This window comes from Klebsiella sp. K-Nf6, from assembly GCF_002806655.1.
Classification (GTDB): Bacteria; Pseudomonadota; Gammaproteobacteria; order Enterobacterales; family Enterobacteriaceae; genus Klebsiella; species Klebsiella variicola.
This window is the reverse complement of sequence record NZ_PIBN01000011.1, coordinates 55964-112567: the sequence shown is the minus strand read 5'-3', so window position 1 is coordinate 112567 and position 56604 is coordinate 55964. Positions and strand designations below refer to the sequence as shown.

General features: G+C 57.5%; 53 protein-coding genes, 2 pseudogenes and 1 riboswitch (2 of these 56 only partly in view). Of the genes and pseudogenes, 25 read left to right on the top strand and 30 right to left on the bottom strand.

Annotation, left to right across the window (positions count from 1 at the left end; all coding sequences use genetic code 11):
• Nucleotides 1-168, top strand: the end of a protein-coding gene (gene bioC, locus CWM61_RS18580; RefSeq protein ID WP_074386492.1) for a malonyl-ACP O-methyltransferase BioC. It extends 588 nt beyond the left edge of the window; the window shows 168 of its 756 coding nt (coding positions 589-756); its start codon lies beyond the left edge, outside the window; its stop codon occupies nucleotides 166-168.
• Complete coding sequence (gene bioD, locus CWM61_RS18575) at nucleotides 161-883, top strand: dethiobiotin synthase (RefSeq protein ID WP_074386491.1); 723 nt, start codon at nucleotides 161-163, stop codon at nucleotides 881-883. Before bioC ends, bioD begins: the two co-directional genes overlap by 8 nt.
• On the opposite strand, the gene CWM61_RS18570 is transcribed toward bioD, so the two are convergent.
• Together CWM61_RS18570 and CWM61_RS18565 are read right to left on the bottom strand one after the other, a co-directional pair.
• On the bottom strand, nucleotides 825-1547 hold the full coding sequence (locus tag CWM61_RS18570) for an ABC transporter ATP-binding protein (RefSeq protein WP_100631690.1): 723 nt from the start codon (nucleotides 1545-1547) through the stop codon (nucleotides 825-827). The genes bioD and CWM61_RS18570 overlap by 59 nt on opposite strands.
• Nucleotides 1548-1636: 89 nt before the next feature.
• Nucleotides 1637-1846: pseudogene (locus CWM61_RS18565) on the bottom strand (hypothetical protein); the annotation flags it as partial.
• 411 nt (nucleotides 1847-2257) lie between these two features.
• Here CWM61_RS18565 and uvrB point away from each other — a divergent pair.
• Nucleotides 2258-4279, top strand: a complete 2022-nt coding sequence (gene uvrB / locus CWM61_RS18560; protein ID WP_100631689.1) for an excinuclease ABC subunit UvrB — start codon at nucleotides 2258-2260, stop codon at nucleotides 4277-4279.
• A 235-nt stretch (nucleotides 4280-4514) separates the two neighbouring features.
• On the opposite strand, the gene pmrB is transcribed toward uvrB, so the two are convergent.
• The 4 genes from pmrB to yvcK form a co-directional block, all read right to left on the bottom strand.
• Nucleotides 4515-5612 (bottom strand): two-component system sensor histidine kinase PmrB, encoded by a 1098-nt coding sequence (pmrB, locus tag CWM61_RS18550; protein ID WP_074386488.1) that lies wholly within the window; start codon nucleotides 5610-5612, stop codon nucleotides 4515-4517.
• 3 nt (nucleotides 5613-5615) lie between these two features.
• The gene (gene pmrA / locus CWM61_RS18545) at nucleotides 5616-6287 is read right to left on the bottom strand and encodes a two-component system response regulator PmrA (RefSeq protein ID WP_061155271.1); all 672 of its coding nucleotides are present in this window, start codon (nucleotides 6285-6287) and stop codon (nucleotides 5616-5618) included.
• Complete coding sequence (gene eptA / locus CWM61_RS18540; RefSeq protein WP_100631688.1) at nucleotides 6287-7927, bottom strand: phosphoethanolamine transferase EptA; 1641 nt, start codon at nucleotides 7925-7927, stop codon at nucleotides 6287-6289. Before eptA ends, pmrA begins: the two co-directional genes overlap by 1 nt.
• A 103-nt stretch (nucleotides 7928-8030) precedes the next feature.
• Nucleotides 8031-8936, bottom strand: coding sequence for a uridine diphosphate-N-acetylglucosamine-binding protein YvcK (yvcK, locus tag CWM61_RS18535; protein ID WP_100631687.1), 906 nt, complete (start codon nucleotides 8934-8936; stop codon nucleotides 8031-8033).
• A 208-nt stretch (nucleotides 8937-9144) separates the two neighbouring features.
• A riboswitch (molybdenum cofactor riboswitch) is annotated at nucleotides 9145-9283 on the top strand.
• Between yvcK and moaA the strand changes: the two genes are divergently transcribed.
• The 6 genes from moaA (at nucleotide 9271) to CWM61_RS18500 (ending at nucleotide 12736) form a co-directional block, all read left to right on the top strand.
• Nucleotides 9271-10260 (top strand): GTP 3',8-cyclase MoaA, encoded by a 990-nt coding sequence (moaA, locus tag CWM61_RS18525; protein ID WP_012968667.1) that lies wholly within the window; start codon nucleotides 9271-9273, stop codon nucleotides 10258-10260. Its footprint overlaps the riboswitch before it by 13 nt.
• 23 nt (nucleotides 10261-10283) lie before the next feature.
• Nucleotides 10284-10796 carry a molybdenum cofactor biosynthesis protein B gene (gene moaB / locus CWM61_RS18520; RefSeq protein ID WP_008805747.1) on the top strand — a complete coding sequence of 171 codons (513 nt, stop codon included), beginning with the start codon at nucleotides 10284-10286 and terminating at the stop codon, nucleotides 10794-10796.
• A 3-nt stretch (nucleotides 10797-10799) separates the two neighbouring features.
• A complete protein-coding gene (moaC, locus tag CWM61_RS18515; protein ID WP_008805748.1) occupies nucleotides 10800-11288 on the top strand; it encodes a cyclic pyranopterin monophosphate synthase MoaC in 489 nt (162 codons plus the stop codon).
• Nucleotides 11281-11529: a molybdopterin synthase sulfur carrier subunit gene (gene moaD / locus CWM61_RS18510; RefSeq protein WP_032732722.1), complete on the top strand. Its 249-nt coding sequence runs from the start codon at nucleotides 11281-11283 to the stop codon at nucleotides 11527-11529. Before moaC ends, moaD begins: the two co-directional genes overlap by 8 nt.
• Nucleotides 11530-11533: 4 nt before the next feature.
• The gene (moaE, locus tag CWM61_RS18505) at nucleotides 11534-11986 is read left to right on the top strand and encodes a molybdopterin synthase catalytic subunit MoaE (RefSeq protein WP_074386485.1); all 453 of its coding nucleotides are present in this window, start codon (nucleotides 11534-11536) and stop codon (nucleotides 11984-11986) included.
• A gap of 45 nt (nucleotides 11987-12031) precedes the next feature.
• Nucleotides 12032-12736, top strand: coding sequence for a Bax inhibitor-1 family protein (locus CWM61_RS18500; protein ID WP_061155267.1), 705 nt, complete (start codon nucleotides 12032-12034; stop codon nucleotides 12734-12736).
• A gap of 418 nt (nucleotides 12737-13154) precedes the next feature.
• Here the strand turns inward: CWM61_RS18500 and CWM61_RS18490 are convergent, their stop codons facing one another.
• From CWM61_RS18490 to CWM61_RS18480, 3 genes are read right to left on the bottom strand one after another with little or no spacing between them, the layout of a single operon-like run.
• On the bottom strand, nucleotides 13155-14120 hold the full coding sequence (locus CWM61_RS18490) for a lysylphosphatidylglycerol synthase transmembrane domain-containing protein (RefSeq protein WP_023322254.1): 966 nt from the start codon (nucleotides 14118-14120) through the stop codon (nucleotides 13155-13157).
• Nucleotides 14117-15361 carry a cardiolipin synthase ClsB gene (gene clsB, locus CWM61_RS18485; RefSeq protein WP_061155266.1) on the bottom strand — a complete coding sequence of 415 codons (1245 nt, stop codon included), beginning with the start codon at nucleotides 15359-15361 and terminating at the stop codon, nucleotides 14117-14119. Before clsB ends, CWM61_RS18490 begins: the two co-directional genes overlap by 4 nt.
• Complete coding sequence (locus CWM61_RS18480; protein ID WP_008805754.1) at nucleotides 15358-16119, bottom strand: endonuclease/exonuclease/phosphatase family protein; 762 nt, start codon at nucleotides 16117-16119, stop codon at nucleotides 15358-15360. The genes clsB and CWM61_RS18480 overlap by 4 nt, the downstream gene beginning before the upstream one ends.
• A gap of 131 nt (nucleotides 16120-16250) precedes the next feature.
• Here CWM61_RS18480 and CWM61_RS18475 point away from each other — a divergent pair, with 131 nt between their 5' ends.
• Nucleotides 16251-16661, top strand: coding sequence for a YbhQ family protein (locus tag CWM61_RS18475; protein WP_012542390.1), 411 nt, complete (start codon nucleotides 16251-16253; stop codon nucleotides 16659-16661).
• Here the strand turns inward: CWM61_RS18475 and CWM61_RS18470 are convergent.
• The 6 genes from CWM61_RS18470 to CWM61_RS18445 form a co-directional block, all read right to left on the bottom strand.
• The gene (locus CWM61_RS18470) at nucleotides 16623-17729 is read right to left on the bottom strand and encodes an ABC transporter permease (protein WP_012542389.1); all 1107 of its coding nucleotides are present in this window, start codon (nucleotides 17727-17729) and stop codon (nucleotides 16623-16625) included. The genes CWM61_RS18475 and CWM61_RS18470 overlap by 39 nt on opposite strands.
• Before the next feature lie 129 nt (nucleotides 17730-17858).
• Complete coding sequence (locus CWM61_RS18465) at nucleotides 17859-18992, bottom strand: ABC transporter permease (protein ID WP_100631686.1); 1134 nt, start codon at nucleotides 18990-18992, stop codon at nucleotides 17859-17861.
• A complete protein-coding gene (locus CWM61_RS18460; RefSeq protein WP_100631685.1) occupies nucleotides 18982-20721 on the bottom strand; it encodes an ATP-binding cassette domain-containing protein in 1740 nt (579 codons plus the stop codon). The genes CWM61_RS18465 and CWM61_RS18460 overlap by 11 nt, the downstream gene beginning before the upstream one ends.
• Nucleotides 20714-21709 carry a secretion protein HlyD gene (gene hlyD / locus CWM61_RS18455; protein WP_100631684.1) on the bottom strand — a complete coding sequence of 332 codons (996 nt, stop codon included), beginning with the start codon at nucleotides 21707-21709 and terminating at the stop codon, nucleotides 20714-20716. The genes CWM61_RS18460 and hlyD overlap by 8 nt, the downstream gene beginning before the upstream one ends.
• Nucleotides 21709-22368 carry a transcriptional regulator CecR gene (gene cecR / locus CWM61_RS18450; RefSeq protein ID WP_061155260.1) on the bottom strand — a complete coding sequence of 220 codons (660 nt, stop codon included), beginning with the start codon at nucleotides 22366-22368 and terminating at the stop codon, nucleotides 21709-21711. Before cecR ends, hlyD begins: the two co-directional genes overlap by 1 nt.
• Before the next feature lie 73 nt (nucleotides 22369-22441).
• The gene (locus tag CWM61_RS18445) at nucleotides 22442-23365 is read right to left on the bottom strand and encodes a LysR substrate-binding domain-containing protein (protein ID WP_074386479.1); all 924 of its coding nucleotides are present in this window, start codon (nucleotides 23363-23365) and stop codon (nucleotides 22442-22444) included.
• Nucleotides 23366-23783: 418 nt separating this feature from the next.
• Here CWM61_RS18445 and CWM61_RS18440 point away from each other — a divergent pair, with 418 nt between their 5' ends.
• The 7 genes from CWM61_RS18440 (at nucleotide 23784) to ybiB (ending at nucleotide 32680) form a co-directional block, all read left to right on the top strand.
• On the top strand, nucleotides 23784-25115 hold the full coding sequence (locus tag CWM61_RS18440) for an MFS transporter (RefSeq protein ID WP_074386478.1): 1332 nt from the start codon (nucleotides 23784-23786) through the stop codon (nucleotides 25113-25115).
• Nucleotides 25116-25165: 50 nt separating this feature from the next.
• Nucleotides 25166-25915, top strand: a complete 750-nt coding sequence (locus tag CWM61_RS18435; protein WP_074386477.1) for an SDR family NAD(P)-dependent oxidoreductase — start codon at nucleotides 25166-25168, stop codon at nucleotides 25913-25915.
• Nucleotides 25916-25928: 13 nt separating this feature from the next.
• Nucleotides 25929-26774 (top strand): transketolase, encoded by an 846-nt coding sequence (locus CWM61_RS18430; RefSeq protein WP_074386476.1) that lies wholly within the window; start codon nucleotides 25929-25931, stop codon nucleotides 26772-26774.
• A complete protein-coding gene (locus CWM61_RS18425; protein WP_061155255.1) occupies nucleotides 26774-27766 on the top strand; it encodes a transketolase family protein in 993 nt (330 codons plus the stop codon). The genes CWM61_RS18430 and CWM61_RS18425 overlap by 1 nt, the downstream gene beginning before the upstream one ends.
• A 216-nt stretch (nucleotides 27767-27982) precedes the next feature.
• Nucleotides 27983-29338 carry an ATP-dependent RNA helicase RhlE gene (gene rhlE, locus CWM61_RS18420; protein WP_008805766.1) on the top strand — a complete coding sequence of 452 codons (1356 nt, stop codon included), beginning with the start codon at nucleotides 27983-27985 and terminating at the stop codon, nucleotides 29336-29338.
• Between the two features lie 187 nt (nucleotides 29339-29525).
• Nucleotides 29526-31682: an ATP-dependent DNA helicase DinG gene (gene dinG, locus CWM61_RS18415; RefSeq protein ID WP_074386474.1), complete on the top strand. Its 2157-nt coding sequence runs from the start codon at nucleotides 29526-29528 to the stop codon at nucleotides 31680-31682.
• Nucleotides 31683-31711: 29 nt separating this feature from the next.
• On the top strand, nucleotides 31712-32680 hold the full coding sequence (gene ybiB / locus CWM61_RS18410) for a DNA-binding protein YbiB (protein WP_074386473.1): 969 nt from the start codon (nucleotides 31712-31714) through the stop codon (nucleotides 32678-32680).
• A gap of 108 nt (nucleotides 32681-32788) precedes the next feature.
• Here the strand turns inward: ybiB and ybiJ are convergent, their stop codons facing one another.
• The 4 genes from ybiJ to CWM61_RS18390 all read right to left on the bottom strand — a co-directional run bounded on the left by ybiJ (nucleotide 32789) and on the right by CWM61_RS18390 (nucleotide 34637).
• Nucleotides 32789-33049: a DUF1471 family protein YbiJ gene (gene ybiJ, locus CWM61_RS18405; RefSeq protein ID WP_004176772.1), complete on the bottom strand. Its 261-nt coding sequence runs from the start codon at nucleotides 33047-33049 to the stop codon at nucleotides 32789-32791.
• Between the two features lie 285 nt (nucleotides 33050-33334).
• Complete coding sequence (locus CWM61_RS18400; protein WP_002895824.1) at nucleotides 33335-33601, bottom strand: DksA/TraR family C4-type zinc finger protein; 267 nt, start codon at nucleotides 33599-33601, stop codon at nucleotides 33335-33337.
• Between the two features lie 20 nt (nucleotides 33602-33621).
• A complete protein-coding gene (locus CWM61_RS18395) occupies nucleotides 33622-33882 on the bottom strand; it encodes a DUF1471 domain-containing protein (RefSeq protein WP_074386616.1) in 261 nt (86 codons plus the stop codon).
• Between the two features lie 140 nt (nucleotides 33883-34022).
• Nucleotides 34023-34637: a flavin reductase family protein gene (locus CWM61_RS18390; RefSeq protein ID WP_074386472.1), complete on the bottom strand. Its 615-nt coding sequence runs from the start codon at nucleotides 34635-34637 to the stop codon at nucleotides 34023-34025.
• Nucleotides 34638-34733: 96 nt separating this feature from the next.
• Here CWM61_RS18390 and rlmF point away from each other — a divergent pair, with 96 nt between their 5' ends.
• On the top strand, nucleotides 34734-35648 hold the full coding sequence (gene rlmF / locus CWM61_RS18385) for a 23S rRNA (adenine(1618)-N(6))-methyltransferase RlmF (protein ID WP_008805773.1): 915 nt from the start codon (nucleotides 34734-34736) through the stop codon (nucleotides 35646-35648).
• Between the two features lie 2 nt (nucleotides 35649-35650).
• On the opposite strand, the gene ybiO is transcribed toward rlmF, so the two are convergent.
• From ybiO to rhtA, 6 genes are all read right to left on the bottom strand, one after another.
• The gene (gene ybiO / locus CWM61_RS18380; protein WP_074386471.1) at nucleotides 35651-37846 is read right to left on the bottom strand and encodes a mechanosensitive channel protein; all 2196 of its coding nucleotides are present in this window, start codon (nucleotides 37844-37846) and stop codon (nucleotides 35651-35653) included.
• Between the two features lie 112 nt (nucleotides 37847-37958).
• Complete coding sequence (gene glnQ, locus CWM61_RS18375) at nucleotides 37959-38681, bottom strand: glutamine ABC transporter ATP-binding protein GlnQ (protein WP_008805775.1); 723 nt, start codon at nucleotides 38679-38681, stop codon at nucleotides 37959-37961.
• The gene (glnP, locus tag CWM61_RS18370) at nucleotides 38678-39337 is read right to left on the bottom strand and encodes a glutamine ABC transporter permease GlnP (protein WP_002895837.1); all 660 of its coding nucleotides are present in this window, start codon (nucleotides 39335-39337) and stop codon (nucleotides 38678-38680) included. The genes glnQ and glnP overlap by 4 nt, the downstream gene beginning before the upstream one ends.
• A gap of 125 nt (nucleotides 39338-39462) precedes the next feature.
• A complete protein-coding gene (gene glnH / locus CWM61_RS18365) occupies nucleotides 39463-40209 on the bottom strand; it encodes a glutamine ABC transporter substrate-binding protein GlnH (RefSeq protein WP_004886198.1) in 747 nt (248 codons plus the stop codon).
• Nucleotides 40210-40639: 430 nt separating this feature from the next.
• Complete coding sequence (gene dps, locus CWM61_RS18360; RefSeq protein ID WP_002895841.1) at nucleotides 40640-41143, bottom strand: DNA starvation/stationary phase protection protein Dps; 504 nt, start codon at nucleotides 41141-41143, stop codon at nucleotides 40640-40642.
• 237 nt (nucleotides 41144-41380) lie between these two features.
• Nucleotides 41381-42268, bottom strand: coding sequence for a threonine/homoserine exporter RhtA (gene rhtA, locus CWM61_RS18355; protein WP_032729736.1), 888 nt, complete (start codon nucleotides 42266-42268; stop codon nucleotides 41381-41383).
• A 351-nt stretch (nucleotides 42269-42619) separates the two neighbouring features.
• Between rhtA and ompX the strand changes: the two genes are divergently transcribed.
• Entirely contained in the window at nucleotides 42620-43135 is a 516-nt protein-coding gene (gene ompX / locus CWM61_RS18350) for an outer membrane protein OmpX (RefSeq protein WP_008805777.1), read from the top strand.
• 90 nt (nucleotides 43136-43225) lie between these two features.
• Here ompX and CWM61_RS18345 read toward each other — a convergent pair whose 3' ends face one another.
• Together CWM61_RS18345 and mntS are read right to left on the bottom strand one after the other, a co-directional pair.
• Nucleotides 43226-44806 carry a phosphoethanolamine transferase gene (locus CWM61_RS18345; RefSeq protein WP_100631683.1) on the bottom strand — a complete coding sequence of 527 codons (1581 nt, stop codon included), beginning with the start codon at nucleotides 44804-44806 and terminating at the stop codon, nucleotides 43226-43228.
• A 269-nt stretch (nucleotides 44807-45075) separates the two neighbouring features.
• Nucleotides 45076-45201, bottom strand: a complete 126-nt coding sequence (gene mntS / locus CWM61_RS18340; RefSeq protein WP_012968653.1) for a manganase accumulation protein MntS — start codon at nucleotides 45199-45201, stop codon at nucleotides 45076-45078.
• 185 nt (nucleotides 45202-45386) lie between these two features.
• On the opposite strand from mntS, the gene mntR reads away from it, so the two are divergent.
• The 5 genes from mntR (at nucleotide 45387) to CWM61_RS18315 (ending at nucleotide 50433) form a co-directional block, all read left to right on the top strand.
• Complete coding sequence (gene mntR, locus CWM61_RS18335; protein ID WP_008805779.1) at nucleotides 45387-45860, top strand: manganese-binding transcriptional regulator MntR; 474 nt, start codon at nucleotides 45387-45389, stop codon at nucleotides 45858-45860.
• Nucleotides 45857-46969 (top strand): anion transporter, encoded by a 1113-nt coding sequence (locus tag CWM61_RS18330; RefSeq protein ID WP_074386467.1) that lies wholly within the window; start codon nucleotides 45857-45859, stop codon nucleotides 46967-46969. The genes mntR and CWM61_RS18330 overlap by 4 nt, the downstream gene beginning before the upstream one ends.
• A 107-nt stretch (nucleotides 46970-47076) precedes the next feature.
• A complete protein-coding gene (locus CWM61_RS18325) occupies nucleotides 47077-48117 on the top strand; it encodes an aldo/keto reductase (RefSeq protein WP_100631682.1) in 1041 nt (346 codons plus the stop codon).
• Nucleotides 48118-48272: 155 nt separating this feature from the next.
• Entirely contained in the window at nucleotides 48273-49649 is a 1377-nt protein-coding gene (locus CWM61_RS18320) for a glycoside hydrolase family 1 protein (protein ID WP_100631681.1), read from the top strand.
• 67 nt (nucleotides 49650-49716) lie between these two features.
• Entirely contained in the window at nucleotides 49717-50433 is a 717-nt protein-coding gene (locus CWM61_RS18315) for a GntR family transcriptional regulator (protein ID WP_100631680.1), read from the top strand.
• Between the two features lie 123 nt (nucleotides 50434-50556).
• Here the strand turns inward: CWM61_RS18315 and ldtB are convergent, their stop codons facing one another.
• Both ldtB and CWM61_RS18305 read right to left on the bottom strand, forming a co-directional pair.
• Entirely contained in the window at nucleotides 50557-51471 is a 915-nt protein-coding gene (gene ldtB, locus CWM61_RS18310) for a L,D-transpeptidase (protein WP_100631679.1), read from the bottom strand.
• Between the two features lie 201 nt (nucleotides 51472-51672).
• Nucleotides 51673-52588, bottom strand: a pseudogene (locus CWM61_RS18305) (tyrosine-protein phosphatase).
• Between the two features lie 48 nt (nucleotides 52589-52636).
• Here CWM61_RS18305 and CWM61_RS18300 point away from each other — a divergent pair.
• Nucleotides 52637-54229 carry an ABC-F family ATPase gene (locus tag CWM61_RS18300; protein WP_061155238.1) on the top strand — a complete coding sequence of 531 codons (1593 nt, stop codon included), beginning with the start codon at nucleotides 52637-52639 and terminating at the stop codon, nucleotides 54227-54229.
• 377 nt (nucleotides 54230-54606) lie between these two features.
• Here CWM61_RS18300 and CWM61_RS18290 read toward each other — a convergent pair whose 3' ends face one another.
• Nucleotides 54607-56604: the 3' portion of a glycoside hydrolase family 31 protein gene (locus CWM61_RS18290; RefSeq protein ID WP_100631677.1), read on the bottom strand. Its footprint extends 366 nt past the window's final position; 1998 of the gene's 2364 nt are visible here — the last part of the coding sequence; its start codon lies off the right edge, out of view; it ends in the stop codon at nucleotides 54607-54609.

The window sequence follows — 56604 nt, the reverse complement described above, 5'->3', positions numbered from 1 at the left end:
GCTATGCGCTCGCTGAAGGGCATCGGCGCTACCCATTTGCACCAGGGGAGGGCATCCGCCCCGCTTGGCCGCGGCAAACTGCGCGAACTGCAGCTGGCCTGGCCGCAACAGCAGGGCGTCTGCCCGCTGACGTATTATCTTTTTACAGGAGTCATTGAACGTGACTAAACGTTTTTTTGTCACCGGAACCGATACTGAAGTCGGAAAAACGGTTGCCAGCAGCGCGCTGCTGCAGGCGGCGAATCAGCAGGGTTTTAACACCGCTGGCTATAAACCGGTGGCTTCCGGCAGCGAGCTGACTGCCGCTGGGCTACGCAATGAAGACGCGCTGGCCCTGCAGCGCCATAGCCGGGTCGCGCTGCGCTACGACCAGGTGAACCCCTATACCTTCGCCGAGCCGACCTCACCGCACATCATCAGCGCCGATGAAGGCCGGCCGATCGCCGCGGCGACGCTTTCCGGTGGGCTGCGCGAGTTAGAAAGTCTCGCCGACTGGGTGCTGGTTGAAGGGGCCGGAGGGTGGTTTACGCCGCTCTCGGATACGCTGACCTTCGCTGACTGGGCGCAGCAGGAGCAACTGCCGGTGATTTTGGTGGTGGGCGTTAAGCTCGGCTGCATCAACCATGCCATGCTCACCGCCCAGGCGGTACGCCAGGCAGGGCTGCCGCTGGCGGGATGGATCGCCAATGACGTGCAGCCGCCGGGCAAACGCCATAATGAGTATCTGGCGACGCTGAAAAACCGGCTGGCCGCGCCATTCCTCGGCGAAATACCGTGGCTTGCCGATATCGCGCAGCGCGACGATCTCGGCCAGTATCTGGATCTCAGCGCGCTGGATCTGGCGTCATCCACTGCGCCAGCAGCGGTTCATCCAGCGCCATAATATCGCCCTCGGCGACATTACGCCCTCGGTGTAATACACAGAACCGATCCGCCACCCGGCGGATAAAGGGCAGGTGCTGCTCGGCGAGCAGCACCGTCAGGCCGATATCGCGATTTAACCGCAGCAGCAGCTCCGCCAGCTTTTGCAGGCAGCGCGGCCCTGTGCCGCGCGAGGGTTCGTCGAGGATCAGCAGTCGTGGCTGGACGATCAGCGCCCTGGCTAGCGCCAGCTGGTACTGATCGTCGGCGCTTAGCGAGGCGCCTTTGCGCTGCCGTAGCGCATAGAGTTCGGGAAAGTGCTCATAAATTTCACCGCCGCTGGAGCTGACCCCGGGTTTCCCGGCCGCCAGGGCAATATGCAGATTCTCTTCCACGCTGAGTTGGGAAAAGATGCGTTTATCCTGCGGCACGTAGCCGATGCCGATAGCGCTGCGCGACTGGGCGGACAGGGGGGTGAGATCGCACGGTGGGGCGCCAATGTCATGCCAGGTCATCCGACCGCTGGCCACCGGCAGATGGCCGGCAATGCAGTTGACCAGGGTGGTTTTTCCCATTCCCTCGCGTCCCAGTACGCCAATGCACTCTCCCGGGCGTAGTTCAAGATCGACATTCCACAGCGAGTGCTGGTTACCGTAAAAATGATTTACTGCCTGTAAATTCAACATGGACGTTTTCTCCTTATCCTGGCGTCAGGGCGACAGAAAGATGCTGCAAAACTCTTGCCAGGAAAAAGAACGCTCGGAAAAAAACGCGAAACGCCGACACCATCGGGCACAGTCAGCGCGGGCGCTGCACTTTTCCGGTGCCCGACGCTAAAGGGTGGTGCAAAAAGCAGCAAAAATCGAGCGGCTTTAAACGGATAGTTATCAAAAATAGTTCGATAAAAATTTTTCGCCGCACGGTTTACGGCAAAAGTCGATTTGCGCCGGGCGGCGGTGGTCATGGGCTGCAGACAGTTATCCACTATTCCTGTGGATAACCTTGTGTATTAGAGTTAGAAAACCTGCGGTAAGCTAGAGCGTACGCGGCCTGCGGCTGAATTGGCGCGAAAGGCGTCTTTTCTTTAAAGTCATTAAATATCAGCTTGTTAGATAAAATCAATGGGTGTAAGAAAAGCGTCATCTACTGCCATAAAACTTTCACCCGTCTGCTTGACAAATGTTAAAAGGTGAAATTTTTTGGGGATAACCCTACCGGCCGGAGGATTATCCCACCCGGCGCGCGCTTTGTGCGCACCATGGCGGCAAAATAAGCCGTTTACTGACGCAATCATAGTGATGCACTGTTTAAATATCCAGTATAATTTGTTGGCAAAAAATGGCCCGGAGGGTAGAATTAAACACCGGCCGCTAAATCCATCTTCAGGTTTTGATCAATGAGTAAATCGTTTGTTCTGCATTCTGCCTTTCGCCCCTCCGGAGACCAACCGGAAGCCATCCGCCGCCTGGAAGAGGGGCTGGAGGATGGGCTTGCGCATCAAACGCTGCTGGGGGTTACCGGCTCCGGTAAAACCTTTACCATCGCCAACGTGATTGCCGATCTGCAGCGGCCGACGATGGTGCTGGCGCCAAACAAAACGCTGGCGGCCCAGCTCTACGGCGAGATGAAAGAGTTTTTCCCGGAGAATGCCGTCGAGTATTTCGTCTCCTACTACGATTACTACCAGCCGGAAGCCTACGTCCCCAGCTCAGATACCTTCATTGAGAAGGACGCCTCGGTGAACGAACATATCGAGCAGATGCGCCTGTCGGCGACCAAAGCGCTGCTCGAGCGGCGCGACGTGGTGGTGGTGGCGTCAGTCTCGGCGATCTACGGCCTCGGCGACCCGGACCTGTACCTGAAGATGATGCTGCACCTGACGGTCGGGATGCTGATTGACCAGCGCGCTATCCTGCGCCGTCTGGCCGAGCTGCAATATACCCGCAACGATCAGGCTTTCCAGCGCGGGACCTTCCGCGTTCGCGGCGAGGTGATCGACGTCTTCCCGGCGGAATCCGACGATATCGCGCTGCGCATTGAGCTGTTTGATGAAGAGGTTGAGCGCCTGTCGCTGTTTGATCCGCTCACCGGCCACGTCGAATCGTCCATTCCACGCTATACCATTTATCCCAAGACCCACTACGTGACGCCGCGGGAACGCATCGTCCAGGCGATGGAAGAGATTAAGCTGGAACTGGCGGATCGTCGCAAAGTACTGCTGGCTAACAACAAGCTACTGGAAGAGCAGCGTTTAACCCAGCGCACCCAGTTCGACCTCGAAATGATGAACGAACTGGGCTACTGCTCGGGCATTGAAAACTACTCGCGCTTCCTCTCCGGTCGCGGGCCCGGCGAGCCGCCGCCCACCCTGTTTGACTATCTGCCGGCAGACGGTCTGCTGGTCATTGACGAATCCCACGTCACGGTGCCGCAGATCGGCGGCATGTACCGGGGCGACCGGGCGCGCAAAGAGACGCTGGTGGAATATGGCTTCCGCCTGCCGTCAGCGCTGGATAACCGACCGATGAAGTTTGAAGAATTCGAAGCGCTGGCACCACAAACTATCTACGTGTCGGCGACCCCGGGAGCCTATGAGCTGGATAAATCCGGCGGCGATGTGGTGGATCAGGTGGTGCGGCCCACTGGTCTGCTTGACCCGATCATCGAAGTGCGACCGGTGGCCACCCAGGTCGATGACCTGCTGTCGGAGATCCGTCTGCGCACGGCCATCAACGAGCGCGTGCTGGTGACCACCCTCACCAAGCGGATGGCGGAAGATTTAACCGAGTACCTTGAGGAGCATGGCGAGCGGGTGCGCTATCTGCACTCGGATATTGACACCGTCGAACGCATGGAGATTATCCGCGACCTGCGCCTTGGCGAGTTTGACGTGCTGGTCGGGATCAACCTGCTGCGTGAGGGGCTGGATATGCCGGAGGTGTCGCTGGTGGCGATCCTGGATGCCGACAAAGAGGGCTTCCTGCGCTCCGAACGCTCGCTTATCCAGACCATCGGCCGCGCAGCGCGTAACATCAACGGTAAGGCCATCCTGTACGGCGACAGAATTACACCCTCTATGGCCAAAGCCATTGGCGAGACCGAGCGTCGACGGGAGAAACAGCAGCGCTATAACGAAGAGCATGGCATCGTGCCGCAGGGGCTCAACAAGAAAGTGGTGGACATCCTGCAGCTGGGCCAGAGCCTGGCGAAGACCAAAGCCAAAGGGCGCGGCAAATCGAAGGCCGCCGAACCTGCGGGACTCAGCGGGGTGGATATGACGCCAAAAGCGCTGCAGCAGAAAATTCACGAGCTGGAAGGGCAGATGATGCAGCACGCGCAGAACCTCGAGTTCGAAGAGGCGGCGCAAATTCGCGACCAGTTGCATCAACTGCGTGAGCTGTTTATCGCGGCCTCCTGATGGGCAGGAGCGTACTCCCGGACGTTCGGATGAAAGGTCTGTTTTCCACTTCTTGCCGCCCGCCAGTCAAATGCCAGAGAAGAAAAAGGCCGCATTGCGGCCTTCTTAATGTTTGCTTAATCTCACCAGGCGACACTATCCTCAACATGATGAGGATAGCGCCCATGCAAAAAATTAACTTCCGTGAATATCTGGCGGTTGCCACCGCCCTGGTCATTATTGTTGCCTTTTTCCATCAATGGGTACTGACGTTCTGACGCGCCCGCCGCGGGAATAACACCCACGCACGGACGCCGGGCCCTGGCTGGCGGTTGTGCAGGAAGAACTGGGCGTCATGCAACTGAGCAATGCGCGTGACGATGCTCAGTCCAAGGCCTATTCCGCCGTAGCGACTGTCCATGCGCACAAACGCTTTACTGAGTTCGCCGCTTTTCGCCTCATCAATTCCCGGACCTTCATCTTCCACCGCCATCACCGGCATCAAGCCCGCTTTCACCGAGATGCGGATAGTTGACCCTTCCGGACTGTAGCGGTGAGCATTTTCCACCAGATTGCGCAGGATCACACGGATTAACGTTGCGTCGCCAGAGACAATGGCTTCGCTTTCGACATCCGTCAGCAGGAGTCGCTGCTGACGCTGCGCCAGCATGGTTTCCAGCTCTTCCTGCAACGGTTTCACTACGTCATCCAACAACAGCACCTGCTGATAGCTACCGGCGGAAAAAGACTGTCCGACGCGCGCCAGCTGCAGCAGCTGGGAAATGCTGGTGGTCATCTGGTCGAGGCGTTGGATCAGCGGGTCGACGCCCACGCCGTGCACTTTCGCCAGCAGTTCGAGGTGCAGGCGCAGGCCGGCCAGCGGGGTACGTAGCTCATGCGCCACGTCGGCGGTAAACAGCCGCTCACGGTCGAGGGTCAGATTGAGGCGGGAAACCAGCTGATTCAGGGCGGTGGTCACCGCCGTAACCTCGGGAACCGATTCGCTGAGCACGATAGGGGTGAGGTTGTCCGGCGTGCGGCTCTCCAGCTCGCTTTGTAGTCGTGAGAGCGGGCGGGTGATCTTGCGCACCGCCAGCACGCTGATATACAGCGCCAGAGCAACAATTAGCAGGCTCGGCACCAGCAGGCTGGCGACCGCTTCCCGTACCTCATGCTCCACATGCTTCTGGTTGTTATGTCCTTCGACGGCGCTTGCCACCAGCAGCTGGATCTGCTCTTTACTCTCATGCCATAGCCAGAAGACGCTGATCAGCTGACAGACCACCAGAATGGTGCCGATGGTCAGCAGCAGCCGGTGGCGCATGGTCCAGGATTCGGTTGCAAACAGAGCCATGGTCTATTCCGTGTCGATGTGGTTAGCCAGCATATAGCCAAAGCCTCTGACGGTGCGGATCCGCGATTTGCCAATTTTATCGCGCAGATTATGAATATGCACTTCAAGGGTATTGGTCGCTGGCTCATTGTCCCAGCTATAGATGTCGTTGTAGAGGATTTCACGATGCACCGGGCTACCGGCTTTCATCATCAGCCGCGACAGCAGAGCATACTCTTTCGGCGTCAATTCCAGCGCCGTCTCACCCAGCCACACCAGGCGGCGGGTGACGTTGAGGCGCAGATCGCCGACGCTGATTTCGTTATCGCCCTGATTATTATGCCGGCGGAGCAGGGCGCGAATGCGCGCGTTCAGCTCTTCCAGGGCAAAGGGCTTCACCAGGTAGTCATCCGCGCCGGTATCGAGACCGCTAATGCGATCCTCAAGCGTATCGCGGGCGGTGAGGATCAGCACCGGTTGGGTCATCTTTTCCCGCCGCATACGGGTGAGAAAATGCAGACCGTCTTCATCCGGCAGGCCGAGGTCGAGTACGATCAGGCTGTAGTGATTGCTGGCCAACGATAGCGCCGCTTCGTGCGCTGTGGAGACGCCGTCGCATACGTATCCTTCACTTTGCATCGCCAGAATCAACCCCTGTAACAGCAGCGCATCGTCTTCAATGACTAAGATTTTCATCAACCAGCCTCTCTACATGGCGTTAAAATATCGTCTGCTGCCTGGTACTCGTGGGTGCTGACGCCGAGCAGGCCGAGCAGGGTGGAGAACAGATTATCTTGAGAATAATCCTTCGTCTTAGCCTGTTGTTGCAAACACTGGCTGGAAACACCATAACGTTGCTGGTAATCCGGCGACAGCCACAGCAGCATGGGGACGTGTTTTTGCGTATCCGGCGCGATGGAGTACGGCAGACCATGCAAATAGACGCCATCTTCACCCAGCGATTCGCCGTGGTCGGACAAATAAACCAGGCTAGTGGTAAATTTATCCTGTTTGGATTGCAGTAATTTTATCGCCTTATCAACGATATAGTCGACATACAGAATGGTGTTGTCGTAGGTATTGGTCAACTGTTGCTGCGTACAACTTTGGATTTCATTGGTATCGCAGGTCGGGGTGAATTTTTTGAATTCAGCCGGATAGCGGTTGTAATAGGTCGGACCGTGGCTGCCGATGGTATGCAGTACGATAATGCCATCCTGTTTCAGGTTGTCGATGTAATTGTCCAGATTATGGAACAGGACTTCATCGTAGCACTCGCCGTTGATGCACTGACCGCTGAGATTCAGGTCAGTGACGTTCTGGTGTGGTACGCGGTCACAGGCGCCTTTACAGCCGCCGTCATTGTCGTTCCACAGCACCTGGATACCGGCGCGCTGCAGAATATCCAGGACGCCTTCCTGATGGTGTGCCAGTTCTTCATCGTAATGCGCGCGCGGCATATTGGAGAACATACAAGGGACGGAAACCGCAGTTGCCGTGCCGCAGGAGGTGGTTTTCGGGAAGTACACCACATCGTCCTGTTGCAGGCGTGGGTTAGTATGCCGATCGTAGCCGCCCAGCGAGAAATTCTCGGCGCGCGAGGTTTCGCCCAGCACCACAATCGTCAGGTTCTTACGGGGGCCGTTATGCATCACCGGTTTCTGTGTGGCATCTTCGCCAATCTTCACCAGCGGCAGGTTGTCCATGCGGTTGTGCGCATACCACGAGTTCAGCGCCACAATGCTGTTGGAGGGACTCAGGGATTTCACCAGCTCTTTGTTGTTACGGAACACCGAGGCGTAATCTTTATAGAACAGCGCGGCCACCAGAATAATCAGCAGCGCCGAAACGGCGATATTGAGCAGGCGCATCGCCGCGCCGCGCCAGAAAGAGGCGGGTTTACGAACTTTAATCCACCAGGCGACCAGAACCATCAACAGCCCGGAAAGCCCCAGCACGATGACCATTTTCGTCGACAGCAGAGCAAAGCTTTCCGCCGGGGTGGTATCGAAGATATTGGCGATCATCGAACGGTCAATCACCACGCCGAAGGACCAGATAAAGTACTGCGCCGACGCGCTGAGCAGAATAAACAGGCTGATGACCACCCGATCGAGCTTCAGGAACGAGGCGAGGGTGGTGATGATATTCATCACGCTAATGGCCACGATCGGCATACTGAGGAATACCAGCCAGTTATGCAGGCTGTTTACCGGCAGTAACGGGAAAACCTGGCGATAAAAAGCCAGGTTGAGAAAGATACCGATATAGCAAGCAAAGAGAATCAAATAAGTCGTGCGGCTGAGAACTGGCCGACGTAAAGGTAATAACGACATAATACCTACCCACAGAAAGAGATAAGGGTATAGTGCCAGTCCTATTTTAAGACAACCTTAAGATTTTAAGGTGCGCCGAAGGTTGGCCCTCCGGCGCGCAGCGTCAGCCAGGAAGCTGAATCGCCTTTTCCAGCGCGCCGCGAAGCAGCGCCCGGTCATGGCGATAGGGCACGTCGCTGGCCTCCAGCGGCGTCTGGATCACCAGCCGGTCGTTGATGCCGTGGATATCGGCTTTTGGCCCGGTGATCACTGCATCCACCACCCGCTTACCCACATAGCGCTCCATAATCGCAATGCGCTCCGCCAGCGACAGCCTCGCCGCCGGGCTGTGCTCTTTGCCGAGGTTATCGATAAACACCATCGGCGCCGGGGTGCGGCGCAGCGCCTGAGCCATCTCGTCGAGCAGCAGGATCGGCAGCAGGCTGGTGTAAAAGCTACCCGGGCCGATGAGGATCAGATCGGCTTCGGCGATCGCTTCCACCGCCTCGCGGGTGGCGGGTACCGGTGGGGTAAGCATCAGCTCCTGCGGTAGGTTGTCGAGCTGATCGATATTCACTTCGCCGTAAACTTCATGGCCTTCATGATCGAGCGCCATCAAATCCACCGGTTGTTCCGACATCGGGATAAGAAACGCGTCTACTTTGAGCAGGTTTCTGATCAAATTGATGGCTTCTAAAGGCCGCACGCTCAGGTGGTCCAGCGCCTTTAACATCAAATTTCCGAGGTTATGCCCGGAAAGTTCGCCATTACCGCTAAAACGATACTCAAACATCGCCGACGCCACGCTGGGCTCGGCAATTAACTGATTGATGCAGTTGCGCATATCGCCCCAGGCAATGCCGCCTTCCGAGCGGCGGATCCGCCCGGTGGAACCCCCGTTATCGGTGGTGGTGACAATGCCGGTCAGCCGCGAGCCGAGCGAGGAGAGAGAGGACATCACCCGGCCCAGACCATGCCCGCCGCCGAGCGCGACCACCCGATCGAGGTCAGCGAATGTACGATTGCGCATAGAAATTCCTTATTTCACATAAACGGCCACACACTACCCGATCTACCCCTAAAAGACGATGGGAGGAGCCCGACAAACTGACCGACATCAAGGCAAAAAAATGATTTATGGCTATTCTGTAGCGAAAATGCACGAAGGTAGCGATATATACAAGGTTATATAGCGAAATCGCAAATGGCGAAACCGTCCGTAACGCGCTACTATCGGCATAACCTGTTAACACTCTAGCCTCTTCGCCTGTGTCAAAAGATATGGCGATTTGGCCGCGACCCCTCCGGGTGTCGCCAGGGCGTGGGAAGAAATGACCGCGCCTCCCGTATTTGGAAAGGTGTATATGGCCTCACAGCTTACCGATGCATTCGCGCGTAAGTTTTTTTACCTGCGTCTGTCGATTACCGATGTGTGCAACTTCCGTTGCACCTACTGCCTGCCGGACGGCTACAAACCCGGCGCCGTCAATAACAACGGCTTTCTTAGCGTAGACGAAGTGCGCCGCGTCACGCGCGCTTTCTCCGCCCTGGGCACCGAAAAAGTTCGCCTCACCGGTGGGGAACCCTCTCTGCGTCGCGACTTCACCGAAATCATTGCCGCGGTGCGTGAAAACCCGGCGATCCGTCAGATTGCGGTTACCACCAACGGTTACCGCCTGGCGCGCGATGTCGAACGTTGGCGTGATGCCGGGCTGACGGCGATTAACGTCAGCGTTGATAGTCTCGACGCCCGTCAATTTCAGGCCATCACTGGCCAGGACAAGTTCCACCAGGTGATGGACGGCATTGACGCCGCTTTCGCCGCGGGCTTTGACAAGGTGAAGGTCAATACCGTGCTGATGCGTGATGTTAACCATCACCAGCTCGACACCTTTCTCGCGTGGATCCAACCCCGCCGTATTCAGCTGCGTTTTATTGAGCTGATGGAAACCGGTGAGGGCAGCGACCTGTTCCGCCGTCACCATCTTTCCGGCATGGTGCTGCGGGACGAGCTGCTGCGCCGCGGCTGGATCCACCAGATCCGCCAGCGCAGCGATGGCCCGGCGCAGGTCTTTTGTCACCCGGATTACGCCGGTGAAATCGGCCTCATCATGCCGTATGAAAAAGACTTCTGCGCCACCTGCAACCGTCTGCGCGTCTCATCCGTTGGCAAACTGCACCTGTGCCTGTTTGGCGAAGGCGGCGTCGACCTGCGCGACCTGATGGCTGAGGACGAGCAGCAGGCCGAGCTGGAAGCGCGGATAGCCGAAGCCTTAACCCATAAAAAGCAGACCCATTTCCTGCATCAGGGCAACACCGGTATTACGCAGAACCTGTCCTATATTGGCGGTTAATCGTTTTCGAAAGGAGCATTCAGATGAGCCAGGCTAGCGCTGAGTTTATCCCGACCCGTATTGCTATTCTTACTGTTTCCAGCCGCCGCGGCGAAGAGGATGATACCTCCGGCCACTGGCTGCGTGAGGCGGCGCAGGAGGCGGGACACCATGTCGTCGATAAGGCGATTGTGAAAGAAAACCGCTACGCCATCCGCGCCCAGGTGTCGGCGTGGATCGCCAGCGATGACGTGCAGGTGGTGCTGATCACCGGCGGGACCGGGTTCACCGAGGGGGACCAGGCGCCGGAAGCGCTGCTGCCGCTGTTTGACCGTGAGGTCGAAGGCTTTGGCGAAGTGTTCCGCATGCTGTCGTTCGAAGAGATCGGCACCTCGACGCTGCAGTCCCGGGCCGTGGCCGGCGTCGCCAATCGCACGCTGATTTTTGCCATGCCGGGCTCGACCAAAGCCTGCCGCACGGCGTGGGACAACATCATTGCCCCGCAGCTGGATGCCCGCACCCGTCCGTGTAACTTCATTCCTCACCTGAAGAAATAATCTATGTCACAATTGACCCATATTAACGCCGCGGGCGAAGCCCATATGGTGGATGTCTCCGGCAAAGCGGAAACGGTGCGCGAAGCGCGCGCCGAGGCTTATGTCGAAATGCAGGCGGCGACGCTGGCGATGATTATCGATGGCAGCCACCACAAAGGCGATGTGTTCGCCACCGCGCGTATCGCCGGGATCCAGGCGGCAAAACGTACGTGGGAGCTGATCCCGCTGTGTCATCCGCTGATGCTGAGCAAAGTGGAGGTCAATTTGCAGGCGCAGCCGGAACATAACCGGGTGCGCATTGAGTCACTCTGCCGTCTGACCGGTAAAACCGGCGTCGAGATGGAAGCATTAACCGCCGCCTCCGTTGCCGCGCTGACCATCTACGACATGTGCAAGGCGGTGCAAAAAGATATGGTCATTGGTCCGCTGCGCCTGCTGGCGAAAAGCGGCGGCAAGTCCGGCGATTTTAAGGTGGACGAACGCCATGATTAAGGTTCTGTTTTTTGCCCAGGTGCGCGAACTGGTCGGCACCGATACTCTGACCCTCGACGCCAGCGACCTGGCAACCGTCGAGGCCGTGCGCCAACAGCTTGCCGCCCGCGGCGACCGCTGGGCGCTGGCCCTGGAAGAGGGCAAGCTGCTGGCGGCAGTCAACCAGACGCTGACCGCATTTGACCATCCTGTCGCCAGCGGTGACGAAGTGGCGTTCTTCCCGCCGGTCACCGGAGGCTAATAAGATGACGCAAACTCGTATTGTCGTCAGCCCGGCACGCTTTCGCGTCGGTGAGGAATATCCCTGGCTGGCTGAACGCGATGAAGACGGTGCGGTGGTCACCTTCACCGGTAAAGTGCGCAATCACAATCTTGGCGACAGCGTGAAAGCGCTGACGCTGGAGCACTATCCGGGAATGACGGAAAAATCGCTGGCGGAGATCGTCGACCTGGCGCGCGAGCGCTGGCCGCTGGGCCGGGTGACGGTTATCCACCGCATCGGCGAAATGTGGCCGGGGGAAGAGATTGTGTTTGTCGGCGTCACCAGCGCCCACCGCGGCAGCGCCTTCGCCGCCGGCGAGTTTATTATGGACTACCTGAAAACCCGCGCGCCGTTCTGGAAGCGCGAGGCGACGCCGGAAGGCGAACGCTGGGTCGACGCTCGCGACAGCGATCGTCAGGCGGCAGAGCGCTGGTAGTGTGATACGCTTACAGGGTGAAACTTTGTTAATCAGGAGAGAGTCATGGACAGATTTCCGCGTTCCGATTCAATAGTGCAGGGCCGTAGCGGTCTGCAGACTTACATGGCGCAGGTGTACGGCTGGATGACGGTCGGCCTGCTGCTGACGGCGTTTATCGCGTGGTTTGCGGCGAATACCCCGGCGGTGATGATGTTCGTCTTTTCGAGCAAAATCACTTTCTTCGGTCTGATTATTGCCCAGCTGGCGCTGGTGTTTGTGCTGTCGGGAATGGTGCAGCGGCTGAGCGCCGGGATGGCCACCACGCTGTTTATGCTCTATTCGGCGCTGACCGGGCTGACGCTGTCGAGTATTTTTATCGCCTATACCTACTCATCGATTGCCAGCACCTTTGTGGTCACCGGCGGGATGTTCGGGGCGATGAGCCTGTACGGCTACACCACCAAGCGCGATCTGAGCGGCTTCGGCAGCATGCTGTTTATGGGTCTGATTGGCATCGTGCTGGCATCGCTGGTCAACCTGTGGCTGAAGAGCGAAGCGCTGATGTGGGCCGTGACCTACATTGGGGTGGTGCTGTTTGTCGGCCTGACGGCGTATGACACCCAGAAGCTGAAAAACATCGGCGAGCAGATTGACACCCGCGACAGCGCCACGCTGCGTAAATACTCGATTCTCGGGGCCTTAACGCTGTACCTGGACTTTATCAACCTGTTCCTGATGTTGCTGCGTATTATGGGCAACCGCCGGTAACCTCTTAATATCAAAGAGTTGCATCTCCTAACGCCCGGCAAGCGCAGCGCCGCCGGGCGATGGCATCAGGCACGGTACCCGTGGTGCTGCCGGGTGGCGGCTACGCCTTACCCGGCCTACAGGATCCTCTCACAGGCTCACACCCCGTAGGCCCGTGCAAGCGCAGCGCCGCCGGGCGATGGCATCAGGCACGGTACCCGTGGTGCTGCCGGGTGGCGGCACCGCCTTACCCGGCCTACAGGATCCTCTCACAGGCTCACACCCCGTAGGCCCGTGCAAGCGCAGCGCCGCCGGGCGAGATTTCAGGCATGGTACCCGTGATGTTGCCGGGCGGCGGCTGGCGCCTTGCCCGGCCTACGGGGTCCTCTCACAGGCTCACACTCCGCAGGCCCGGCAAGCGCAGCGCGACCTGGCTGTGTCATTCGCGGGCCAGCTTGCGCTGGTTCTTTTGCCGCAGCTTTTTCGCCCGACTCTCCAGCAGCAGATAAGCCACCGTCGCCAGCAGCAGCGGCAGGAAATAATAGAGCGCACGCCAGGCGAGCAGGGCGGCGATAATCGCGCCCTTCGAAATCTCCTCTCCGGAGAGCATGGCGATAAACACCGCCTCCAGCACGCCGATCCCGGCCGGAATATGAACGATCACCCCGGCGATACTGCTCACCAGTAGCACCCCTAATACCAGGAAATAGTTAATTTCGCTGCCCAACAGCAGCCAGATTATCGCCCCCATCGCCATCCAGTTCGCCGCCGAGATCCCCATCTGCAGCAGCGCGAAGCGCCAGGAGGGCAGCACCAGCCGCTGGCCTTTAATCGTCAGGTGACGGCGTTTAGCGAACGCGCAGCCGAACAGATAGCAAAGCGTAAGGATCAGCATCACCCCGCCGATAATGCGCAGGGTGGTCTGGCTGATGTACCAGTGCGGCGGTAACTTCACCAGATCCGCCGTAAAGATCACCCCACCGAGCAGGATATAGCCCAGCCAGTTGGTGGTAATGCTTAATGAAAAAATACGGGTGATGGTGCCGCCGTTGAGCCCCAGCCGCGAGTACAGCCGGTAGCGCATGCCGATCCCGCCCACCCAGGTGCTGAGCGTCAGGTTAAAGGCATAGCAGATAAACGATACCAGCATCACCTGGCGTTTCGCCAGCTTATGCCCGCAATAGGCCCGGCCAAGCAGATCGTAGCAGCCGTAGATCAGATAGCTGACGATGACCAGCGCAATGGCGCTAAATAAGGCCAGCCGATCATAGCCGCGGATCACCTTCCACACGTCCTGCCAGTCGACCTTCTGCGCGTAAATCACCAATAGAACGATCACGGCGATAAAAAAGAGCACGGTAAGTACTCTTTTCGCCATCCGCCAGCGGGGATGCGATTTGCTCATAGCGGATTATCCCTGGTTTGTGAGTCGACACGATCCTGGGTTTCAATCTCCGGCTGCACCGGCGGGCTGACCCTGGCCAGCCGCGGCGTATGGGCTGGTAGCCAGCCGACCCACGCCGGGAAGTGGCGCAGAAAGTGGAAGGCCATCACGCTGACGCCCAGCCGCCACCAGTTGCGCTTCGGCAGCATCGCTTTATCGATCCGCTGGCAATCTCTGGCGATAAGCCCGTTGAGGTTATCGCGCAGCGTCTGGTTAAACACCCGGTCGTGGATGATCAGATTGGCTTCCAGATTCAGCGACAGGCTCAATGGATCCAGGTTGCTCGACCCGACGGTGGCCCAGTGGTCATCCGCCAGGGCGACCTTGCCATGCAGCGGACGGCGGCGATACTCAAAGATCTGCACCCCGCCCTTAACGAGATAGTGATAGAGCAGGTGGGCGCCAAACTTCACAATCGGAATATCCGGCTCGCCCTGGACGATCAGCTTGACCCGCACGCCGCGCCGCGCGGCATTGCGCATCGCATGCAGCAGGCGGTAGCCGGGAAAGAAATAGGCGTTGGCAATGATCACCTCCCGGCGGGCGCTGGTCAGCATCTTCAGGTAGTGGCGTTCGATATCGTCGCGGTGATCCTGGTTGTCGCGCCAGATGAACAGCGCCTGCGCCTCGCCGGGAGTCTGGTTGATCTCCGGCTGATGGCGACGGCGGCGCCACCAGCGGCGGGCGGTTTCGCTGTTGGGCAGGTTCTCCAGCTCGAACTGCAGAATATCAAGTACCACCGGCCCTTCGACCTGCACCGCATAATCCTGTTTCGCCTCCGGGCCGTAGTCGCTCATATGCTCAGCGGAGTAGTTAATACCGCCGACAAAGGCGGTAGTGTCATCAATCACCACGATTTTACGGTGCATCCGACGGAACAGGTTGGTGCGCATCCCCATCAGCTTAGGGCGCGGATCGTAGTAGCGAAAAATCACCCCGGCGGCGGTCAGTTCGCCGACAAACTCATCGCTGAGATCCGGCGAGCCGTAGCCGTCAAGCAGCACCTCCACCTGAATACCGCGGCGGGCGGCTTTTAGCAGAACCGCGTGTAGCCGCCAGCCCACCTCATCTTCAAACCAGATAAAGGATTCGAGGATCACCCGCCGGCTGGCGCGACCAATGGCCGCAAACAGCGCCGGATAGTACTGGTCGCCGTTCTCCAGGAGCGTAATGCGGTTGCCTTCCTGCCAACGACATTTCACAAGTGTATCTCCACGCTAAGGGGCGCATGATCGGACAGATGCCGCCATTGTTTGAGGGCCAGCGCCTTCGGGTGGCTGGCGTGGGCGTTTTTGACATAAATACGATCGAGGCGCAGCAGCGGAAAACTGACCGGAAACGTGCGCGCCGGCCTTCCGCGGGCGCGGGTAAAGATCTCTTCCAGCCCGGCTTGCGCTTTTAACGGCTGATTCGCCTGCTGACGCCAGTCGTTAAAATCCCCGGCCACCACCACAGGCTCACCGGCGGGCAGGGTATTGACCCACTCCGCCAGCATGGTCAACTGTGCCTGCCGTTGGTCGGCGCGTAAACCCAGGTGAACGCAGATCACATGGATCGTCACGCCGCTCTCTGGCGGCACGATGCGGCAGTACAGCAGACCTCGTTTCTCGCCGTTGCCGACTGAAATATCGCGATTTTCATAGTATTCAATGGGAAAGCGCGACAGTACGGCATTGCCGTGGTGGCCTTCCGGATAGACCGCGTTGCGCCCGTAGGCGTAATCGCTCCACATGGTGTCGGCGAGAAATTCATAATGGGTGGTATCTGGCCAGTTCTCGATGTGCAGCGGGTGAACTTCATGAGCGCCCATCACTTCCTGCAGGCAAACAATATCCGCGCTGACGCTGCGCACGGCGTCGCGCAATTCGGGCAAAATAAAACGCCGATTAAACGCCGTAAAGCCTTTATGGGTGTTAATTGTCAGCACGTTCAACGAAAATCCCGACGTTGGCTCAGCCATAATTCTCCAGTAAATGTCACTTTCCTGAATAAAATAGTGTAGTAGACGTCACAAAAAGATGCGGTGATACGGAATTTTCCGTAAAGTGCGGTACTCTGAGTAGCAGAGAAAAATCCTTCAGGAGAGAAGCCATGAAGTGGCAACAACGTGTACGCGTCGCAACAGGTCTTAGTTGCTGGCAGATTATGTTGCATCTACTGGTCGTGGCAGTACTGGTGATGGGTTGGATGAGCGGCGCGCTGGTGCGCGTCGGATTAGGACTGTGCGTCCTCTACAGCGTCACGCTGTTGGCGATGCTGTTTTTACAGCGTCACCACGAGGCGCGCTGGCGCGATGTGGGAGACTTCCTTGAGGAGCTCACCACCACCTGGTACTTTGGCGCGGCCATGATAGCGCTGTGGTTGCTGTCGCGCGTGCTGCACAACAACCTGCTGCTGGCCCTCGCCGGGCTGGTGATACTGGCAGGCCCGGCGGTGGTCTCGCTGCTGGCGAAAGATAAAAAACTACGCAATCTTTCTTCGGAACATCGCATACGCCGCTGAGCCGGTGGTGGCCGCTATGACCAGTAGCGGCCACAAACTTCCCCACACAATCTTCAGACTCGCATCCTTCAGATAAATTTGCTTGGTGATATCGGTAAAATGGCGGATCGGGTTTATCCAGGTCAGATCCTGCAGCCACTGCGGCATATTTTCCACCGGTGAAACGTAGCCCGAAAGCAGGATCGCCGGCATCATAAAGACGAACACGCCGATAAACGCCTGCTGCTGGGTGGCGCACAGCGATGAAATCAATAAACCGAAGCCCACCAGCGATAAGCCATAAATCACCATCGTGAAATAGAACAGCAGCAGCGAGCCGGCAAACGGGATCTGATAGGCCCAGATACCAATCGCCAGCACGATAGTCGCCTGCAGGGTGGCGACGATCAGCGCCGGCACCGCTTTGCCAACGAAGATTTGCCAGGTGGCGAGGGGCGAGACCAGCAGCTGATCGAGGGTACCCTGTTCGCGCTCACGGGCCACCGACAACGACGTCACGATCATCACCCCGATGGTGGTGATCATGGCGATAAGCGACGGCACCACGAACCACTTATAGTCGAGATTTGGGTTGTACCAGTTGCGCACCACCAGTTCGCTGTTGTTCGGCTTTGCTTTGCCCTCCAGCAGCTCCTGCTGATAGTTTTTTACGATCTGCTGCAGGTAGTTGGCGGCGATTTGCGCGCTGTTGGAGTTGCGCCCGTCGAGCAGGAGCTGCAGCGGGGCGGTTTGATAGTTGTCGAGATTACGCGAGAAATCCGCCGGGAAGCGTACCACCAGCAGGGCTTTTTGTTCATCGATGGTCGGCTGGATCGCCTGCGGGCTTTTCAGCAGCAGGACGTGGGTAAAGGCTTTGGCGCGGGCGAAGCGCTGAGTGAGTTCCACCGCGTGGCGGCCGCTGTCTTCGTTGTAGATGGCGATGGTGGCGTTGGTCACCTCCAGCGTCGCGGCAAAGGGAAACAGCAGCACCTGAATCAGCACCGGCATGATTAAAATTGCCCGCGTCTGCGGTTCGCGCAGCAGCGACTGCAGCTCTTTGCGGATCAATGTCCATAAGCGGTGAAACATAATAGCTCCTTTGGCCCATTCAACCACACCGGGCGGCACTGCGTTTGCCCGGCCTGGGGGATCGGCGAACCGTATAATCGATGTTGGTTAAACCGTAGGCCCGGTCAGCGCAGCGCCACCGGGCAAAACCTAATCCAGACGCCGTTTGGTTTTCAACCACGTCAGGCCGATAAACATCACCGCCGACGCAATCAAAAACAGCACATTCACCAGCAGCACCACCGGAATATTGCCCGCCAGAAACAGGCTTTGCAGGGTGTTGACGAAATAGCGCGCCGGGATCACGTAGGTCACCGCGCGGATCACCGCCGGCATACTGTCTATCTGGAAAATAAACCCGGACAGCATAATCGACGGTAAAAACGCGGCATTCAGCGCCACCTGCGCGGCGTTAAACTGGTTGCGGGTAATGGTTGAGATCAGCAGCCCCATCCCCAGGGTGCTGAGCAAAAACAGACTGGTGATGACAAACAGAATCAGCAGCGAACCGCGATAGGGCACGCCGAGAATAAATACCGACACCAGCATACACAGCAGCATCGCCAGCATGCCGAGGAAATAGTAGGGAATGAGCTTGCACAGCAGCAGTTCGGCGCGGGTGATCTCCGTCGACAGTAGCGCCTCCATGGTGCCGCGCTCCCATTCGCGTGCCACCACCAGCGAGGTCAGGATCGCGCCGACCACGGTCATGATGATGGTGATCGCCCCGGGGATAATAAAGTGCTGGCTAATAGCCGCCGGGTTAAACCAGTAGCGCATCTGCACGTCGATCAGCGGCTCAAAGGTCTCACCGCGGTCTTCCGCCCGCTGCTGCTGCCAGATCTGCCAGATACCTTCCACATAGCCCTGGGCGAAGTTGGCGGTGTTGGGCTCGCTGCCGTCGGTGATGAGCTGCAGCGGCGCGGTGGCGCCAGCGCGGGCCATCTGGCGGTCAAAGTCGACGGGAATGACCACCATGGCGCGGATGCGCCCGGCCTGCATCATTTGAATCAGCTGCTGGCGATTATCGCTGACCGTGGCGTCGATATAGGGCGAGCCGGTCATGGTATGGACAAAATCCAGCGCCTCTTCGCTCTGTTGCTCCAGCAATACACCGACCCGCAGTTTGCTGGAATCGAGGTTAATGCCATAGCCGAAGATAAACAGCAGGAGTAGCGGGATCACCACCGCAATCAGCCAACTACTGGGATCGCGGACGATCTGCCGGGTCTCTTTCACGCACAGGGCGCGGACCCGTCGCCACGAAAGAACGCTACTGCTCATGGCCGTGCTCCTTATCCCATTGGTTAATCAGGGTAATAAACGCCTGCTCCATGGTGGGATCTTTCTGGCTATCATTCGCCGCCTGGGCCTTCAGCGCGTCCGGGGTCCCGCTGGCGATAAGCTTACCGTGATAGACCAGCCCGATGCGGTCGCAATATTCCGCCTCATCCATAAAGTGGGTGGTGACCATCACCGTCACCCCTTTATCGACCATGCTGTTGATATGCAGCCAGAACTCACGGCGGGTGAGGGGATCGACGCCGGAGGTCGGTTCATCGAGAAACAGAATATCGGGCTCATGCATCAGCGAGCAGGCCAGCGCCAGCCGCTGCTTGTAGCCGAGCGGCAGCTCGTCGGCGGCGTGACGGGCGATATTTTTCAGGCCAAAGGCATCGCTCATCCGGGCTATTTTTTCATTTTGCGCCCGGCCGCGCAGGCCATAGACGCCGGAGAAAAAGCGCAGGTTCTGCTCGACGCTGAGGTTGCCGTACAGCGAAAATTTTTGCGCCATATAGCCCAGATGCTGGCGCGCCTTGCCAGAGCTGACCTTAAGATCCATCCCCAGCACCAGCGCTTTGCCGGAGGTGGGCACCAGCAGGCCGCACATCATTTTGAAGGTGGTGGATTTCCCGGCGCCGTTGGGGCCGAGCAGACCGAAAATTTCACCACGCTTAACCTGGAAATCGACGTGGTCGGTAGCGGCGAAATCACCAAATTTTTTCGTTAACGACTGCGCCTCAATGACCGTTTCGTCTTTGCTGCCGTCAACGCGATGGATAATCGCTCCCAACGGCGACTCAGCGGTCCCGGCGCCGCCGAGCAGATCGATAAACGCATCTTCAAAGCGCGGCGCCGTCTCCGCCACCTGTAGCGGCGGCATGTCGCCATGCTGCTGGACCTCCTCAATGCGGGCGTCTTTTTTCAGGATCAGGCGCACCGACTTGCCCTGGATCACGCCATCGCTAATTTGCGGCAGCTTCAGCGCCCGCTGCAGCAGGCGGCGGTTGTTTTCCTGTGGGCTGGAGACGAGGAAACTGCGTCCGGCCATGGTTTGCGTTAGCGCCGTCGGCTCACCCTGGTAGAGCAGTTTGCCTTCGTTCATCAGCAACACGTCGCGGCATTGTTCCGCTTCATCGAGATAGGAGGTGCTCCACAGGATCAGCATGCCGTCGCCAGCCAGCTCGTGCACCATCTGCCACAGTTCGCGGCGCGAGATAGGGTCGACGCCGACGCCGGGCTCATCCAGCAGCAGTACTTTCGGGTCGCCCACCAGGGTACAGGCGAGTCCCAGCTTTTGCTTCATGCCGCCGGAAAGCTTGCCTGCCAGCCGTTCGGTGAACGGGCCAAGGGAGGTGAATTCCAGCAGGCGGTCGAAAATGTTCTTCCGCGCCTCGCCGGTGACGCTGCGCAGGTCGGCGTACAGGGTCAGGTTTTCCATCACCGTCAGATCTTCATACAGGCCGAACTTCTGCGGCATATAGCCGAGCACCGCGTGCAGGGCGCTGTCGTCTTTTAGCGGGTCGAAGCCGATCACGCTGGCGCGGCCCTCATCAGGTTTAAGCAAACCGGCCAGCATTCGCATCAGGGTGGTTTTCCCCGCGCCATCGGGGCCCACCAGCCCTGTGACGTAGCCGGCGCGGATCGTGCAGGTCAGCGGCGCCACCGCTGGCCTGTCCATACCGGGAAAACGACGGCTCAGGTCATTTAAGGTGATGACATCCTCACTCATGTCCGTTCCCGTTGTTAAAGGAGACGGTCACCGGCATCCCCTGGCGCAGCGCGCCGTCGGCATCGGTCACCACAATACGCAGACGATAAACGAGGTCGGTACGCAGATCCGGCGTTTCCACGGTCTTCGGCGTAAATTCAGCGCTTGGCGAGACAAAGCCGATTTTACCGTGATAGGGCTTGTCCGGCCGGCCGTCGGTATACAGCAGCACTTCGCGTCCCGGCTGCGCCTGACCAAGGTTTTTCTCGTCAACATAGGCGCGGACCCACACCGGATGGGTTAACGACAGCGTCAGCACCGTGCCGCCGGCGTTGAGCATGGTGCCGGGCTCGACGGCGCGGGTCATCAGCGTACCGTCGGAAGGGGCGATGAGCACGGTATCGCGCAGGTCCAGTTTAGCCTGGGCCAGCGCCGCCTGCGCCTGTTCCAGACTGGCTTTGGCCTGCGCAATCTCCTGCGGGCGGTTACCGGCGCGGTACTGACGCAGTTTGTCCTGCGCCGATTTTAAGGTCGCCTGTGCCTGATCGCGTGAAGAACGGGCGTTTTCGAGGTCGTTGGCGGATATCGCGCTGCTGGCGCGCAGCCCGAGCTGGCGTTGATAAAAGTTTTGCGCATAGTCGTAAGCGGCCTGCGCCTGATTTACCGCCGCAGCGGCCTGGGCAATCTCTTCCGAGCGGTAGCCGGCCATCATCAGGTCATACTGCGCCTGGGCAGTGGAGACGTTAGCCTCGGCCTGCTGCAGGGCATTTTCATACGGCGCGCGATCAAGCTCGCCGAGCGTTTGCCCGGCGCGGATGCTGTCGCCTTCGTCGACGGTCAGCGAAGCCAGTCTGCCGCCGACGCGGAAGCTCATGTTGACGGTGCGGATATCGACATTGCCATACAGGGTCAGCGGCTGCTGCCGGCTGCTCTGGTACCACCACCAGCCGCCGCCCAGCGCGGCGAGAAGAATCACGATCAGCAGAATGACGACGACGGGTTTTTTCATCAGCCCAAACTCCTTTGCGATAACCCATGCAGAATGAAATCGATATGACAGGTAATGACCTCGAAAATCTGTTCGGTCTTTTGCGCGTCAAACTGCGTCCAGCCGGTGCGCAGCAGGATGGTTTCACGCCCAAGACGGAAAGCCAGCACCTCGCCCAGCAGGGCATGGGTGTGGAGGATCATTTGCGTATCACCGGCATCGCGGCCTGTCCAGGCGGCAATCAGCCGGGTGAGATAGTGGTGCAGGGGGGCAATCACCTGCTGGTGGATCAGATGGTAGGCGGCGGTCGGCGCCAGCTGCTCACGGGAAATGAATTTGCTTAAGTTGACCGTATCATCCTGGGTCAGCAGCAGGATCATGTTGTGGCAGGCATTGAGAATGAGGGCGCGAATTGCCTGGCGATCCGGCGACTCTCCGGCGAGCAGGGCCTCCGCCGCTTCGGCCTGTGGGCGAAAATTGTCGCCGATAAAATCGGCGATCCATTGGGCACAGGCGAGATATAAGTCGTCTTTCGAGCCAAAATAATAGGTGATAGCGGCGATATTCTGCCCGGCCTGGGCGGCGATATCGCGGGTGGTGGCATGCTGGCCATACTCGCCAAACTGGGCGATAGCGGCCGCGATAAGCTGATTTTTTGCCTGTTCGCCTTTACTGGTCATCGCGCTCTGTAAAAGTTAATCAATCGATTGATTAACTTTAGGCCCCAATCGACAGTTTGTCTACCGGCCTGGATCAAATATGAAAACCCTCCTCTTTCAGCTCCCCGGCGACCCAGGCGAAGAAGCGCTGGACCTTCTCCTTCTGTTCATTGGCATGGGGGAGAACGAAGTGGTGCGCGCCGACCGGCATACTCCGCTCGTCGTCAAATACCGGCGTCAGCTGCCCCTGACGCACGTGCCCGCCGGCCAGCAGATTGCTTTCAAGGATCACCCCCATCCCCATTCTGGCCGCCTCGATGCTCATGTACGACCGGTCGAAATTAAAGATGAAGTTTTTATGCCAGCCGCGGACCTTGTGCCACGACAGCCAACTGCTCCAGTTAATTAAGGTGCTGTCGGAGTGGATCAGATCGCAGGCCAGCAGATCTTCCACCGCATGCACAGGATGGCTGGCTAAATAAGACGCTGCGCTGTAGGGCAGGACGCACTCATTTTTAATGGTTCTGACCAGCAGCGTTGGCCACTGTGATAGCCCGTGACGAATATCGATATCAATATTATCCCGGGAGAACTGGATGCTTTCGTATGAACAGGTCAGGCTGATTTTTAGCGCCGGCCACGCCTGGCGAAATTTATCCAGGCGAGGCATCAGCCACAGCAGGCCGAAACTCGGCGCCGAGTGAATACGTAAATAATCCTGATGGATATCGTTGATCACCTGGCTGGTGGCCTGGCCAATCATATTCAGCGCCCCGGAGACCTCTTTGAGATATTTTTCTCCCACCGCCGTTAACATGACGCCTTTACTGCTGCGGGAGAACAGTTTTTTTCCCAGAAAGTGCTCCAGGCTGGCTATCTGGTGGCTGACCGCCGAGGCGGTAATATTGAGATTCTCTGCGGCCAGGTTGAGGCTGCCGGTAGCGGCGACTTCAATAAAGGCCTGGATATTGCGTAAAGAGGGCATCGGCAAATTTTTATTGGGCAGCGGTTGACTCATGGCAGCATCCTGGGCAGGGCGTTTCTAAAAGAAAATAGCGAACAGCGTGGCGCAGTCGTGATAGCCAGCATAGAGAAAAGGGAAAAATGATTTTAATTTGTGATGGACTTAACAATTTATCTCGTTAAAAGAGTGCGTGTCAGTAAACGCTAAAAATTTGCGGGAAGTCACTAACTCAATTTTTCTCAATCATAATTGAGGTTTTTTGAATACCGTTTCATTTTGGGGTTGTTATATTCCTCTCACAGGCCTGATCACAAACGGCGATGCATTGAGATCGCCATTATAAAACACCTAACCACCTGTTTAGCTGAGCGAAAAGATATTTATCTCTTGCTGCTGTATGGAAAGTGAAAACGCGGTGATCCGAAGCGGCAACGGGCAGCGAAGTGGATGAGGTATAAGATGAGGAAACCCTATGTCACGTATAGATACACTAGTCTGTACTGACGCCAGGAAAACAAAATATCGTTTCGTGGTTTTGACGATGATTTTCCTGGTGTATGCCATCAATTACGCCGATAGAACCAATATTGGCGCGGTACTGCCGTTTATCATTGATGAGTTTCATATCAATAATTTTGAAGCTGGGGCCATTGCCAGTATGTTTTTCCTCGGCTATGCGGTAAGCCAGATCCCGGCCGGCTTTTTCATCGCCAAACGCGGTACCCGGGGACTGGTTTCGCTGTCCATTTTCGGCTTCTCCGCCTTTACCTGGCTGATGGGCACGGTGAGCTCCGTGTTTGGCCTGAAGCTGGTGCGGCTGGGACTGGGGCTGAGCGAAGGGCCTTGCCCGGTGGGGCTGGCTTCCACCATAAATAACTGGTTTCCACCAAAAGAGAAAGCGACGGCAACGGGTGTTTATATCGCGGCGACCATGTTTGCGCCGATTATTGTCCCGCCGCTGGCGGTGTGGATTGCGGTGACCTGGGGCTGGCGGTGGGTCTTTTTCTCCTTTGCGATACCCGGGATCGTGGCGGCGATTGCGTGGTATCTGCTGGTTAAATCCAAACCTTCAGAGAGCGGATTTGTTTCACAAGGCGAACTCGAAGAGATTAATGCCGGGCGTGAACGCCATAATAACGGCGTACGCGAGAATATATTAATTGCCGATCGCTTCACCTGGCTGGATAAAATTATTCGGGTGAAAAAGATGGCGCCTATTGATACTGCGAAAGGCTTATTTACCTCAAAGAATATTCTGGGTGACTGTCTGGCGTATTTTATGATGGTTAGCGTGCTGTACGGATTATTAACCTGGATCCCGCTGTATTTAGTGAAAGAGCGCGGTTTTGATGTGATGAGTATGGGCTTCGTGGCCAGTATGCCGTGCATCGGCGGCTTTATTGGCGCGATCGGCGGTGGATGGATTTCGGACAAATTATTAGGCCGCCGGCGTAAACCCACCATGATGTTCACTGCGGTGTCAACCGTGGTCATGATGTTAGTGATGCTGAATATCCCGACGAGCACCCTGGCGGTCTGTATTGGATTATTCTTTGTCGGTTTCTGTTTGAATATCGGTTGGCCAGCTTTTACCGCTTACGGCATGGCTGTATCGGACAGCAAAACCTATCCGATCGCTTCTTCCATTATTAATAGCGGTGGCAACCTCGGCGGATTTGTGGCCCCGATGGCGGCCGGCTACTTACTTGACCAGACGGGCAGTTTTAATTCTGTATTTACCTATTTTGGTATCTGCGCCGCCATTGGCTTGGTGGTGATTCTTTTCCTCGATGAACCACAATAACGGAAATATATCCTGTTAATTAATATGACGTAATGTCATGGAGTGAAACTATGTTATTAAAAGATAAAGTCGCCATTATTACTGGCGCGGCCTCCGCACGCGGTTTGGGCTTTGCCACCGCGAAATTATTCGCCGACAACGGCGCGAAAGTGGTCATTATCGACCTCAATGGTGAAGCCAGCAAAACCGCGGCGGCGGCATTAGGCGAAGGCCATCTCGGCCTGGCGGCGAACGTCGCTGATGAAGTGCAGGTACAGGCGGCCATCGAACAAATTCTGGCGAAATATGGCCGGGTTGATGTGCTGGTGAATAACGCAGGGATTACCCAACCGCTGAAGCTGATGGATATCAAGCGCGCCAATTATGACACAGTGCTCGATGTCAGCCTGCGCGGCACGCTGCTGATGTCGCAGGCGGTTATTCCCACCATGCGGGCACAAAAATCCGGCAGCATTGTCTGCATCTCGTCCGTTTCCGCCCAGCGCGGCGGCGGTATCTTCGGCGGCCCGCACTACAGCGCGGCAAAAGCCGGGGTGCTGGGTCTGGCGCGGGCGATGGCGCGCGAGCTTGGCCCGGATAACGTCCGCGTTAACTGCATTACCCCGGGGCTGATTCAGACCGACATTACCGCCGGCAAGCTGACTGACGATATGACGGCCAACATTCTTGCCGGGATCCCGATGAACCGCCTCGGCGACGCGGTAGACATCGCGCGTGCCGCGCTGTTCCTCGGCAGCGACCTCTCTTCCTACTCCACCGGTATCACCCTGGACGTTAACGGCGGCATGTTAATTCACTAAGCGAGGCAAACAGATGAAGATGACCGAATCACAAAAAGTCGCCGCGGCGGCATGGCGTATTCGCCGTTACGCCCTGCAAATGGGGGAAGTACAGGGGCAGGGCTATATCGGCCAGGCGCTGGGCTATGCCGATGTGCTGGCCACCGCCTTCAGCCACGCCATGACCTATCGCCCGGAAGATCCCGAGTGGGAGGGGCGCGATCGCTTCCTGCTATCTCATGGCCATTACGCTATCGCTTATTATGCCGCGCTGCTGGAGGCAGGCATTATCCCGGAAGCCGAGCTGGAAACTTACGGTTCCGACGACAGCCGCCTGCCGATGTCCGGCATGGCGACCTACACCCCAGGCATGGAGATGTCCGGCGGTTCGCTGGGACAGGGGCTGTCCATTGCCGTCGGCATGGCGCTTGGGCTGCGGCAGAAACAGAGCACGGCCTGGGTCTACAACTCCATGTCCGATGGGGAGCTGGACGAAGGGTCGACCTGGGAAGCAGCGATGTCGGCGGCTCACTATGGCCTGACCAATCTGATTAACCTGGTCGACGTCAACAAACAGCAGGCGGACGGCGATTCGCGCAAAATCCTCGGCTTCGAGCCGCTGCATGAGAAATGGGCCGCCTTCGGCTGGTACGTACAGCGCGTGGACGGTAACGATCTGCCGGCGGTGATGGCTGCCTTTGACAACGCGAAAAATCACTCCGCTAACCAGCCGCGGGTCATTTTATGCGACACGCTGATGGGCAAAGGGGTGCCGTTCCTCGAAACCCGCGATAAAAACCATTTTATTCGCGTCGATGCCGACGAATGGCAAAAAGCGATTGCGGTGCTGGACGCTAACAAACCGGAAGGAGTGCTGTAATGAGCCAGAGTCAACCCCGTTTAAAAACGTCGGCGATGATCGCCTCGATTGCTGATGAAGGCCAGGCGACTGTCTCTGCGCCTTTCGGTGTCGCGCTGTCAAAACTGGCGGCGCAGCGCCCGGAAATCGTCGGCATGACCGCGGACCTGTCAAAATATACCGATCTGCATATTTTCGCCCAGGCCTTCCCGGATCGTTTTTTCCAGATGGGCATGGCCGAGCAGCTGCTGATGGCGGCGGCGGGGGGGATGGCGAAGGAGGGGTTTATTCCTTTCGCCACCACCTATGCTGCCTTCGCCACCCGTCGCGCCTATGATTTTATTCATCAGGTCATCGCCGAAGAGCATCTGAACGTGAAGATCTGCGCGGCGCTGCCGGGCCTGACAACCGGCTACGGGCCTAGCCATCAGGCCACGGAAGATCTGGCGATTATGCGCGGTATCCCCGGCATGGTCATCGTCGATCCTTGCGATGCGCTGGAGATAGAGCAGGCGGTACCGGCCATTGCCGATCACCAGGGGCCGGTATATATGCGTCTGCTGCGCGGTAAGGTGCCGCTGGTGCTGGATAAATACGACTATCAGTTCGAACTGGGCAAAGCGAAGCTGCTGGAGGACGGCAACGATGTGCTGATCATCTCCTCCGGGTTGATGACCATGCGCGCGCTGGAGGCGGTTGAAAAGCTGCGGGCTGATAACATCAGCGTGGCGGTCCTGCACGTGCCAACCATCAAACCGCTGGATGAAAAAGCGATTATTGAACAGGCGTCGAAGCCGGGTCGTCTGGTGGTGACTGCGGAAAACCACACCGCGGTCGGCGGGCTAGGGGAGGCGGTGGCCGCGCTGTTGATGCGTAAGGGGGTGCGCTGTGAGCTGGATATCGTTGGGCTCCCTGACGCGTTCCTGTTAGCCGGCGCGCTGCCGACCCTCCACGATCGTTACGGTATTTCCACCGCGAAGATCGTTGAAAAAATCAAGTATCGTTTGCGTTAATCGTTCTGCGATGACACACCAGGCCGCTGAGCGCACTCAGTGGCCTTCTTCCCCCCGCCAGACAAGCGCGGCATTCTTTTGGCAGATTTTATGCGGCCTGTCACAAAATCTGCTAGAATGCGCCCCTTCATGGCATTGTGGTTTTTGCCATCTCTTATCGCAATAATCTCCCTGAAAACTACGCCCTTCACCGGGCCGGGGCGGTTCGGAGTTGTTATGTCTTTTGATTCCCTTGGCCTGAATCCCGATATCCTGCGCGCTGTCGCTGAGCAGGGCTACGTTGAGCCGACCCCTATCCAACAGCAGGCTATCCCGGCGGTAATGCAGGGGCGCGATCTGATGGCCAGCGCCCAGACCGGCACCGGTAAGACGGCGGGCTTTACCCTGCCGCTGCTACAGCGTCTGATTGACAAAGAGCCGCACGCAAAAGGCCGCCGCCCGGTGCGCGCGCTGATCCTGACCCCAACCCGTGAGCTGGCGGCGCAGGTGGGCGAGAACGTCCGCGACTACAGCAAATACCTGAATATTCGCTCGCTGGTGGTATTCGGCGGCGTGAGCATCAACCCGCAGATGATGAAGCTGCGTGGTGGCGTCGACATCCTCGTCGCCACCCCGGGCCGTCTGCTGGACCTCGAACATCAGAACGCGGTCAGCCTTGATAGCGTGGAAATCCTCGTGCTGGACGAAGCGGACCGCATGCTGGATATGGGCTTTATCCATGACATTCGTCGCGTACTGGCCAAACTGCCGGCGCGTCGTCAGAACCTGCTGTTCTCGGCGACCTTCTCCGACGAGATCAAGGGCCTGGCCGAGAAACTGCTGCACAACCCGCTGGAAGTGGAAGTGGCGCGTCGCAACACCGCGTCCGAGCAGATCACCCAGCACGTCCATTTCGTTGATAAGAACCGCAAGCGCGAACTGTTGTCGCAGCTGATCGGCGAAGGCAACTGGCAGCAGGTGCTGGTGTTTACCCGCACCAAGCATGGCGCCAACCACCTCGCGGAGCAGCTCAACAAAGACGGCATCCGCAGCGCGGCTATCCATGGCAACAAGAGTCAGGGGGCACGTACCCGCGCGCTGGCCGACTTTAAATCCGGCGGCATTCGCGTGCTGGTGGCGACCGATATCGCCGCCCGTGGTCTGGATATCGAAGAGCTGCCGCACGTGGTGAACTACGAGCTGCCGAACGTGCCGGAAGATTACGTCCACCGTATCGGCCGTACTGGTCGCGCGGCGGCCACCGGCGAAGCCTTATCGCTGGTGTGTGTGGATGAGCATAAGCTGCTGCGCGATATCGAGCGCCTGCTGAAAAAAGAGATCCCGCGCATTGCGATTGCCGGCTATGAGCCGGATCCGTCCATTAAAGCCGAACCTATCCAGAACGGTCGCCAGCAGCGCGGCGGCGGTCGTGGGCAAGGTCAGGGACGCGGTGGCCAGGGTCAGGGACGCAGCGGACAGCCGCGCAGCCAGAACAGCGCCCCGCGCCGTCAGGACGGCGAGGCGCCGAAAGCGCGTACGCAGGACGGCAAACCGCCGCGCCGCCGTCGCCCGCGTAAACCGGCTGGCGAATAACACGCTGATGCCCCGGCCGCGATAACGCGGCCCGGCTCAGGCCCGTCTGTCCGCTACGCGGCGGCGGGCCTTTTTCTTTCCATTACACTATTTGTCGAGCACGCTTCCACACTCAGCAGAAAGCAATACCTCCGGGCGGGCAAAAATGGCACAATAGTGGCTGTTTATACAGTATTCAGGTTTTCTCATGGCTTTGACCGCTGCGCTGAAAGCGCAAATCGCCGCCTGGTATAAGGCGCTTCAGGAACAGATCCCGGACTTTATTCCCCGCCCCCCGCAGCGGCAGATGATCGCCGATGTGGCGAAAACGCTCGCCGGGGAAGAGGGCAGGCATCTGGCTATCGAAGCGCCGACCGGCGTCGGTAAAACGCTGTCATACCTGATCCCGGGCATAGCTATCGCCCGGGAGGAACAAAAAACGCTGGTGGTCAGCACCGCCAACGTCGCCCTGCAGGATCAAATCTACAGTAAAGACCTGCCGCTGCTGCGTAAAATCATTCCCGACCTGCGCTTTACCGCCGCCTTTGGCCGTGGGCGCTACGTTTGCCCGCGTAACCTGACGGCGCTGGCCAGCACCGAGCCGTCACAGCAGGATCTGCTGGCCTTTCTCGATGACGATCTTACCCCGAATAACCAGGCCGAGCAGAAGCTGTGTGCGACCCTGAAGCAGGACCTCGACAGCTACCGCTGGGACGGCCTGCGCGATCATACCGATAAAGCCATCGATGACGCGCTGTGGAGCCGGCTGAGCACCGATAAGGCCAGCTGCCTGAACCGCAACTGCCACTACTATCGCGAGTGCCCGTTCTTTGTGGCGCGGCGGGAAATTCAGGAGGCGGAAGTGGTGGTGGCCAACCATGCGCTGGTGATGGCGGCGATGGAGAGCGAGGCGGTGCTGCCGGAACCGAAAAACCTGCTGTTGGTCCTCGATGAAGGTCATCATCTGCCGGACGTCGCCCGCGACGCGCTGGAGATGAGCGCCGAGATCACCGCCCCCTGGTTTCGCCTGCAGCTGGATCTGTTCTGCAAGCTGGTCGCCACCTGCATGGAGCAGTTTCGTCCGAAAACCACGCCGCCGCTGGCCAATCCGGAGCGGCTCACCGGCCATTGCGAAGAGCTGTTCGAGCTGATTGCGTCGTTGAATAATATTCTCAATCTCTACATGCCCGCCGGTCAGGAAGCGGAGCATCGTTTCCCGATGGGCGAACTGCCGCAGGAGGTGATGGAGATCTGCCAGCGGCTGGCGAAGCTCACCGAGATGCTGCGCGGGCTGGCGGAGCTGTTTCTTAACGATCTCAGCGAAAAGACCGGCAGCCATGACGTGGTGCGCCTGCATCGGGTGCTGCTGCAGATGAACCGCGCCCTTGGCATGTTTGAAAGCCAAAGCAAGCTGTGGCGCCTGGCGTCGCTTGCGCAGTCCTCAGGCGCGCCGGTAACCAAATGGGCGACGCGGGTGGTGCGCGACGGCCAGATCCATGTCTGGTTCCACTGCGTCGGCATCCGCGTCAGCGATCAGCTGGAACGGCTGCTGTGGCGCAGCGTGCCGCATATCGTCGTGACGTCAGCGACGCTGCGTTCTCTGAACAGCTTTTCGCGCCTGCAGGAGATGAGCGGTCTGAAGGAGAAAGCGGGTGACCGCTTCGTGGCGCTGGATTCGCCGTTCAATCACGTGGAGCAGGGGAAAATTATTATTCCTCAAATGCGCTATGAACCGTTGATGGATAACGAAGAGCAGCACATTGCCGAGATGGCGGCCTATTTTCGCCAGCAGGTAGAAAGCAAGAAACATCTCGGGATGCTGGTGCTGTTTGCCAGCGGGCGGGCGATGAACCGCTTCCTGGAGCATGTGACCGATCTGCGCCTGATGCTGCTGGTGCAGGGCGACCAGCCGCGCTATCGGCTGGTGGAGCTGCATCGCAAACGGGTTGAAAACGGCGAGCACAGCGTGCTGGTGGGCCTGCAGTCCTTTGCCGAAGGTCTCGATTTAAAGGGCGATCTGCTAAGCCAGGTGCATATTCATAAAATCGCCTTTCCGCCCATCGACAGCCCGGTGGTGATCACCGAAGGCGAATGGCTGAAAAGCCTCAATCGTTATCCTTTCGAGGTACAGAGTTTGCCCAGCGCCTCCTTTAATCTGATTCAGCAGGTGGGGCGTCTGATCCGTAGCCATCACTGCTGGGGAGAAGTGGTGATTTACGATAAGCGTCTGTTGACCAAAAACTATGGCGCGCGCCTACTGAACGCGTTACCTGTTTTTCCCATAGAGCAGCCGGGCGTCCCGGAGGTTATAGTAAAACGGAAAGCAAAACTGACAGCAAAACAGACAGGCCGCAAACGTCGCTGACACCGGCGCGTGATGCACCAGGGGGAGCCATGGAGTACAGCAAAATTATAAAAGAGGTGGGTCGCGGTAAGAATCATGCCCGCGACCTCGATGAAGAGACCGCCCGCGCGCTCTACGCGCGGATGCTGGACGGCGAGGTGCCGGAGCTGGAGCTGGGGGGAATATTAATCGCCCTGCGCATCAAAGGCGAAGGCGAAGCGGAGATGAAAGGGTTTTACGCGGCGATGCAGCAGCATACGCTGCGCCTGACCCCGCCGGCCGGCAAGCCGATGCCGATTGTCATCCCCAGCTACAACGGCGCGCGCAAGCAGGCGAACCTTACGCCGCTGCTGGCGATGCTCCTGCACAAGCTGGGGTTTCCGGTGGTGGTTCACGGCGTCAGTCACGATCCCACCCGGGTGCTGACCGAGACCATTTTTACCCTGCTGGACATTCCGGCCACCCGGCACGCCGGACAGGCTCAGGCGCAGCTGGAGGGCCATGAACCGGTGTATATCCCGGTGGGAGCCTTCTGTCCGCCGCTGGAGAAACAGCTGGCGATGCGCTGGCGGATGGGCGTGCGCAACAGCGCCCACACCCTGGCCAAGCTGGCTACACCGTTTGGCGAAGCGGAGGCATTGCGTCTCTCCAGCGTGTCGCATCCGGAATATGTTCCCCGGGTGGCGAACTTCTTTCGTGAGACCGGTGGCCGCGCGCTGTTGATGCACGGTACCGAGGGTGAAGTGTACGCCAACCCGCAGCGCTGCCCGCAGATCAGCCTGATCGATGAGCAGGGCGTGCAGGTGCTGTACGAACGCCAGACTGAGACGGCAACGGAGGCGGTGGTCCTGCCGGCCTCGAAAGATCCCGAGGTCACCGCGCGCTGGATCGAGCGCTGCGTCGCCGGCGTCGAACCGGTGCCCCACTCGTTGAAAATTCAGCTTGCCTGCTGTCTGCTGGCCAGCGGGGAGGTCACCACCCTGGAGCAGGGCCTCAGTCGTGTCAACGACTGCTGGTGATCGGATCTGCAGGATAAAAAAAAGCCCGTCCGGTGGCTCGGACGGGCAAGGCAAGGGTATTAAAGGTCTTTTCAGGGTTAATTCAGTGGCTTACAGAGGGAACAGCGATTATTTATAGATAACCGCGGTACCGCTCAGTTTGTTGTTGGTGTTAGCGGAAGTAATGCTGTAGCCAGTCGCACCAGCGGCTTCGGCTTTAGCAGCCAGTTTTGCTTCCAGACCATCTAAAGTGGTTGCGCCTTGCGCAGACACCACACCGATTTTATTCATGCTTTCAGCCTGAGCGGGGGTGACCGGTTCGGCGGCAAACGCGCCGAAGGAAAGGGCAGTCAGAGCGATGGCAGCGGCAGCATATTTGATGTTTTTCATAGTTAATCTCTCGCAGGTTGTTCTGTTCAGGGGACGATGTTCCGTCGATGTGATAAGTATCACGCTTTTTTGCGGGAGATAAAATCGAAGGAAATTCACAGTCTTCATCGAATTTTTTGAATGATTAATAATTTACTGATTATTAATAAATTATTTCTCATTCTTTTCGCCACGAAGCGTAGCGAGGAAGACCGACGCGTTTAAGGGCACATATTGCGACTTTTTCCGCCAAAAAATGTGCGCGAAAAGATAATGCGAAAGGCTGTCATGAACGGTAAAGGAAAGTCAGCGTAGCTGGCTATCCTTGGATCCTCGACGATTATATCCTGAAAATGTATTGTTATGTAAATCTTTCTCCTGCTGGCATTTCACGCAATATCTGACCCCTGGGATGGCCTGTCGACGGGCCTCCGGAATCGGCTCTCCGCATTCATCACAAAATTTGTTGCTTTCGCCGCGCGGAAGCTCACGGCGCGCGCGAGCCACCGCATCGTCAATGGTGCTGTCGATCTGATCCTGAACGGCCCCATCGCCTGCCCAACCTGATGCCATCGTCTGCCTCCTGTGAAAGGTTATTGATAAATTATAGCTGAACCGTGCAGTCGGTTACCGCTGCTGGCAGCATTGACCCGCCAGGCTATCGCCCCCTGGCGGTGGGCCTTATCCGCGAGGGCAGCCACCAGATCATCAAGGGTGCTGGCACCGGAGGCGGAGACGGTACCGACAGGGCGGAGCGGGCCGTCATAGGGCAGTACGGGTGTCGGTGGCAGGGGAGAGGCCGCGGCGGCATGAGCGGTGAGCGCAGCGGCGAACAGCAGCGAGGTGATTTTCATCAGCATATCCTCATAAACAGCATGGGACATAGCTTAAGTGTAGGTCTTTCCAGACCGCGCGATAGGGAATTTTTAATGCAAAAACAAGGCGTTTTGCATGCTACCGGCGCAGGGCAGCGGTACTCTGGCCGGTAGATTATTTAGCGGGCGTCAGGGCGGATCATGTCAAAACGCAGACTGTCATCAATACTGTAATAGGCGCTCGGACCTCCGGCGCGCAGGATCGGCTGGGCGCGGGCGGTTTGATAGATGCCGTTGTCCAGCAGTGATTCATCAATATGCACGGCGATCACTTCGCCGAGCACCAGCCACGTATCGACAGGGTTACCGTCGGCGGTGGTGAGTTGAATACATTGCGACAGACGACACTCAAAGTTCACCGGGCTCTCCGCGACCCGGGGGGCGCTGACCAGGCGGCTGGCGGCGGCGGTGAGGCCGGCGCGCACGAACTCGTCCTCATGGTGCGGGATCGAGGCAGACGTTTCATTCATCGCCACGGCCAGCGGGCGCGTCGCCAGGTTCCAGACGAACTCCTTCGTCTCGACAATATTTTGTACGCTGTCTTTCCAGCCGCTGCTGGCGAAACCAATGATCGGTGGCCGATAGTTAAAGCAGTTAAAAAAGCTGTATGGCGCCAGATTACGGTGGCCCTCAGCGTCCTGCGAGGCGATCCAGCCTATCGGGCGAGGCCCGATAATCGCGTTCAGGGGGTCATGCGGCAGGCCGTGGCCCTGTGAAGGTTGATAAAAGTACATGCTGCACCTGTCACGGATAAAGGAGATATCCAGACTCCCTTATTTACCGCGCCGCCGTCAACGGGTATCTTACGCGGCTGTTCAAAGGAGATTGTCATGAAAGCCCAGAAACCGGGGTTACACCCGCGTAACCGCCACCATCAACGCTACGACCTGCCTGCGCTCTGCCAGGCGCATCCTGACCTGCAGGGATACATTACGCTCAATCCGCTGGGTGAGCAGACCATTGATTTTGCCAATCCGCAGGCGGTGAAGGCGTTGAATAAAGCGCTGCTGGCGCATTTTTACGCGGTTAAACACTGGGACATTCCTGACGGCTTTCTCTGTCCGCCGGTGCCTGGGCGTGCCGATTATATTCATCATCTGGCGGATCTGCTGGCGCAGGATAGTGGCGAGGTGCCAAAGCAAGCCACGATCCTTGATATTGGTACGGGTGCCAACCTCATCTATCCCTTGATCGGCGTTCATGAGTACGGCTGGCGCTTCACCGGCAGCGAAATCAGCCCGGAGGCCTTCGCCAGCGCGCAGGCCATTGTCAATGGCAACCCCGGATTGACCCGGCAGATCCGTCTGCGTCGGCAAAAAGAGAGCCAGGCCATCTTCCACGGCGTGATCCACAAAAACGAGACCTATGACGCCACGCTGTGTAATCCGCCGTTCCATGACTCCGCAGAGAGCGCCCGGGCAGGCGGTGAGCGCAAGCGCCGCAATCTCGGACTCGGCGCCGACAGCGCGCTTAACTTTGGCGGTCAGCAGCAGGAACTGTGGTGCGAAGGAGGCGAAGTGGCCTTTATCTCGCAGATGATCCGCGAAAGTCAGGCTTTCGCCCGCCAGGTGAAATGGTTTACCTCGCTGGTGTCGCGCGGCGACAATCTGCCGCCGCTCTACCGCCTGCTGACCGAGGTTGGGGCCGTGAAAGTGGTGAAAAAAGAGATGGCCCAGGGGCAAAAGCAGAGCCGGTTTATCGCCTGGAGCTTTATGGACGACGCCAAACGCCGCCGTCCGTTCTAACGCTACTCGGCGGCCGGGCTGTCTGAGCCCGGCATCGGCAGTTGTTGCCAGGTCTGTATCGGGGCGCGAACCCCGGCGCGGTCGAAGTGCTTTTTCACCTGAGTGTCGAGGGCAAAGCGCACCGTCCACTGCTTCAGCGGCAGGGTAGTGAAGCTGACGCGTAGCGTGAAGGCGGTATTGCTCAGCCCCACCAGCCCGGCGAACGACGGTTCGCCAATGATCAGGCCGCGGATCTCCTCCTGGGCCAGCAGATCGTCCACCGCCGCCTTCAGCGCCTGGCTGGCTTTATCCAGATCCTCGTGACGGTCGACATCATAGTTGGCGACCACCGAGCCAATGCCGCGCACGAAGTTGGCAAAGGTGGTAATCGAGGACCAGGGAATAATGTGATAGGCGCCGGTATCCTGCCGTACCCCCACGGAGCGAATCGACATTCGTTCTACGGTGCCGGTCAAAGGGCCGATGGTGACCAGGTCGCCGGTATTCATCCCGTTCTCAAACTGGATAAATATGCCGGTGATAATATCTTTAACCAGCGTTTGCGCGCCAAACGAAATAGCCAGCCCTAACGCCCCGGCGCCCGCCAGCAGCGGCGCAATGTTAACCCCAATCTCCGAGAGCAGGATCATCACCGTGATGGTGCTGATCACCACCGCCAGCGCGTTGCGAAACAGCGTCAGCAGCGTCCTGGCCCGCGCGCTGGGCAGTGGGCGGCCATGAATATCCGACGCCAGTCGGTTTTCGATCAGGCTGGCCAGCACCGTCCAGCCGATGGCAGAGAAGAAGAGGATGAGGGCGATGCGGATCAGCACATCCACCGTTTTTTGCCCGGCATCGTTGTGCAGCCATTCGCGGAAGTCAAACAGGCCCCAGGCGCTCAGCAGCAGCATGACGGCGACGCAGACGGTGAGAATGCGTGCCGCCTTCAGCGAGGCGGAGATCCAGCCGTTCAGCCGCTTTTGCAGCTCAGGATAGTTGCGCTGGGTGGCGGGTGACAAGGTAATGGTTTTGGCTATCCAGCGTGACAGGATGCCGGACACCAGCGCCGCGCCGCCGATAATGGCCAGGCTTTGCAGGGTGGCGCCCATCATGAATTTCAGGCTATTGCCCGGGTCGAACAGGGAGAAGAAAAAGAGCACCACAAAGTAGGCGCAGGCCAGCCAGTGCCAGACCAGCGCGAAGGCGCGGATAAACAGGCTAAAGAAGGAGAGCGAACGGTCGGCCAGATGGATTAGACCCTGCGTAATCAAGGCCTTGTTATGAAAAATCAGGTACAGCGCCCACAGCGTAATGCACAGCATGATGACGACGTTAGCCAGCGCACCAACCTGAACATTCACCTGATTGGAAATAATCGGCACCGCGACAATCAGGCCATAGCCAATCAGGCTGCTGAGCGCGCTCAGGCGCAGACTCCAGTATGACGCGGCCTCGTCGCTGAGGTTAAAGGGCCGGAGCGCCGGGATGCGCGGGCAGAAAATGAGCCGCAGAATGGCTTTAAAAAACTCGATCAGCGCGAAAGCGTTGAGGAAAAGACTCTGCTGGAAGGCAATAGTGGGGTTATTACCATTCAGCCGATCGCTTAACAGCTGACCGACAAACAGGGTCAGCGCCAGCAGCAGCAGGTCGATGACAAACGCCCCGGCGATGGTCAGGGGCAGCTGGAGCCAGTTTCCGCGATCGCGGTTTTTATGCCGCCCCCATTCACCCATTTTGCGATACAGCGGCAGCGCCGCAAGACGCACCAGCCACCAGAAGGCAAAGACCAGGCCGGCCAGCAGTAAAAAATGCCAGGCCGCGCTGGTGAAGGTTTGCGAATTAAAAGGTTTATGCGGTGAGCCGGTGATATTGCGCCACAGTTGAGAGAAGCGAGACGAGAGCTGCTCGCCGTATTCCCGGCTGATCTGCGTGACGTTCTCCAGCACCGTGGTCTCTTCTTTCACCGCCGGCGGCGTCAGCGTCGGGGTGCTGTCTGGCGGCGGCGTGGCGGCTGCTTTACGCAACTGGTCAATGAGCTCCTGACGGGCGCTGTCGTTAGCCAGCACGTCAGCCAGCGCGGCGTAGGCCGCTCTTTTCTGTTCCGCATCGGGTTCGCTGGCGCTGGTTTTATCGGCGTTAGCTGTCGGCACGCCGGGCAGGGCGGCGGCGGAAAGCGGGGCAGTAAACAGTGCAGCGAGCAAAAGCAGGATCCACGGCATGGGCACCTCCGTTGCAACGTAAACGGGTAAGTATAGAAGCCGATGGCGGAAGGGGAGGGAAGAGGAATCTGGAAAAGCGGCTCTCTCCGCGGAGGAAGAGAGCCGTTGCGGGTCAGGCGACGTGCTGCAGGAATTCGCGCAGGCGCGGGCTTGGCGGGTTCTTCACCAGCTCCTGCGGGTTGCCGTCTTCAGCAATGCGTCCTTTGTCGATAAAGATCAATCGCGAAGCCACTTTTTCGGCAAAGCCGATTTCGTGGGTTACGATCACCATCGTCATCCCCTCTTCAGCCAGATCCTGCATCACCTTGAGCACTTCATGGCGCAGTTCCGGGTCGAGCGCGGAGGTCGGTTCATCAAACAGCATCATCTTTGGCTTCACCGCCAGCGCGCGGGCAATGGCCACACGCTGCTGCTGGCCGCCGGAGAGTTCAGACGGATAGTGATGCGCGCGCTCGGCCAGGCCGACTTTCGCCAGCAGATCTTTCGCCTGCTTCTCTGCCGCCTGCTTGCTGGCGCCGCGCACCCGCAGCGGACCAAACATGACGTTCTCCAGCGCCGTCAGGTGCGGGAACAGATAAAACTGCTGAAATACCATCCCGGCTTCCTGACGAATCAGACGTTCGTCCACCTTCGGGTCGTTGACCTTCAGGCCATCGACAATCAGATCGCCGCTGGTGATCTCTTCCAGTTTATTGATGCAGCGCAGCATCGTTGATTTACCGGAGCCGGACGGGCCGATAATGACCACCACTTCACCCTGATTAATTTTCAGGGAGATATCGTGCAGCACCTGGGTCGGGCCAAAGTGCTTGGAGACGTTTTTAAATTCAATCACAGGATTTTCATCCTTCTTTCAAGACGACGCAGAATAAAGCTCAGGACCAGGGTGATAATCAGGTAGATCACGGCTACGGCGCTCCAGATTTCCAGGGCGCGGAAGTTGCCCGCGATGATCTCCTGTCCCTGACGGGTCAGTTCGGCGACGCCGATGACGATGAACAGCGAGGTATCCTTGATGCTGATAATCCACTGGTTGCCCAGCGGCGGCAGCATGCGGCGTAGCGCCAGCGGCAGGATCACGTGGCGAATGGTTTCGCGACGCGACAGGCCCAGCGCCAGGCCCGCTTCGCGGAAGCCTTTATGAATGGAGAGCACCGCGCCGCGGGTAATTTCCGCGATATAGGCGCCCGAGTTAATCATGATGGTCACTACCGCTGCGGAGAAGGGGTCGATGCGCAGGTCGCTAAAGGCCATCGGCAGCGCAAAGTAGATGAACATGACCTGCACCACAATCGGGGTGCCGCGAATGATTTCAATAAACACCAGTGCGATGTGGTTGGCGATCCAGCCGCCGAAGCAGCGGGCGAAACCGGCCACCAGACCGATTATCAGGCCGCCGGCCAGGCCGAGGACGGAAATCCACAGCGTCATTTTGGCGCCTTCCAGCAAAATCGGAATGGCAGGCCAGATGGCACTCCAGTCAAACTGCATAATACGTTCCTGTTACCGTGTCGAGAGCAGAGGAAATCCTCCGCCAAAATACGGTCTCCCGCCGAGTCTGTGCCGGAAGACCGTTGTGATGTCGCCGGAGCTGCGTCTGGCGAAGTGTGTTCTTATTATTTTGGTTCAGTGCCGAACCATTTTTTATAAATTTCGTTGTAGGTACCATTCTCGCGCAGCGTTTTCAGCGCACCGTTCACTTTCTCACGCAGCTCGTCGCTGCCTTTCGGGAAAGCGATACCGTAGTTTTGCGCTTCCAGTGATTCGCCTACCGCTTTGAACTTGCCGTTGCCTGCGGTTTTGATGAAGTACAGAATATTTGGCGTATCGTGCAGCACGGCATCAGCGCGGCCGGTACCCAGTTCCATATAGGCGTTATCGATGTTCGGGAACTGACGCAGATCTTTGGTTTTGATATTGGCTTTCGCGTAATCAACGGAGCCGGTACCGCTCTTCACCGCGACCACTTTACCGTTCAGATCTTTCACATCTTTGATGTCGTTATTATTGGCGTTGACCATCACCAGCAGGCCGCTTTTGTAGTAGCCGTCGGAGAAGTCGATCGCTTTTTTACGTTCGTCGGTGATGGTGATCCCGGCCAGCGCCAGATCGATATTTTTAGTTTGCAGCGCCGGGATAATGCCGCTGAAGTCCATTGGCTTCAGGGTGTAGTCGAGCTTCAGCTCTTTGGCGATAGCCGCCCACAGGTCAACGTCAAACCCGACATATTTATCGCCTTGCTTAAATTCGAACGGGACGAACGCCGTATCGGTGGCGACAACCAGGGTCTTATTGGCGGCATGGGAAGAAACCGCAAAAGCCAGGGTCAGTGCAGCCAGTGAAACTTTAAATACAGACTTCATAGCATTTCCTTTTATATCCACGGGACGATCCCCTGCGAGAACGACTAGCCTAATGAAAAAATCGTGCCACTTTTACAAGCTGTTGTTTTTCAACAAACGAAGCGCGAGCGGTTGCACAATTTCGATCACGACAGGCACTAACTGCACCAGGATGGGGCGTCACTTTGGTGCGTTATAGAGTTGCTGAATAACGAGCACATTTTTAGCGCAAACCCTGATGGGAAAACAATCTCGGCGTAACGATTGTGTGAGGTGATTATTACAATTGTTTTACTTTTGTGCGCATTTTCATCAATTTGGCGCCCTAAAACGGTGCAATGTCAGCGGGCAATGAAAGCAAAGAAGGGAAAACAGATAGAACGGAAAACAAAAAGGTGGGGCAGGGAAAAGCAAAGGCGCCGCCGACCGCGTTGCGATCGGCGGCAAAGCCTTACTCGATATTCGCTTCGATGAACCACAGGAATTTATCCAGATCGCGGGAGGCCGCGGTGAAAATATCCGCAGTATCCTCGTCTTTGGCTTCATCGATCGCCTTGCGCACATCGTTAGCGACGACGGCATAGCGGTCAGCCAGCGCTTTCAGGTGATCCTGAACGTGATGGATATCGAGCGGGTAGCTCTGCAGCGGCGTTTTGCTGTTAATGACCTGAGTGGTGCCCAGTGCGACGCCGCCCAGCTGCACGGCGCGCTCCGCCATGGTGTCCAGGTGCTCGGTTAACGCGGTACGGAAGCCATCCAGCATTTCGTGCACGGCGATAAAGTTCGCACCGCGCATATTCCAGTGTGCCTGCTTGGTGATAAGTGACAGGTCAATGAACTGGATCACCTGGCGATTCAACAGCTCAATGGTCGCTTTCTTTTCGCTGTCAGCGACATCGTTGCGGGTATAGACCAGATTAGATGCTTTTGATTTAACCAGTTTTGCGGTACTCATCGTTTCATATCCTCTTGATATTGATGCTCGTCACACTTCAAATCTGAATGATGTGGAGCGTTGTCCCAGGTAACTTCGGGACTAAGTATAGCAAGGGTTTCAAAGAGTGAGGCATCGGCAGGCCATATCACTTCGATAGCGCAAAGTGGTTGGTTATTTTGAAAATCGCTAAATATCATAGGGTTATATTTAGCTGAACGGCCCGGATTTCTCACGGGCCGGCGGCGTAACAGAATGTTAATTGATATCGACTTGCTCGATTTTACTTTGTCGCTGCATGGTCAGCGTGGCGCCCATCGAGGCGATAATGATCGCGCCCAGCGCCAGAGTCTGGGAGAGCTTCAACGTTTCGCCGAGGAAAACCATACCGGAAAGGGCGGCTAATGCTGGTTCAAGGCTCATCAGCGTGCCGAAGGTGCGCGTCGGCAGGCGCGTCAAGGCCATCATTTCGAGAGAGTAGGGCAGCGCGGTTGAGAGAATAGCAATCCCCAGCCCCATCGGCAGCAGCGACCATTGCCACAGCGTATCCGTAGCCTGCGCCATGCCTAACGGAACAAACACCAGCGAGGCGATGAGCGACCCCATCGCCACCGTGGCTGGCCCATGCTCTTCACCGGCGCGCTGCCCGGTCAGAATATAGACCGCCCAGCAGGCGCCGGCGCCCAGGGCAAACAGCGCGCCGGTTAAATCGACCTGCGCCACGTTCTGCCCCAGCGGCAGGAGATACCACAGTCCGAGGATCGCCAGCGCCACCCAGACAAAATCCAGCGGTCGGCGCGAACCAAACAGCGCCACCGCCAGCGGGCCGGTAAACTCCAGGGCTACCGCCACGCCGAGCGGAATACGCTGCAGGGATAAATAAAAGAGATAGTTCATCGCGCCGAGCGCCAGGCCGTACAGTAGCAGCGGCACGCGCTGCGCCGGGGAGAAACGTAACCGCCATGGCTTGAACACGATCACCAGAATCAGCGTCCCGAGCGCCAGGCGCAGGGCGGTGACCCCCGGGGCGCCAACCAACGGGAACAGCGATTTGGCGAGCGAGGCGCCGCTCTGAATCGAGGTCATGGCGATTAAAATCACCAGAATCGGCAACCATGCCGCCGCTTTTCGGGATGGACCGGGCATCCTTTCTCCTGTCAGGTTTTGTCAAAAGTCGTAAAAGTGCCAGTGTACTGGAATAACCTGCTGACGGTTGAGCTAATGTTGAAAAAAACAGGGGCAAAAACAGTAGAATGGCGCACGTTGCTGAGAAATTCGCCAGGTGATTAAGATTAATCTGGATGCTTGCGAATTTCTTAATGAGCGTTAAGATGTACGTTAACGCCAAAAATTGTTGTTTTCCATATTGTTATAGAAGTATGGAAACTTTTAGTTACATGAAAAAGTATGTTAGACAATGTAAACTCCAAAGAGTTTCCCAAAAGTTTTTGATATATTTAAGGCTTAGGACTTATTAGAAACACATTTGAGGTGGTTATGAATAAAATTGCACGTCTTTCAGCACTGGCCGTTGTTCTGGCTGCATCCGTAGGTACCACTGCATTTGCTGCAACTTCTACCGTAACCGGCGGTTACGCGCAGAGCGACATGCAGGGTAAAGCGAACAAAGCTGGCGGTTTCAACCTGAAATACCGTTACGAGCAAGATAACAACCCGCTGGGCGTTATCGGTTCCTTCACCTACACCGAAAAGGATAACACCAGCAACGGTACTTACAACAAAGGTCAGTACTACGGCATCACCGCAGGTCCGGCTTACCGTCTGAACGACTGGGCAAGCATCTACGGTGTAGTGGGTGTTGGTTACGGTAAATTCCAGAACAACAACTTCCCGAACCAGAAATCCGATATGAGCGACTACGGTTTCTCCTACGGTGCTGGTCTGCAGTTCAACCCGATCGAAAACGTTGCCCTGGACTTCTCCTACGAGCAGTCTCGTATTCGTAACGTTGACGTCGGTACCTGGATTGCTGGCGTGGGTTACCGCTTCTAATCACTCCGGTGATATAAAAAATCCGCCTCACGGGGCGGATTTTTTTTGCCTGTTGCCGGCCAGCCCGGGCGGTTGACCGGGCCTGCACGATTAATTGACGGTGAACTCATCGGTACCGAGGTGAGCATAGTCCACCTTCTGCAGCTGGAAGTTGGTGATGTACACCGGACCGGCCTTTTGCTCAGAGATAAAACGATAGCGCGGGACGATTTCCGCCGCCTTGATCCCGGTCCACTGGGAGAAGAAACTGAGGAAATCATTCGCAGAGCGCTGCGCTTTAATCACTTTATGCGCTTTGTCATCGCTGGACAGCACCATAAACGGCACCTGGAAGTTCTGCTGGAACTTATCGTCATGCGCCAGATACTGCACTTCTTTTCCCCGCTCCTTGAACGCCAGACCATGATCGGAAAAGTAGGTCAGTGAAAAGGTATCGCCGGAGTTTTGCAACTGACTGTAGAGCTTAGCCAGCAGCGAATCGGTCTGCGTCATGCTGTAGAGATAACAGGAGGTCTCTTTCGACTGGACGAAAACCGTGTACTTGCCTTTTGTCCGATCGCAGGCCTGCGGGTGAGAGCCCATCAGATGCAGGACAATCAGCTGCGGCTGGGTGCGCTGCGTAGAGAGTACCTGCTCGGTCAGCTTTAATAACTGCTCGTCCTGAGTATTTTTATTGGCCTCGAAATCGCCGTTTTTCAGGAACTGGACTTCATCCGCACGTTTGGCGATGCTGGCGATAGCGGTGTCGTACTCGCCAATCTGCCCCTGGTTGGAGAACCACCAGGTCTGGAAACCCGCGCGGTTGGCGAGGGTGACAAAGTTATCCTGAAACTGCGGTTTGCCGTCGACCACCCGGTTAAGCGTCAGGCCGAGCGATTTCTGCGTCGAGCCGCTGGCGGCGACATAGTTGTTAAACAGATAACCGTTTACCGAGCTGGCAAACGGCGTATTGTCCCAGTGGCCACCGAAGGCGCCGAGGGCGTCGCGGCGGGCGCTTTCGCCAATCACCACCACATAGAGATGGTACTTTGGCTTCACCGCCAGCACGTGCCAGCTGTCCTTCATGCCGGCCAGCTGGGCCATTCGCGCCTGCTCGTCCAGCACCTCGTTATTATTCACCACCACGTCTTTCACAAAACGAAAGGCCGGATAACCGGTGTCAATCACCTTGAATACGCCGCCCCAGGCGAGATTCTGCATCGGCTGCAGAAAGAAAATCCCGATGCTGAACAGCAGGCCCAGGGTCTCCATTTTTCCCCAGCGGGATGGCTCAACGATCCTGCGGCGGACCGCAATGATCCCCAGCGCGAAAATGAAGACCGCCAGCAGATAGTTGTACCACGGGAAGATGGTCAGAATTTCCGTGGATTCTTCCACGTTGGTGGCGTGAAGCGCCAGCAACGTATTGAAGTTGGGGGCGCCGTAGGCCTGGCCAAAGGGGTAGTAGAGCGCCGCCAGCAGCGAATAGGCACCGACCACCCCTTTCTGGACGCGTGGAAAGGCACGCCACAAAAGATGTAACACGCAGGTAAATGCCACGGTATAGAGCAGGCTAAATTCATAGCCCAGCGCCAGGTTAATTAATAGCGACTGTAAAAAGTAGAATCCTGTCCATGGGTTCAGTGCCAGTCGGCGGGCGACCAGCGTATCTTTCAGGGTGGTGACATTCATAGTAAACAATCAAAAAGAGGCCATGCGCATCCCCTGGCATCAAGGGGGAAAACCTGCTGGACAGTGCGCGAAGAGGGTCTCTGCGAGCCGCGAATGTGGCAGGGCTGTGCAAAGATAGGGCTTGTAAATGGTAAGGTCAACCAGACATAACAGATTGTTTTGCGAGGGCGCTTACAAAACTTGAAAAAAGGTCAGGGAAACGGGGGGGTACCGGCCATTTTAGCGGCAGAAGATGACAGAAAAATGAAGCGGCGTACCGCGACGCCGCCTTAGGAATGAGGTTTGTCCTGCTGCGGTTTACCGTTAATCATCTCGCACAGCATACCGATCAGCATTAGTCGTACTTTAAAGGGTGAATGGCTAAACACGTTTAAGCACCTCTTGAATTCATTCATCTGCTCTCCTCCTGCCTGTTCACGCCGTCAATCCTTGATGGCTGTTTGCATTACATACAGATATAGCACAGGCTATATTTTATAGCTATGGCTAAAACGTTAATTTTTTGTGCTCTTGGCGCAATCCATTACAATGTGGATCTTTTTATATGATGCTTGACGCGTCACACGAATGAGGAAGCACAATGAACCGTCGCGCAGGTAAGCCAATAACAAAAAAAGTGACGCAGTTAGTAAATGTTGAAGAGCACGTTGAGGGGTTCCGTCAGGTGCGGGAAGCGCATCGCCGCGAGCTGATCGATGACTATGTGGAGCTGATCTCCGATCTGATCAACGAAGTGGGGGAGGCGCGCCAGGTGGATATGGCGGCGCGTCTTGGCGTTTCGCAGCCTACGGTCGCCAAAATGCTTAAACGCCTGGCCAGCGTGGGTCTGATCGAACAGATCCCCTGGCGCGGGATCTTCTTAACCCCGGAAGGGGAAAAGCTGGCCCAGGAAAGTCGCGAGCGCCATCAGATTGTGGAAAACTTTCTGCTGGCGATTGGCGTCAGTCCGGAGATTGCCCGCCGCGATGCGGAGGGAATGGAGCATCACGTGAGTGAAGAGACGCTGGCGATGTTCCTGAAATTTACCCAGAAACAGGGATCCCAGGAAGCATGACTCTTCCCTTTGTTCAGTCGCTGCTGCGCGACCGTTTTTTACACCTGCTGCTGATTATCGCCTGTGTGCTCAGCGCCATCGTGCCGTTTGTCCCGGCAAGCTGGCCGGCGGCCATTGACTGGCATACCATCATCACGCTCAGCGGCCTGATGCTGTTGACCAAGGGCATTGAACTGAGCGGCTACTTTGACGTGCTGGGACGGAAAATGGCTCGCCGCTTCGTGACTGAGCGCCAGCTGGCCATCTTTATGGTGCTGGCGGCGGCGCTCTTATCCACCTTCCTGACCAACGATGTGGCCCTGTTTATTGTGGTGCCGCTGACGCTGACGCTGAAAAAGTGGTGCGCGATCCCGGTTAACCGTCTGATTATCTTCGAAGCGCTGGCGGTCAACGCCGGGTCGCTGCTGACGCCGATCGGCAACCCGCAGAACATTTTGCTGTGGGGACGGTCCGGTATCTCTTTCGTCGGGTTTATCGGCGAGATGCTACCCCTGGCGGCGGCAATGATGTTGACCCTGCTGGTGCTGTGCTGGTTCTGTTTCCCGGCAAACCGGCTCAGCTATCAGAGTAGCGATAAGGCGCCATCGTGGCAGCCTAAGCTGGTCTGGAGCTGTCTGGGATTGTATCTGGTGTTCCTGACCGCGCTGGAGATGAATCAGGCGCTGTGGGGGCTGGCGCTGGTGTTGCTGGGCTTCCTGATTCTGGCCCGGGCGGTGATCGTCCATGTGGACTGGTCGCTGCTGCTGGTGTTTATGGTGATGTTTATCGACGTCCACCTGCTGACCCAGCTTCCGGCGCTGCATCATGTGCTGAGCGGCGTCGGGACGCTTTCCGGCGGCGGACTGTGGCTGACCGCCATCGGCCTGTCGCAGGTGATCAGTAATGTGCCCTCGACCATTCTGCTGCTCAACTATGTCCCGCCGTCGATACTGCTCGCCTGGGCGGTTAACGTCGGCGGCTTTGGTCTGCTGCCAGGATCGCTGGCCAATATCATCGCCCTGCGCATGGCCAGCGATCGGCGGATCTGGTGGCGCTTCCATCTTTACTCCATTCCTATGCTGCTATGGGCGGCCATCAGCGGCTATTGGCTCTTTAAACTCTGCGCCTGATTTCTGCAGAATTGGGCAAGAAACTGACAGAAACACCCCATTCGCACGCCTCGACTCAGCGGTATAACTATACCGCTGACGTTAATCATCCTGTTGAGGAGAGTGCTATGCGATATCAAAAACTGGGCAATACCGGTCTGTTTGTCTCTGAGCTGTGCCTGGGCACCATGACCTTCGGCGGCGAAGAAGGAATGTGGGGCAAAATCGGCCAGCTGCGCCAGGCCGAAGCCGAGCAACTGGTCGGCAGCGCGCTGGACGCCGGGATCAACTTTATCGATACCGCCAACGTCTACTCGGAAGGGCGCTCTGAAGAGATTACCGGTCAGGCGCTGAAAAACCTGAAAATTCCGCGTGAAAACGTGGTGGTGGCGACCAAAGTGTTTGGCGAAACCGGCACCGCCGGCGTGAACTCGCGCGGCAGCTCACGGTACCACATCATGGGCAGCGTGAAGGAGAGCCTGCGCCGCCTGCAGCTCGATCATATCGATCTCTATCAATTGCACGGCTTCGATCCGGCGACGCCGATCGAAGAGACGCTGTCGGCCCTGGATACCCTGGTACAGCAGGGCCACGTGCGCTACATCGGTGTTTCTAACTGGGCGGCCTGGCAAATCGCCAAAGCGCTGGGCATAGCGGAACGCCTTGGACTCTCCCGGTTTGCTTCTCTGCAGGCCTACTACACTATCGCCGGGCGTGACCTGGAACGCGAGCTGGTGCCGATGCTGCAAAGCGAAGGCCTCGGCCTGATGGTCTGGAGCCCGCTGGCGGGCGGCCTGTTGAGCGGGAAATACCGCCGCGACGGCGAGGCGGAAGCGGGTGGTCGTCGCCTGGCGTTCGACTTTCCGCCGGTGGATAAAGCGCGCGCCTTTGACTGCATTGACGTCATGCGGGTGATAGCCGAAGCAAAAGGGGTCTCGGTGGCGCAGATTGCCCTGGCATGGCTGTTGCATCAGCCGGCGGTCACCAGCGTCATTATTGGCGCCAAACGGGGCGAACAGTTGCAGGATAACATCGCTGCGACCGCTATCCGCCTGAGCGAAGATGAGTTGCGCCAGCTTGATGCGGTCAGCGCCCTGCCGCGCGAATATCCGGGCTGGATGCTGGAGCGCCAAGGGGAATATCGTCGTCATCAGCTTGACGCGCAGTAACGCCGTTTCCACTTACCTCTAAAGATCGCCGCTTGCGGCGATCTTTTTTGTTTGTCTGGCTCACAGAAAACGATCCGTCTTTTGCTTCCGCGGTGGTTTTTTTGTATATGACTAGTCATGAATTTAAAATGACTAGTCATATACAGAGGCGAACCATGAAAGACACATTACCGGCCGATTTTTTATGGGGCAATTCGGTCTCCAGTATGCAGACCGAAGGGGCGTGGAATGAGGGAGGAAAGGGGATGTCGGTTTACGATATTCGTCAACCGTCGGAGTTCGCCTCGGACTGGAAGGTGGCGACTGACTCCTATCATCGCTTCCGCGAAGATTTCGATCTGATGCAGGATCTGGGCATGAACTGCTACCGCTTCCAGATCGCCTGGAGCCGGGTGTGTCCGGAGGGGGACGGCGAATTCAATGAAGAGGGGATCGCGTTCTACCATCAGTTTATCGATGAGCTTATTGCCCGCGGCATAGAGCCGATGATCTGCCTGTATCACTTTGATATGCCGCTGTCGCTGGCGGAGCGCTACAACGGTTTTACCGACCGCCGGGTCGTGGACGCCTTTATCCGCTATGGCAAGAAGATGATCGACTGTTACGGCGATAAGGTGAAGTACTGGCTGACCTTCAATGAACAGAACCTCTACCATTCGCCGGAAGCCTTCCTGATCACCGGCTATTTGCGTGGCGATAAAACGCTGCGCGAACTCTACCAGATCCAGCACCACGTGATGATGGCGCATGTCCATCTGACCCACTATCTGCATCAGACGAAGCCGCAGTGCCTGATGGGCGGAATGCTGGCCCATGCGCTGGTCTATCCGGCTACCTGCAAACCACGCGATATTCTCTGCGCTCAGCAACTGGACGAGTTTTTAAACCAGAACCTGCTGCGCGCCTACGCGGGCGAGGGCTATAGCCCGGAGGTGATGCACTTTGTCGCCCGCGAAGGCTTTGACGATATTTATCGCGCCGAAGATATGGCGCTGATGGCAATGGTGAAGGTGGATTATCTGGCGTTCAGCTATTACGCGAGCCGCTCGCTCAATAGCGACGCGATCCCGCCGGGAACGGCGGTCAACAATTACATGCTATTCGGTAATCAGGATAACCCGTACCTGAAAGCGACGGAATGGAACTGGCAGATCGATCCGCTGGGATTTCGCATGATCATCACCCGTTATTACAATGACTGGCGGCTACCGGTGTTCCCGATTGAAAACGGCATCGGGGTGATCGAATCCTGGGACGGTGAACATCCGGTTGCCGATGATTACCGCATCGCCTACCATCGCGACCATATTAACGCCATGAAAGCGGCGATGTTTGAGGACGGCGCGCAGGTGATCGGCTATCTCGGCTGGGGATTAATCGATATTCTTAGCTCACAGGGCGATATGCGTAAGCGCTACGGCGTGGTGTACGTCAATCGTGAGAACCATGACCTCAAGGATCTACGGCGGGTGCCGAAGAAGAGCTATGCGTGGCTGAAGCAGGTGATCCACAGCAACGGCGAAGCGATGTAACGGTGTTCTGGCGGTCAGGTCAAGTATGCTGCCCGCCAGTCACGCACAGAATGTAAAAGGACCGGGAATGACGGCGAAGTATCTGCAAATTGCGCGGGAAATAAAAAAACGCATCATCAGCCAGCAGTATCCTGCCAGCGCGCCGCTACCCGACCAGTTTGCGCTGGCGGCGGAGTTCAACACCAGCCGGATGACGATTCAACAGGCGATGCGTCAGTTAATCGTCGAAGGGCTTATCTATACCCGCAAAGGACTGGGTACCTTTGTGCGGAAAAATTTTCTCCAGCTGTCGCAATGGGAGCTGCCTGGCAGCGACTATTTTGGCGCCACCAAAACCTGGGAGCATCTTGGCGAGGTACAAAGCGAAGTGGTGCGCTTTGAGGTGCGTTTTCCCAGCGACAAAGAGCAGAGTTCGCTGCTGATTGACGCGGATGTTCCGGTGTATGACTTTGTCCGTCTGCGGCTGCTCAACGGTGAGCCGGTGTCGCTGGATCTGACAGTTATGCCGGTGGGACTGGTGCCGGGGCTCAATAAAAGCCATCTGGAAAGCTCGGTGTTTCGCTATGTGCAGGAGACGCTGGGGCTGAAGCTGATGGGATCTTACCGCGTGGTGCGGGCGATGAAGCCGGATGAACTGGATAAATTACATCTTCACTGTGACGCCACCGACCCGGTGCTGGAGGTTGAGCAGGTTATCTACCTCGAAGACGGTACGCCGCTGGAGTATGCCCACTGCCACTATCGCTACGATCACGGCGGGATTATTCTGGTGAATAACGGCTAGACCGGGGGGCCTGTTTGCGCAGCGCTTAGCAGGGCCAGGGTGTTGTCAGGTCTGGTAGCCCGGGAAAATACAGATAAAAAAACGGCGGGCATCAGGCCCGTCGTTTTTCTTGCCATACAGAACTTAGTTCAGACGCACCGGCATACCGGAGCGGTTCTGGATAGCCTGCTCAACCACGTTCTGATCGACATCAGACTGGCCGGTGATCGCCTGTACCGGCTGAGTCAGGGTGATTGGCACGATTTCGCCGCCCTGGAACTGCGCTTCGGTGGTCGACAGCGGGTTGTGAACCTCAATGTAACGGCTGCCGTCCGGCTCGGTGGTCGCTTTTACCGGCTCATCGATAAACTGCACGCGGGTGCCGACCGGCACGTTCTCAAACAGGAACTTGATGTCATCGTTGCGCAGACGCACGCAGCCGTGGCTCACGCGCAGGCCGATACCAAAGTTAGCGTTGGTGCCGTGGATGGCGTACAGACGGCCGATATACAGCGCGTACAGGCCCATCGGGTTATCCGGACCGGCCGGTACGACGGCTGGCAGCGGGTTGCCGGCAGCGATGTATTCGGCATGCATCTTGGCGGTCGGCGTCCATGTCGGGCCGGCTTTCTTGCGTTCGACTTTGGTGGTCCAGTTAATCGGCGTATCTTTACCTAACTGGCCGATACCGATCGGCAGGACAATCACGGTGTTGGTGCCTTTCGGATAGTAGTACAGACGCATCTCGGCGCTGTTAATCACGATGCCTTCGTGGACGGTGTCCGGCAGAATCAACTGTTGCGGGATGTTCAGGACGCTACCGCCTTTTGGCAGGTAGGTGTCCACCCCCGGGTTGGCTTCCAGCATGTTGGACAGCCCCATCTGATATTTCGCCGCAAAGTATTCCAGCGGCTGCTTGTTATCATCAGGAATGGTGATGACCTGATTCTGACCAACCAAACGGCTGCCGTCGGTCGGCAAAGGATAGGTGACAGCAGACGCTGTATTGCAAAAGCCTACGAGGGCGAAGGCTGCCGCTAAGAGTGTAGATAATTTCATAGTCTTTAATGTCGTGTGCGAAATCAACGCCACACAGGCCTTTGTTAATGATTGAGACAGTAGATGGGAGCGCATTATATGTGCATTCCGCTGAACAGGTAAATCAGATGTGTACGAAATCACATTTTTTTCCCTGTCGCCTCGACTGTCGGGGCCTGGCGGACAATGCGACCGCCGCCTCCCACGCGGGTGACAGGGAGGTTATCCTTCCAGTAACCGGTCCTGTAGCGAAGCGCGGGCCGGGGCGGTGAGCTGGTACTCTTCTGCCAGCCAGACGTCGACGCTACCATAGCGCTGGTGGATGGCCGACAGCGCGGCGGCGAGATAGGACTCTTTCACCGTCAGAATATCCGCCAGACTCTGGCGTCCCTGGGGCGTCAGGTCGTTGCCAAGCATCTCCAGCATCCAGGCTTCCACCTGCGTCAGCATACCGTGGGTGAGCAGATACTCCTCCATGACCGTCTCGCTGTCGCATCCGACGGCAAACAGCGTCAGCGCGCAGCCGACGCCGGTGCGATCTTTGCCGACGGCGCAGTGTTGGAGTAACGCTCCTTCAAAAGGGGCCGTCAGCCAGGCAGTGAGCTGGCGATAGGCCGGATTGTTAAACGGCAGCTGGCGATAGAGTTGCAGCATAAACTGTTCACCGTTCAGCGCGTTAAGGGTGGCAGCATTCAGCTCGGTGACCTTCGCATTCACATCGCTGATCGGCGGATTGGCTGGCGCGTTCAAATAATGAGTGAGCGGGCTAAGCTTGTCAGGCGTGCGCTGCACCTCACCGGGGTCGCGATAGTCGAGCACCCGACTGAGCGGCAGCGTCGCCAGGTGGTTGAGATCGTCCGCCGTCAACTGATTTAGCGCGCCGGAGCGTAGCAGCTTGCCGCTGCGTACCTTGCGTCCGTCGGCGGCGCGCTGGCCGCCCAGATCGCGAAAATTGATACCGCCCTGCAGGGATAAAAAGGCCGGGTGTCTCGGTAGGCTGGTGGTCATGGGGTTCCTCATAATGACGTACAGAATAACCGTTTGAGCCCTGGTCTGTGGCTCATCTGACAAAGACCTTAGCACAAGCGTCGCGGCGGAATTTACCGCAGGCCGTGAAAAGTGCGTCATTTACTGGCATAATGTCAGCTGTGTCACACCCCTCATTCTCTTTTTTCAGGATATCCCCGTGCTAGTATCCAGCAACGTTACCATGCAGTTTGGCAGTAAGCCGCTGTTCGAAAATATCTCCGTTAAATTTGGCGGCGGCAACCGTTATGGTCTGATCGGCGCCAACGGCAGCGGTAAATCGACCTTTATGAAGATCCTCGGCGGCGATCTCGAGCCGACGCTGGGCAACGTTTCTCTCGACCCGAACGAGCGTATCGGTAAGCTGCGCCAGGATCAGTTCGCCTTCGAAGCGTTCACCGTGCTGGATACGGTTATCATGGGCCATGGCGAGCTGTGGGAAGTGAAGCAAGAGCGCGATCGTATCTACGCCCTGCCGGAAATGAGCGAGGAAGACGGCTATAAAGTGGCCGATCTGGAAGTCAAATACGGCGAGATGGACGGCTACTCCGCCGAAGCGCGCGCCGGCGAACTGCTGCTCGGCGTCGGCATTCCGGTTGAACAGCATTACGGCCCGATGAGCGAAGTCGCGCCGGGCTGGAAGCTGCGTGTCCTGCTGGCGCAGGCGCTGTTTTCCAATCCGGATATCCTGCTGCTCGACGAACCGACGAACAACCTCGACATCGACACCATTCGCTGGCTGGAGCAGGTGCTGAACGAACGTGACAGCACCATGATCATCATTTCGCACGACCGTCACTTCCTGAACATGGTCTGCACCCACATGGCGGATCTCGATTACGGTGAGCTGCGCGTCTATCCGGGCAACTATGACGAGTATATGACCGCGGCGACCCAGGCACGCGAACGTCTGCTGGCGGATAACGCCAAGAAGAAAGCGCAGATCGCTGACCTGCAGTCCTTCGTTAGCCGCTTTAGCGCCAACGCCTCTAAATCGCGTCAGGCGACCTCTCGCGCCCGTCAGATTGATAAAATTAAGCTGGATGAAGTGAAAGCGTCCAGCCGTCAGAACCCGTTTATTCGCTTCGAGCAGGATAAGAAACTGTTCCGTAATGCGCTGGAAGTGGAAGCGCTGGCGAAAGGTTTTGATAACGGCCCACTGTTCAAAGGGGTGAATCTGCTGCTGGAGGTTGGCGAGAAGCTGGCGGTGCTGGGGACCAACGGCGTCGGTAAATCAACGATGCTGAAAACCCTGGTGGGCGAGCTGGAAGCAGATAACGGTACCGTTAAGTGGTCCGAAAACGCCCGTATCGGCTATTACGCGCAGGATCATGCCGAAGATTTCGAGAACGATCTGACGGTCTTTGACTGGATGAGCCAGTGGAAACAGGAAGGCGATGACGAGCAGGCAGTACGCAGCATCCTCGGTCGTCTGTTGTTTAGCCAGGACGATATCAAAAAGCCGGCGAAAGTCCTTTCTGGTGGTGAAAAAGGGCGCATGCTGTTCGGTAAGCTGATGATGCAGAAGCCAAACATCCTGGTAATGGACGAACCGACCAACCACCTGGATATGGAATCGATTGAATCGCTGAACATGGCGCTGGAGATGTATCAGGGCACCCTGATCTTCGTCTCTCACGACCGCGAGTTCGTGAGCTCGCTGGCGACCCGCGTCCTGGAGATCACCCCAGAACGCGTGATCGATTTCAGCGGCAACTACGAAGACTACCTGCGCAGCAAAGGTATCGAGTAATCCCTGCCCGTTACCCGGGTTGCGGCTTACGCCTTACCCGGGCTACGCCTGGCATGTGATCTGTAGGCCCGCGCAAGCGTAGCGCCGCCGGGCAATAAGCGCGGGTAAAGAGCCACTTTCGCGCCGGATGGCGGCTGCGCCTTATCCGGCCTACGGTCCGTGCCATTGTGAGCTTAAGAGCTCTATCTTGTACCCATGGTGACTGAAACTGTCTGTTACCCGGGCTACCAAACCGCACAGTGCTGTAGCCCCGGTAAGCGGTAGCGCCACCGGGGATTTTGAGGCCACCCGTTTGTAGCCCGGATTAGCGTAGCGCAATCCGGGAACATCATTAAATCCAGGCCGGGCAAGGCGTAAGCCGCCGCCCGGCATATCGCTTAGCGCCTCCACTCCGTTCCTTCGACGCCATTCACCAGTAGCTTGCGCTTTTCTCCCGCCGGTAATGACAGCTTCAGCGCTTTCCACGCCGGGCGATAGTTGCCGCGAGCGTTGATATTCAGGTTTATGCTGTTGGCGCTGCAGATCATTTCCCACTCCAGCCATAGCGCATCACCTTCTTTATAGCCCCAGCTTTCGCCGTCGTCTTCAAACAGCAGACCGCGGGTTGAGCCGGTACCTTTCAGCGGGAACAACTGCAGTTCGCGACGATCGTCTTTTTGCGCATCGACATGGCTGATACGTTCACTGAGCGGCAGACCGGCGCCGGCGCGAACCAACAGCGGCAGTTTTTCCAGCGGCGCGTCCAGCGTCACCCACTGGCCGCCGGCGAACCATTGGTGGCTGTAAAAATCGTACCAGCCGTCCTGATTATCGGGCAGCCATAGCTGGCGCTGACGGGCGCCTGGCTCGACCACGCTGGCCACCAGCAGATCGCGACCCAGCAGGAAGTCATCGCACTCGGCGAAAGTCTGGGTATCGTGCTGGTGATCGAGGAAGGTCGGGCGCAGCATCGGTTCGTCATCGGCATGCGCCTGCCACAGCAGAGTGTACAAATAGGGCAGCAGACGGTAGCGCAGCTCGATGGCTGAGCGGATCGCCGGGGTGATTTCCGGGTACATCCAGGCTTCATTGACCGTCTGGTCGTCATTCCACGAGTGAATGGTAAAGCGAGGATGCATCACGCCGTTTTGCACCCAGCGCACGAACAGCTCCGGCTCAGGTTTATCGCCGGAGAATCCGCCGACGTCGTGGCCGACGTTAAACAGCCCGGACAGGCTCATGCCTAATCCCATGCGGGTGTTATAGCGTAATGTATCCCAGTTGGTGCGGTTGTCGCCGCTCCAGGTCTGGACGTAGCGCTGCATCCCGGCGCAGCCGGAGCGGGAGATCAGATACGGGCGCTTTTGTGGCGCAAAGCGCTGCTGGGCTTCCATGGAGGCGCGCATCATCAGCAACGGCATCACCGGGCGAATATGCTTAATGGCGATTTCGCGGCCAAAGCCGTAGCAGCGCGCTTCGCCGTCCCACACCTCATACTCGTTATTATCGTTCCAGGTCGAATCGATACCCATCTCCAGTAGCTGGGTGGTCACGCCTTCCTGCCACCAGGCCACGGTGTGCGGGTTGGTGAAGTCGAGATGCGACCCTTCATCGTCCCAGAAGCTGGAGCGCTCCGGCGCGTCGTTTTGCGAATCGCGAATAAAAAGACCGCGCTCCGCCACTTCGCCATAGCGCGGATGATCCTGCAGCAGGCAGGGTTTGATATTGGCGGCCAACTTCAGCCCGGCGTCGTGGAACGACTGGCTCATCACTTTTGGCTGCGGCACTTTGTCGTAGTTCCAGTTAAAGACGTAGCGCTTGCCGTTGATCGAGGTATAGCCGGAAGAGAGCTGGAACGAATCGCAGGGGATCGCGTGCTGTTCGCACAGGCGGATGAAGTTCATCAGCTGATTTTGCGCATCCGGCGCGTCGGTGTAGTGCATGGTGGAACCGCTGTAGCCGAGGCTCCATTTTGGCCCGAACAGGGTTTTACCGGTCAGACGGACGAAGGCTTTGGTCACATCCAGCACCTGTTTACCGGTAAACAGGTAATAATCGATATCGCCGGCCTCCGCCTGCCAGCGGCGATAGGCGGTGTGGTAGTTGTCGATTTCATTACCCAGATCCAGCCAGCAGCTGCTCAGGTTGTCGTAAAACAGGCCGTAGCTGATATCGCTGCGCTGCGTGATGGTAAACGGAATATGTTTATACAGCGGGTCGGTGCTGACGGCATTGTAGCCCATGGCATCGAGGTTACGCATTTCATAGCGCTTACCGTTGCGCTGCAGGTCGCCGGCCTTTTCGCCCAGGCCGTAGAAACGCTCATCTTTACGGCGGCTGAGATAATGGGCGACGCCATCCCCGTGAGCGTTTGCCAGATAGGCGCTGGTGGGACG

Excerpts from the sequence above, each read along its gene's own strand:
- CWM61_RS18570 (WP_100631690.1), bottom strand. The coding sequence starts at position 1,547 with ATGTTGAATTTACAGGCAGTAAATCATTTTTACGGTAACCAGCACTCG.
- uvrB (WP_100631689.1), top strand. The coding sequence starts at position 2,258 with ATGAGTAAATCGTTTGTTCTGCATTCTGCCTTTCGCCCCTCCGGAGAC.
- pmrB (WP_074386488.1), bottom strand. The coding sequence starts at position 5,612 with ATGGCTCTGTTTGCAACCGAATCCTGGACCATGCGCCACCGGCTGCTG.
- pmrA (WP_061155271.1), bottom strand. The coding sequence starts at position 6,287 with ATGAAAATCTTAGTCATTGAAGACGATGCGCTGCTGTTACAGGGGTTG.
- eptA (WP_100631688.1), bottom strand. The coding sequence starts at position 7,927 with ATGTCGTTATTACCTTTACGTCGGCCAGTTCTCAGCCGCACGACTTAT.
- yvcK (WP_100631687.1), bottom strand. The coding sequence starts at position 8,936 with ATGCGCAATCGTACATTCGCTGACCTCGATCGGGTGGTCGCGCTCGGC.
- moaA (WP_012968667.1), top strand. The coding sequence starts at position 9,271 with ATGGCCTCACAGCTTACCGATGCATTCGCGCGTAAGTTTTTTTACCTG.
- moaB (WP_008805747.1), top strand. The coding sequence starts at position 10,284 with ATGAGCCAGGCTAGCGCTGAGTTTATCCCGACCCGTATTGCTATTCTT.
- moaC (WP_008805748.1), top strand. The coding sequence starts at position 10,800 with ATGTCACAATTGACCCATATTAACGCCGCGGGCGAAGCCCATATGGTG.
- moaD (WP_032732722.1), top strand. The coding sequence starts at position 11,281 with ATGATTAAGGTTCTGTTTTTTGCCCAGGTGCGCGAACTGGTCGGCACC.
- moaE (WP_074386485.1), top strand. The coding sequence starts at position 11,534 with ATGACGCAAACTCGTATTGTCGTCAGCCCGGCACGCTTTCGCGTCGGT.
- CWM61_RS18500 (WP_061155267.1), top strand. The coding sequence starts at position 12,032 with ATGGACAGATTTCCGCGTTCCGATTCAATAGTGCAGGGCCGTAGCGGT.
- CWM61_RS18490 (WP_023322254.1), bottom strand. The coding sequence starts at position 14,120 with ATGAGCAAATCGCATCCCCGCTGGCGGATGGCGAAAAGAGTACTTACC.
- CWM61_RS18480 (WP_008805754.1), bottom strand. The coding sequence starts at position 16,119 with ATGGCTGAGCCAACGTCGGGATTTTCGTTGAACGTGCTGACAATTAAC.
- CWM61_RS18475 (WP_012542390.1), top strand. The coding sequence starts at position 16,251 with ATGAAGTGGCAACAACGTGTACGCGTCGCAACAGGTCTTAGTTGCTGG.
- CWM61_RS18470 (WP_012542389.1), bottom strand. The coding sequence starts at position 17,729 with ATGTTTCACCGCTTATGGACATTGATCCGCAAAGAGCTGCAGTCGCTG.
- CWM61_RS18465 (WP_100631686.1), bottom strand. The coding sequence starts at position 18,992 with ATGAGCAGTAGCGTTCTTTCGTGGCGACGGGTCCGCGCCCTGTGCGTG.
- CWM61_RS18460 (WP_100631685.1), bottom strand. The coding sequence starts at position 20,721 with ATGAGTGAGGATGTCATCACCTTAAATGACCTGAGCCGTCGTTTTCCC.
- hlyD (WP_100631684.1), bottom strand. The coding sequence starts at position 21,709 with ATGAAAAAACCCGTCGTCGTCATTCTGCTGATCGTGATTCTTCTCGCC.
- cecR (WP_061155260.1), bottom strand. The coding sequence starts at position 22,368 with ATGACCAGTAAAGGCGAACAGGCAAAAAATCAGCTTATCGCGGCCGCT.
- CWM61_RS18445 (WP_074386479.1), bottom strand. The coding sequence starts at position 23,365 with ATGAGTCAACCGCTGCCCAATAAAAATTTGCCGATGCCCTCTTTACGC.
- CWM61_RS18440 (WP_074386478.1), top strand. The coding sequence starts at position 23,784 with ATGTCACGTATAGATACACTAGTCTGTACTGACGCCAGGAAAACAAAA.
- CWM61_RS18435 (WP_074386477.1), top strand. The coding sequence starts at position 25,166 with ATGTTATTAAAAGATAAAGTCGCCATTATTACTGGCGCGGCCTCCGCA.
- CWM61_RS18430 (WP_074386476.1), top strand. The coding sequence starts at position 25,929 with ATGAAGATGACCGAATCACAAAAAGTCGCCGCGGCGGCATGGCGTATT.
- CWM61_RS18425 (WP_061155255.1), top strand. The coding sequence starts at position 26,774 with ATGAGCCAGAGTCAACCCCGTTTAAAAACGTCGGCGATGATCGCCTCG.
- rhlE (WP_008805766.1), top strand. The coding sequence starts at position 27,983 with ATGTCTTTTGATTCCCTTGGCCTGAATCCCGATATCCTGCGCGCTGTC.
- dinG (WP_074386474.1), top strand. The coding sequence starts at position 29,526 with ATGGCTTTGACCGCTGCGCTGAAAGCGCAAATCGCCGCCTGGTATAAG.
- ybiB (WP_074386473.1), top strand. The coding sequence starts at position 31,712 with ATGGAGTACAGCAAAATTATAAAAGAGGTGGGTCGCGGTAAGAATCAT.
- ybiJ (WP_004176772.1), bottom strand. The coding sequence starts at position 33,049 with ATGAAAAACATCAAATATGCTGCCGCTGCCATCGCTCTGACTGCCCTT.
- CWM61_RS18400 (WP_002895824.1), bottom strand. The coding sequence starts at position 33,601 with ATGGCATCAGGTTGGGCAGGCGATGGGGCCGTTCAGGATCAGATCGAC.
- CWM61_RS18395 (WP_074386616.1), bottom strand. The coding sequence starts at position 33,882 with ATGAAAATCACCTCGCTGCTGTTCGCCGCTGCGCTCACCGCTCATGCC.
- CWM61_RS18390 (WP_074386472.1), bottom strand. The coding sequence starts at position 34,637 with ATGTACTTTTATCAACCTTCACAGGGCCACGGCCTGCCGCATGACCCC.
- rlmF (WP_008805773.1), top strand. The coding sequence starts at position 34,734 with ATGAAAGCCCAGAAACCGGGGTTACACCCGCGTAACCGCCACCATCAA.
- ybiO (WP_074386471.1), bottom strand. The coding sequence starts at position 37,846 with ATGCCGTGGATCCTGCTTTTGCTCGCTGCACTGTTTACTGCCCCGCTT.
- glnP (WP_002895837.1), bottom strand. The coding sequence starts at position 39,337 with ATGCAGTTTGACTGGAGTGCCATCTGGCCTGCCATTCCGATTTTGCTG.
- glnH (WP_004886198.1), bottom strand. The coding sequence starts at position 40,209 with ATGAAGTCTGTATTTAAAGTTTCACTGGCTGCACTGACCCTGGCTTTT.
- dps (WP_002895841.1), bottom strand. The coding sequence starts at position 41,143 with ATGAGTACCGCAAAACTGGTTAAATCAAAAGCATCTAATCTGGTCTAT.
- rhtA (WP_032729736.1), bottom strand. The coding sequence starts at position 42,268 with ATGCCCGGTCCATCCCGAAAAGCGGCGGCATGGTTGCCGATTCTGGTG.
- ompX (WP_008805777.1), top strand. The coding sequence starts at position 42,620 with ATGAATAAAATTGCACGTCTTTCAGCACTGGCCGTTGTTCTGGCTGCA.
- CWM61_RS18345 (WP_100631683.1), bottom strand. The coding sequence starts at position 44,806 with ATGAATGTCACCACCCTGAAAGATACGCTGGTCGCCCGCCGACTGGCA.
- mntS (WP_012968653.1), bottom strand. The coding sequence starts at position 45,201 with ATGAATGAATTCAAGAGGTGCTTAAACGTGTTTAGCCATTCACCCTTT.
- mntR (WP_008805779.1), top strand. The coding sequence starts at position 45,387 with ATGAACCGTCGCGCAGGTAAGCCAATAACAAAAAAAGTGACGCAGTTA.
- CWM61_RS18330 (WP_074386467.1), top strand. The coding sequence starts at position 45,857 with ATGACTCTTCCCTTTGTTCAGTCGCTGCTGCGCGACCGTTTTTTACAC.
- CWM61_RS18325 (WP_100631682.1), top strand. The coding sequence starts at position 47,077 with ATGCGATATCAAAAACTGGGCAATACCGGTCTGTTTGTCTCTGAGCTG.
- CWM61_RS18320 (WP_100631681.1), top strand. The coding sequence starts at position 48,273 with ATGAAAGACACATTACCGGCCGATTTTTTATGGGGCAATTCGGTCTCC.
- CWM61_RS18315 (WP_100631680.1), top strand. The coding sequence starts at position 49,717 with ATGACGGCGAAGTATCTGCAAATTGCGCGGGAAATAAAAAAACGCATC.
- ldtB (WP_100631679.1), bottom strand. The coding sequence starts at position 51,471 with ATGAAATTATCTACACTCTTAGCGGCAGCCTTCGCCCTCGTAGGCTTT.